This is a genomic window from Marivirga sp. (genome assembly GCF_024636815.1).
Lineage (GTDB): Bacteria > Bacteroidota > Bacteroidia > Cytophagales > Cyclobacteriaceae > Marivirga.
The window spans coordinates 1-55,699 of sequence record NZ_JAGXGF010000076.1 but is presented as its reverse complement, the minus strand read 5'-3'; the positions used below and the strand labels follow the sequence as shown (position 1 = coordinate 55,699).

The 55,699-nt window shown below is 33.8% G+C and carries 40 protein-coding genes; 21 read left to right on the top strand and 19 right to left on the bottom strand.

Translation table 11 applies throughout. The features are described from left to right. Positions 1 to 155 precede the first annotated feature (155 nt). From ispE to Q0L29_RS06060, 5 genes are all read right to left on the bottom strand, one after another. On the bottom strand, positions 156 to 947 hold the full coding sequence (ispE, locus tag Q0L29_RS06080; RefSeq protein ID WP_296619958.1) for a 4-(cytidine 5'-diphospho)-2-C-methyl-D-erythritol kinase: 792 nt from the start codon (positions 945 to 947) through the stop codon (positions 156 to 158). Between the two features lie 80 nt (positions 948 to 1,027). After that, positions 1,028 to 1,837 (bottom strand): SDR family oxidoreductase, encoded by an 810-nt coding sequence (locus Q0L29_RS06075; protein ID WP_296619957.1) that lies wholly within the window; start codon positions 1,835 to 1,837, stop codon positions 1,028 to 1,030. A 110-nt stretch (positions 1,838 to 1,947) separates the two neighbouring features. Next, positions 1,948 to 2,868: a mechanosensitive ion channel domain-containing protein gene (locus Q0L29_RS06070; protein ID WP_296619955.1), complete on the bottom strand. Its 921-nt coding sequence runs from the start codon at positions 2,866 to 2,868 to the stop codon at positions 1,948 to 1,950. An 80-nt stretch (positions 2,869 to 2,948) separates the two neighbouring features. Continuing rightward, positions 2,949 to 4,142, bottom strand: a complete 1,194-nt coding sequence (gene lhgO / locus Q0L29_RS06065; RefSeq protein WP_296619954.1) for an L-2-hydroxyglutarate oxidase — start codon at positions 4,140 to 4,142, stop codon at positions 2,949 to 2,951. Between the two features lie 294 nt (positions 4,143 to 4,436). Then, positions 4,437 to 5,915 (bottom strand): carboxypeptidase, encoded by a 1,479-nt coding sequence (locus Q0L29_RS06060; protein WP_296619953.1) that lies wholly within the window; start codon positions 5,913 to 5,915, stop codon positions 4,437 to 4,439. 408 nt (positions 5,916 to 6,323) lie between these two features. Here Q0L29_RS06060 and Q0L29_RS06055 point away from each other — a divergent pair, with 408 nt between their 5' ends. From Q0L29_RS06055 to Q0L29_RS06035, 5 genes are all read left to right on the top strand, one after another. Further along, positions 6,324 to 7,544 (top strand): carboxylate--amine ligase, encoded by a 1,221-nt coding sequence (locus tag Q0L29_RS06055; protein ID WP_296619951.1) that lies wholly within the window; start codon positions 6,324 to 6,326, stop codon positions 7,542 to 7,544. Between the two features lie 230 nt (positions 7,545 to 7,774). Then, positions 7,775 to 9,769, top strand: a complete 1,995-nt coding sequence (locus Q0L29_RS06050) for a hypothetical protein (protein WP_296619949.1) — start codon at positions 7,775 to 7,777, stop codon at positions 9,767 to 9,769. Next, on the top strand, positions 9,763 to 10,920 hold the full coding sequence (alr, locus tag Q0L29_RS06045; RefSeq protein WP_296619948.1) for an alanine racemase: 1,158 nt from the start codon (positions 9,763 to 9,765) through the stop codon (positions 10,918 to 10,920). Before Q0L29_RS06050 ends, alr begins: the two co-directional genes overlap by 7 nt. Before the next feature lie 18 nt (positions 10,921 to 10,938). Continuing rightward, complete coding sequence (locus tag Q0L29_RS06040) at positions 10,939 to 11,724, top strand: hypothetical protein (RefSeq protein ID WP_296619946.1); 786 nt, start codon at positions 10,939 to 10,941, stop codon at positions 11,722 to 11,724. An 81-nt stretch (positions 11,725 to 11,805) separates the two neighbouring features. After that, the gene (locus Q0L29_RS06035; protein ID WP_296619944.1) at positions 11,806 to 12,054 is read left to right on the top strand and encodes a hypothetical protein; all 249 of its coding nucleotides are present in this window, start codon (positions 11,806 to 11,808) and stop codon (positions 12,052 to 12,054) included. A gap of 64 nt (positions 12,055 to 12,118) precedes the next feature. Here Q0L29_RS06035 and Q0L29_RS06030 read toward each other — a convergent pair whose 3' ends face one another. The 6 genes from Q0L29_RS06030 to Q0L29_RS06005 form a co-directional block, all read right to left on the bottom strand. Further along, positions 12,119 to 13,480, bottom strand: coding sequence for a transglutaminase-like domain-containing protein (locus Q0L29_RS06030; RefSeq protein WP_296619941.1), 1,362 nt, complete (start codon positions 13,478 to 13,480; stop codon positions 12,119 to 12,121). Between the two features lie 95 nt (positions 13,481 to 13,575). Further along, positions 13,576 to 13,947: a PIN domain-containing protein gene (locus Q0L29_RS06025; protein ID WP_296619939.1), complete on the bottom strand. Its 372-nt coding sequence runs from the start codon at positions 13,945 to 13,947 to the stop codon at positions 13,576 to 13,578. Next, positions 13,944 to 14,159 (bottom strand): DUF2191 domain-containing protein, encoded by a 216-nt coding sequence (locus tag Q0L29_RS06020; protein ID WP_296619937.1) that lies wholly within the window; start codon positions 14,157 to 14,159, stop codon positions 13,944 to 13,946. Before Q0L29_RS06020 ends, Q0L29_RS06025 begins: the two co-directional genes overlap by 4 nt. Before the next feature lie 73 nt (positions 14,160 to 14,232). Then, on the bottom strand, positions 14,233 to 16,554 hold the full coding sequence (locus Q0L29_RS06015; protein ID WP_296619935.1) for a GAF domain-containing protein: 2,322 nt from the start codon (positions 16,552 to 16,554) through the stop codon (positions 14,233 to 14,235). 39 nt (positions 16,555 to 16,593) lie between these two features. Continuing rightward, a complete protein-coding gene (locus Q0L29_RS06010) occupies positions 16,594 to 16,971 on the bottom strand; it encodes a hypothetical protein (protein WP_296619934.1) in 378 nt (125 codons plus the stop codon). Then, a complete protein-coding gene (locus tag Q0L29_RS06005; protein ID WP_296619933.1) occupies positions 16,968 to 18,212 on the bottom strand; it encodes a sterol desaturase family protein in 1,245 nt (414 codons plus the stop codon). Before Q0L29_RS06005 ends, Q0L29_RS06010 begins: the two co-directional genes overlap by 4 nt. Before the next feature lie 132 nt (positions 18,213 to 18,344). Between Q0L29_RS06005 and Q0L29_RS06000 the strand changes: the two genes are divergently transcribed. The 5 genes from Q0L29_RS06000 to Q0L29_RS05980 all read left to right on the top strand — a co-directional run bounded on the left by Q0L29_RS06000 (position 18,345) and on the right by Q0L29_RS05980 (position 24,895). Continuing rightward, complete coding sequence (locus Q0L29_RS06000; RefSeq protein WP_296619931.1) at positions 18,345 to 18,806, top strand: hypothetical protein; 462 nt, start codon at positions 18,345 to 18,347, stop codon at positions 18,804 to 18,806. Between the two features lie 223 nt (positions 18,807 to 19,029). Further along, positions 19,030 to 20,889 carry a DNA topoisomerase IV subunit B gene (locus Q0L29_RS05995; protein WP_296619930.1) on the top strand — a complete coding sequence of 620 codons (1,860 nt, stop codon included), beginning with the start codon at positions 19,030 to 19,032 and terminating at the stop codon, positions 20,887 to 20,889. 83 nt (positions 20,890 to 20,972) lie between these two features. Next, positions 20,973 to 23,570 (top strand): DNA gyrase/topoisomerase IV subunit A, encoded by a 2,598-nt coding sequence (locus tag Q0L29_RS05990; RefSeq protein WP_296619929.1) that lies wholly within the window; start codon positions 20,973 to 20,975, stop codon positions 23,568 to 23,570. A gap of 6 nt (positions 23,571 to 23,576) precedes the next feature. Continuing rightward, positions 23,577 to 24,269 (top strand): RNA methyltransferase, encoded by a 693-nt coding sequence (locus Q0L29_RS05985; protein WP_296619927.1) that lies wholly within the window; start codon positions 23,577 to 23,579, stop codon positions 24,267 to 24,269. Beyond that, positions 24,269 to 24,895 (top strand): ElyC/SanA/YdcF family protein, encoded by a 627-nt coding sequence (locus tag Q0L29_RS05980; RefSeq protein ID WP_296619925.1) that lies wholly within the window; start codon positions 24,269 to 24,271, stop codon positions 24,893 to 24,895. Before Q0L29_RS05985 ends, Q0L29_RS05980 begins: the two co-directional genes overlap by 1 nt. 63 nt (positions 24,896 to 24,958) lie before the next feature. Here the strand turns inward: Q0L29_RS05980 and Q0L29_RS05975 are convergent, their stop codons facing one another. After that, positions 24,959 to 26,365 carry an alpha-amylase gene (locus Q0L29_RS05975; protein ID WP_296619923.1) on the bottom strand — a complete coding sequence of 469 codons (1,407 nt, stop codon included), beginning with the start codon at positions 26,363 to 26,365 and terminating at the stop codon, positions 24,959 to 24,961. Between the two features lie 440 nt (positions 26,366 to 26,805). Here Q0L29_RS05975 and Q0L29_RS05970 point away from each other — a divergent pair, with 440 nt between their 5' ends. The 3 genes from Q0L29_RS05970 (at position 26,806) to Q0L29_RS05960 (ending at position 36,757) form a co-directional block, all read left to right on the top strand. Beyond that, positions 26,806 to 35,574 carry a S8 family serine peptidase gene (locus Q0L29_RS05970; RefSeq protein WP_367275754.1) on the top strand — a complete coding sequence of 2,923 codons (8,769 nt, stop codon included), beginning with the start codon at positions 26,806 to 26,808 and terminating at the stop codon, positions 35,572 to 35,574. A gap of 224 nt (positions 35,575 to 35,798) precedes the next feature. Next, positions 35,799 to 36,191, top strand: a complete 393-nt coding sequence (locus Q0L29_RS05965) for a hypothetical protein (RefSeq protein WP_296619922.1) — start codon at positions 35,799 to 35,801, stop codon at positions 36,189 to 36,191. Further along, entirely contained in the window at positions 36,188 to 36,757 is a 570-nt protein-coding gene (locus Q0L29_RS05960) for a pyridoxamine 5'-phosphate oxidase family protein (RefSeq protein ID WP_296619920.1), read from the top strand. The genes Q0L29_RS05965 and Q0L29_RS05960 overlap by 4 nt, the downstream gene beginning before the upstream one ends. A gap of 70 nt (positions 36,758 to 36,827) precedes the next feature. On the opposite strand, the gene Q0L29_RS05955 is transcribed toward Q0L29_RS05960, so the two are convergent. Beyond that, complete coding sequence (locus Q0L29_RS05955; RefSeq protein WP_296619919.1) at positions 36,828 to 38,291, bottom strand: VWA domain-containing protein; 1,464 nt, start codon at positions 38,289 to 38,291, stop codon at positions 36,828 to 36,830. A 342-nt stretch (positions 38,292 to 38,633) separates the two neighbouring features. Between Q0L29_RS05955 and Q0L29_RS05950 the strand changes: the two genes are divergently transcribed. Further along, entirely contained in the window at positions 38,634 to 39,122 is a 489-nt protein-coding gene (locus tag Q0L29_RS05950; protein WP_296619917.1) for a DUF427 domain-containing protein, read from the top strand. A gap of 5 nt (positions 39,123 to 39,127) precedes the next feature. Here the strand turns inward: Q0L29_RS05950 and arfB are convergent, their stop codons facing one another. Next, a complete protein-coding gene (arfB, locus tag Q0L29_RS05945) occupies positions 39,128 to 39,544 on the bottom strand; it encodes an alternative ribosome rescue aminoacyl-tRNA hydrolase ArfB (RefSeq protein ID WP_296619916.1) in 417 nt (138 codons plus the stop codon). 220 nt (positions 39,545 to 39,764) lie between these two features. Between arfB and Q0L29_RS05940 the strand changes: the two genes are divergently transcribed. Next, positions 39,765 to 41,099, top strand: a complete 1,335-nt coding sequence (locus tag Q0L29_RS05940; RefSeq protein ID WP_296619914.1) for an ATP-binding protein — start codon at positions 39,765 to 39,767, stop codon at positions 41,097 to 41,099. Between the two features lie 130 nt (positions 41,100 to 41,229). Here Q0L29_RS05940 and Q0L29_RS05935 read toward each other — a convergent pair whose 3' ends face one another. Together Q0L29_RS05935 and Q0L29_RS05930 are read right to left on the bottom strand one after the other, a co-directional pair. Beyond that, complete coding sequence (locus tag Q0L29_RS05935) at positions 41,230 to 41,730, bottom strand: GreA/GreB family elongation factor (protein WP_296619913.1); 501 nt, start codon at positions 41,728 to 41,730, stop codon at positions 41,230 to 41,232. A 106-nt stretch (positions 41,731 to 41,836) separates the two neighbouring features. Beyond that, on the bottom strand, positions 41,837 to 42,322 hold the full coding sequence (locus Q0L29_RS05930; RefSeq protein WP_296619911.1) for a peptide-methionine (S)-S-oxide reductase: 486 nt from the start codon (positions 42,320 to 42,322) through the stop codon (positions 41,837 to 41,839). A gap of 59 nt (positions 42,323 to 42,381) precedes the next feature. Here Q0L29_RS05930 and Q0L29_RS05925 point away from each other — a divergent pair, with 59 nt between their 5' ends. Then, entirely contained in the window at positions 42,382 to 42,849 is a 468-nt protein-coding gene (locus tag Q0L29_RS05925) for a nucleoside triphosphate pyrophosphohydrolase family protein (protein WP_296619910.1), read from the top strand. Between the two features lie 129 nt (positions 42,850 to 42,978). Continuing rightward, the gene (locus Q0L29_RS05920) at positions 42,979 to 43,314 is read left to right on the top strand and encodes a hypothetical protein (RefSeq protein WP_296619909.1); all 336 of its coding nucleotides are present in this window, start codon (positions 42,979 to 42,981) and stop codon (positions 43,312 to 43,314) included. A 196-nt stretch (positions 43,315 to 43,510) separates the two neighbouring features. On the opposite strand, the gene Q0L29_RS05915 is transcribed toward Q0L29_RS05920, so the two are convergent. Both Q0L29_RS05915 and Q0L29_RS05910 read right to left on the bottom strand, forming a co-directional pair. Continuing rightward, positions 43,511 to 45,544: a glutamine--tRNA ligase/YqeY domain fusion protein gene (locus Q0L29_RS05915; RefSeq protein ID WP_296619907.1), complete on the bottom strand. Its 2,034-nt coding sequence runs from the start codon at positions 45,542 to 45,544 to the stop codon at positions 43,511 to 43,513. Positions 45,545 to 45,714: 170 nt separating this feature from the next. Beyond that, entirely contained in the window at positions 45,715 to 46,860 is a 1,146-nt protein-coding gene (locus Q0L29_RS05910; RefSeq protein WP_296619906.1) for a lycopene cyclase family protein, read from the bottom strand. A gap of 216 nt (positions 46,861 to 47,076) precedes the next feature. Here Q0L29_RS05910 and Q0L29_RS05905 point away from each other — a divergent pair, with 216 nt between their 5' ends. The 3 genes from Q0L29_RS05905 (at position 47,077) to Q0L29_RS05895 (ending at position 53,533) form a co-directional block, all read left to right on the top strand. Further along, complete coding sequence (locus tag Q0L29_RS05905; protein ID WP_296619904.1) at positions 47,077 to 48,396, top strand: serine hydrolase; 1,320 nt, start codon at positions 47,077 to 47,079, stop codon at positions 48,394 to 48,396. A gap of 71 nt (positions 48,397 to 48,467) precedes the next feature. Beyond that, positions 48,468 to 50,504, top strand: a complete 2,037-nt coding sequence (locus Q0L29_RS05900) for a carboxy terminal-processing peptidase (RefSeq protein ID WP_296619903.1) — start codon at positions 48,468 to 48,470, stop codon at positions 50,502 to 50,504. 443 nt (positions 50,505 to 50,947) lie between these two features. Beyond that, positions 50,948 to 53,533 (top strand): M1 family aminopeptidase, encoded by a 2,586-nt coding sequence (locus Q0L29_RS05895; protein ID WP_296619902.1) that lies wholly within the window; start codon positions 50,948 to 50,950, stop codon positions 53,531 to 53,533. 281 nt (positions 53,534 to 53,814) lie between these two features. Here Q0L29_RS05895 and Q0L29_RS05890 read toward each other — a convergent pair whose 3' ends face one another. Beyond that, positions 53,815 to 54,156, bottom strand: coding sequence for a phage holin family protein (locus Q0L29_RS05890; protein WP_296619900.1), 342 nt, complete (start codon positions 54,154 to 54,156; stop codon positions 53,815 to 53,817). A gap of 266 nt (positions 54,157 to 54,422) precedes the next feature. Here Q0L29_RS05890 and Q0L29_RS05885 point away from each other — a divergent pair, with 266 nt between their 5' ends. Next, positions 54,423 to 54,893, top strand: a complete 471-nt coding sequence (locus Q0L29_RS05885) for a hypothetical protein (protein WP_296619899.1) — start codon at positions 54,423 to 54,425, stop codon at positions 54,891 to 54,893. The last annotated feature ends 806 nt before the right edge of the window (positions 54,894 to 55,699 follow it).

Below are 55,699 nucleotides of genomic sequence, written 5' to 3'. Positions count from 1 at the left end.
TTTCCTATCCCACCTCTAAACAGCGATTTTCTTCCTAAAAATTCCTTACAATAGCCCGCTATTGCTTCAGAATTTTTAGTTGAAACTCACTATTTACAGGCGTTCTGAATCCTAAATTAGAATCGAACTCAGGTTATTAGGTTAATATCCAAGATTTATAGACTTAGTATTGAATCATATCTATTCTCAGGTTGTTCTTTAAAAATCCCAAAAATTGTAGATCCACTGCCAGTCATACTTGCATAGACCGCACCTGCACTATAAAAGTCATTTTTGATATTAGGTAATTGAGGATGTTTTCTGAAAATTCCTTCTTCAAAATCATTTTTTAATAACCCTTTCCAATCCTCAATAGGATACTTTTCAATGACATCTTTTACAGAAATCTCAGATCTTTTAGGATTTACTCCACTGTATGCTTCTGCAGTACTGATATGAATATTAGGATAAACTAAGGCTAAATAATATCCAGATAAATCCAGCTTAGTGTTTTTAAATAGTTCACCTCTACCGCTGACTAATTTGACTTTGTTTTCGATAAAAAATGGGCAATCACTGCCTAATTGTAAAGCATAAGCTTCTAATTTCTTAACAGAGATATGCAATTTAAAATATTCATTAAGCAAAGTTAGCATAAATGCACCATCAGCAGAACCACCGCCCATCCCAGCACCCATTGGAATGTTTTTATGTAGGATTACATCTACAGTGGGTAAATTAAAATCAGCTTTAATTAATTGATAAGCCTTAAGTACTAAGTTATCATTAGAGTCCCCTGGTATTTCTAAACCCGTAGTTTCAAAATTAAATTTCTCAGAGGGAATAATTTCCAATGCATCTCTCAGTGGGATGGGATAGAAGCAGGATTCAATATCATGGTATCCATCTGTCCGCTTGGTAGTTATATTAAGCCCTAGATTGATTTTAGCATTGGGGAATTTCAGCATAGGAAAGTTATTGAATAAAAAACCTTCCAGCTTGTATAAGTCTGGAAGGTTTGATAGTTAAAATTATCCTGCAAGGATTTTTATTTCATTTCTTCTATTAATTCCTCTGAAATACCAGTAAAAGAGTAGCCACCATCGTGAAATAAATTCTGCATAGTTACTTTTTTAGTGAAGTCAGAGAACATCATAATGATATAATCAGCACATTCTTCAGCTGTGGCGTTTCCTAAAGGAGACATTTTTTCAGCAAATTTATAGAAAGAATCAAAACCATCAATTCCTGACCCAGCCGTAGTTGGAGTAGGAGATTGAGAAATAGTGTTAACTCTCACTTGTTTGGTTTTACCGAATCTGTAGCCATAGCTTCTCGCAATGGATTCCAATAATGCTTTTGCATCGGCCATATCATTGTAAAATGGATAAGTACGTTGGGCTGCGATATAAGATAAACCTAAAATGGAACCATATTGATTCATTACGTCCATTTTATCTGCCGTTTGCATCATTTTGTGAAAAGATACAGCTGAAATATCATAAGTCTTTTGTAACCAATCATAGTTCAAATCATGGTAAGCTTTTCCTTTTCTCACATTCGGGCTCATGCCGATAGAGTGTAAAAGAAAATCGAAATTACCACCTAATATTTCTTTTGATTCCGTATATAATTTAGTGATATCATCAACTGAAGTAGCATCAGCAGGAATCACCTCAGTATTGCATTCTTTAGCTAATTCCTGAATTCCGCCCATTCTTAAGGCAACTGGAGCATTGGTCAAAACAAATTTTGCGCCTTGCTCTTTTGCTTTTAAAGCTACTTTCCAGGCAATAGAGTTTTCATCTAAAGCTCCTGTGATAATTCCTTTTTTTCCTGCTAATAAGTTATTTGACATAGTTTTCTGTATTGTGTGTTTAGGCAAAAATATAAATTTATTATGATTATGGCATAAGGATTTAGAATATAGTGATCCAAATGCCTTAGATAAGACTGCGCATTCAAAATTTATTTGTTTTTAGTCCCTTCTTTTCCCTCAGTGTGATTGTAATAAATTCTTTGTGTAGGATATGCAAAATCTATATCTTCATGCTTTGCGATAATATCTAATATTTCTTCCCATACATTATTTTCTGTAACTCTTCGTTTCTTTGGCTCTGAGAGAAATCTAATAGTTAATTCGACCCCACTATCTTTAACTGAGGTATATACAATAGGAGTAAGGTTGCTATAGAAGATCATAAATTGTTTTGAGGCTTGTAAAAGCTTTCTTTTTGCGCTAAAAGACAATTCTTCTGCATGATTCTGAATTATTTTTTCTAGTAACTCTTTAGCTTTTCTCCAATTGCTTTCAAATGTTAACAAAACGGGCATTTCTATCCATATATGGCTAAATCCCTGATTATAATTGGCCTGACTTACTCTAAAAACTTTCCCATTAGGAATATGAATTATTCTACCTGTACTTTGGTCTGCACCTACCCAATTTCCAATTTCATTAATCGTAAATTGAAAAAAACGAATATCAATCACATCACCGGCAACATCTGCAATTTCTATTCGATCTCCAACTTCAAAAGGCTTACGAATCACAATAAATAACCATGCTGCAAGATTCACTATGGGAACCTGTAATGCAATGGCTAAACCCGCACTTACCAGACCTAAAAATGTACCAATTGAATCTATCTTATCAATCCAGATATTAAGTAAAATGATAAGCAATAAAATGTAGTAAATATTTTTTACCCCATTTTTCCACAAGTATCGGACTTTTGGTTCTTTAAAATTTTTAAAGACCAACTTAAGAGCAGAAAATCTTAGAATGACCAAGACAACTATACTGACTAAGCTGTAAAAAATTTTAGTTTGAATATCAGGGCTGATATTCCAATATTCTTGAAAATATGAAATGATTTCTTCTATCATAGTGCAATATATAAAAATGAAAGTCTTCTGACAGGCCTCACGAAGTCAATATTTATCCATACAAAGATTTATCAGTAGCTCTAAAACCTCTTCACTGCTAAATCACTCACATGATCACCGATGGATAAAGAAGAAGTAGCAGCTGGCGAAGGAGCATTGCAGACATTAATCGCATTGCTTTCTTCCAATATCAAGAAATCGTCTATCAGTCCTCCGTTTCTATCACATGCCTGCGCTCTTACACCAGCGCCACCTGGCGTTAAGTCATTTTCTGTAATATCTGGTAATAGTTTCTGTAATGCTGTAGTAAAAGCTGATTTGGAAAATGAACGATACATTTCTCCAAAACCTGTTTTCCAGTATTTAGCTGCTACCTTTTGAAATCCCGGCCAGGCTAAGGATTCGCCCAACTCAACTAGATTAAACATTGATTTGCGGTAACCTTCACGTTTAAAAGCCAAAACTGCGTTAGGGCCAGCTTCTATACCTCCATTGATCATTCTGGTGAAATGAACACCTAAAAAAGGAAAATTAGGATCAGGAACTGGATAGACTAAGTTCTTGATTAAATACTGTTTTTCAGGTTTAATCATAAAATACTCGCCACGGAAAGGAATGATTTTTAAATCAAGCTTTTCTGAAGTTAATTTGGCGATCTTATCAGAATATAAGCCTGCGCAATTCACTACTAATTTTGTATCAAATTTATCTTTATTGGTGATGATAGTGGTAACTCCATTCTTTTCCTGAATATCGATTACTTTCTGTCCTATAGAAATTTCTCCCCCTAATTCTTGAAATATTTCAGCATATTTTAGTGAAACGGCAGTATAATCGATGATTCCTGTTTGAGGAACATGAATCCCTGCTATGCCATTTACATAGGGCTCATGCTCTTTTACCTCTTCTTTTGTAAGTCTTTTTAGGTTTTGAAGACCATTTTGCGCACCTCTTTCTTCAATCATGGAAAGGGTAGAGAGCTCACTTTTATCTGTAGCTACAATTACTTTACCACATAATTCATAAGGAACTCCTTCTTTATCGCAAAATTTTAATAATTGATTATAACCATCAATGCAGTTTTTGGCTTTAAGACTACCTGGTTTGTAATAAACGCCAGAGTGGATTACACCACTGTTATTGCCAGTTTGGTGTTGAGCTAATTTATCTTCTTTCTCTAATAAAAGGACTGAAAGTTTAGCATTCTTCTGTTTGATTTTCAAAGCAGTAGCCAAACCTAATATTCCACCGCCAATTATGATGATATCTTGCATTTTATTTTAGATAAAAGAAGCCAAGAATACGGATTCATGACTAAAGGATTTTTATTTTAATTAATGATTACAGCAAAGCTACATTTCAATGGATAAATACACTAAATAAATTTAAAACTTATTTAAAATAGTAGGAAGGTTTGAATTTAAAATTACCAACTCAGATCAAAAAAAGCTTTTGAGGAAACTGGAAAAAAAGAAGAGGACTTTTTAAGCGAATTTAGTAGTTGCTTAAAAAAGGGTGGTAGAATATTACTGCCCAGCTTCACCTCTAACTGGGCAGTAATAAGTTACCTAATATTTTGCAGGTGTTCCTGCAGTAGGAAGGCTTTTTTCAATGAATTTCCTTATGTCCTCATTAGAAGTAGCTAAATCTTCAGCTCTTAAATACATCATATGCCCACTTCTATAACCTTTAAATGAAAATCTGTCTTTCATTTTACCACTAGGGTCGATATGCCACATGGTATACTTAGCATTGAAGTAAGTAGTCGCCCCATCAAAATAGCCACTTTGCACCATCGTATGCAAATATGGGTTTTGTGCCATGGCTTGTCTCAAATTCTCCCCAGTATTATCATCACTGTTATCCCAGGGACGAACAGGGCCAAACATATTGTATTTGATGTCTGTTTTATAATCAAGGAAGTTGCGGAAGTAATAATTGATAGCTGGAGTAAAAGAATGTAACCATGAAGTTAATTCTGAATTAAAATCTGGTCTTGTTCCTGCATCCATTTTGTCAATTCCTTTATATCGAGAATCTAATCTACCAATTGTAAACCCTTCTTCTCTTAATAGTTCTTTCCAAAAAAAGGAGGTTGGAACATCCATATTATGTTGTGAGATGACTTTTTCAGATAAACCTGAATATTTACTAAAATTTTGAATTGCCTTTTTCTGTTCATCGTCTGTTATCCATGCACCTTTTGCTAATGCTGGTAAAAGATGATTAATCGTATAAGCTTCTGATTCTTCTAAGACCTCAACTAAATCTTTTGCTTGCAAATCTGCAGGCAGTTTTTCATGGTACCATGCAGCTGCAGTGAAGTATGGCAAGCGATTAGCTGATTCCACTGCACCTGAGCGTTCAATTCCTAAGCCAGTAGGAGAAACCAAAATCACCCCGTTCAAATACATCCATTGACTATTTTGCAACTCTAAAGCCAAACCTGAAACCCGAGTGGTTCCATAACTTTCACCTATCAGGTATTTTGGTGAATTCCATCGATTTACTCTGGTGACAAAAGTATTTAGCCATTCTGCTAAGTATTCAATATCCTGATTCACTCCAAAAAAGTTTTCTTTTTTAGCTTCAGGATCCAAAATTCTTGAATATCCTGTATTAATTGGGTTGACGTAAACAATATCTGCAACATCTAAAATAGAATGTGGATTGTCTTTTACTCCATAGGGCTGGATTGGAAATCCCTCTTTATCGATTCTTAAAATTTTAGGACCAGTATAGGCCAAATGCATCCATACCGAAGCTGATCCGGGTCCTCCGTTAAAAGATATAACCAAAGGCCTTCTTTCTCTATTGGAAATGTCTGATCGTTTATAGTAAGTATAATGAACAGCTGCAATGGGTTTTCCTTCTTGGTTCCATACTGGTTCAGTACCTGTCTGAGCAGTATAAGATATTTTTTTTCCTTTTATGCTCACCTGATGGGTCGTGACAACCTCTTTTTCAGCTTCTATTTTTCTTTCCTGTGAATAGGATTGGTGATTTACCATTAAGCCAATCACTAATAGTATTATAACTTTTCTCATTGTTTAAATTTTTTCTTTAAATTAAGTTAGTCTGTTTTCCCGAATAATTTAAGTACTTTATTTTAGAAGAACTTATAGCTTTATGAATGGTAGTTTAGACAATAGACAATAGACAATAGACAATTGTCTATCCCTAAATATGACAAGCTAATTCACAACTATATTTCCGTTTCTATCCAATTTTTCTGGTTTTTGCTATTTCTTGATCTGTGGTACTAACTTATTTTTCTCTCTTGATTATTAAGGGGGCACCATCTGAATTTCCCTTCATATTGCACTACTATAAGCTTCAAATGTGTAAATTGCAACCTTGTCATATTTATAGATAACATAGTAATATATCGGACTTGGTAATTTTATAGTTAATATAAGTGAATTACAAAACTTTTAAACTAAACTATAATAACTATGGCAAATTGTTTTGCACTAATGGGTTGGAGTTTACCCGTGATCGAGAGTATGCAAAAACTCAATAAACCTTATGTAGTGGTATCATTTCCTGATTTTGAGGATTATGCTAAAGAGCATGATATCCCTTTTGTTGCTTACCAATTTGATGAATGGAGTGATACTTCCAACTCTATAGATTTGCATGAAAAATTAAAACCTTTTAATGCAGATGTAGCGGTTCCGCTATTTGAAGAAACTGTGGAATGGGCTGGAGCATTAAATTCTATCTACAGAGATGATCCTCGTGTATTAAACCGTGCTTTTCTATTTAGAAACAAAGCCATGATGAAGCGAAAAGCTTTAATTGGTGGTTTACGTGTAGGTTTATTTGAAGAGGTTTATAACAAAGAAGGTGTGAAAGCCTTTATGAAAAGATTAAATCAGGCTAACCTCCAGGTAGACGGAGAAGAAGATAGCTGGGTTCATATTAAACCATTTGCATCAGCTGGTACTGTTGGACACCGACTGTTGCGTACAATGGATGATGTTGAACAGAAATGCCAAGAGGATGACTTTCCTTGTTTGGCAGAAAGCCATTTACCCGGAACTGAATTTTCATGTGAAGCCTTTATTCACAAAGGAAAAATTCGATTCTTAAATATTACTGAATACGTGAAATTGGGCTATTCTAATTTTATACCTGAAGGTAACCTATTGAATTCCAAGCGTGATAAAATCATGAAGGAAATGCAGAAATTGGTTGATTTATTCGGTATAGAATATGGGATGATTCACCCAGAGTGGTTCTTAACAGAAGATGATACCTTAAGTTTTGGAGAGGTAGCTTGCAGAATTCCAGGTGGTCATATTTTGGAATTAGCAGGGAAGGCTTATGATTTTGATGCATTAGGTGCGTTTGTTTTAATGCATGACCCTAATTTATCAGAAGAAGAAATACAAGAAATATTGCCTGGTCCAGATGCAAGACCTAAGAATTTCTATGGTAATGTGATGATTTATCCTCATAAAAATTCTATTTCAAAACTAGAAATTCCTGAGGAACTGAAAGAAGAACCATATTTCTTAGATCATAATTTGATTCCGCCTATGACTACACAAAAAATTAGTGATAGAGCTGGATTTGGAAACCATTTTGGTACAGTAAACTTTAAAGGTGAAGATCCTGATAGAATGACTGAATTGTTATTACATTATGAAAATGTAGATTTCTATCATTAATCTTTTATATTAAGCAGTAATAAATACAAGTTTATACTTGTATATAATCATGATAAACTGACGCAAGCTTCTCTATTGCGTCCAGTAATATTGAAAATTAGCGCAAGCATTAGTTTGTGCTAATTTTTATTAATTTTCATATTCTAAGCATTTTTAATGCTTTCTTGAATATTATTAACGCTTGTCATTTTTTAAATTTGACAATGAATCTTATAAATTTTTAGAATCCCATGGGGAATCAAACAATAATTGATAATAGTAATCAAAAGCTTAAAGAGCTCATAGAAGAATTTTCTGCAGCTACTTCTTTAACTAGACCAGAAAAAGCTAATAGACTGATGGGGCAGATAGATATTCTGAGTGATTCAGTTGAGGGATTAGGTCTAATTTATGCAGCAATAGAAGATTTATCTGAAGGAGGAATTTTTAATGAATCGCCTTGGTCAGATCCTTCTAAATTAGTCGCAAGACTGGTGAATGGTACTTTGAAAAGTGGCCATCCTAATTCTACTATTGAGCTCCTAAGTGAACTACGGTTACTGGCAATTGCAAAAGGAGACTACAAAACTGATGTAATTTCTGCGAAAGAGGCAGAAGTTTATATACAAGAGGTTTTGGTGTCTAATCTTGAATTTGTATTCAACGAACCAGTTGAAGAAACTCGCTTAACTATGAGTGAGCATGAGCTGGGTAAAGTTCATAATCTATTCAAATTTATTTCAGACCAGATTCATTTAGATGATGTTAAAGGGACACTAGCTGAGGAATTGACCTTAATTTGTGAGCAAAGACCGGTGGTAACTGAAAAGCAAAGAAAAATCATTGCTTTAGTTAAGGAAAAGATTGAATTAGACCCCAATAAAGAAAGTGATCAAAAGTTACTAAGCTTTCAACGAAGTATATATAGACCTACTCAGCGCACAGCAGATGTAAAAGTTGAAGAATATGAATCTGTACTAGGTAAATTAAATAATACAGAAATTTATCTTGAGGCACAAGAAATGGGTGAATCCATGTTGAGATATGGTTTAGTAAGTCAATTTCATGCTGTCCTTTTGAAATTTCTAATTGTAAAAGAATATTTCCAAACAGTTCCAGTTTGTCTTGGATTATCTCCAATTGGGGAAACAAGGTGGAATGAGCATGTAGATTATCTTTCTAAACTTATTCTTAAAACTGTGCATATTTATAATGCTCAATGCATTTACGGATTGGCAAAGATGTTAGAAAATGGAATCATTGCCAGGGAGGCCGTTCGTTCAGGATTATCCAATATAGGAGAAATTAAAATTCATCCTGAGGTTGAAGCTAGGATCTTGAAATCAACAACTAATCCTCATCAATCAGTAAGTGCTCGGCAATATTTAATCGGGGCACTTTTCAGAATATTAGGACAACCACTTGGAGTAGGTCAAGGAAATAATCCGACTTGTCAAAGTGCAAGAGGAATTAGTATGTGGAGTCAACATGCCCCTGCAAAATTGATTAATATCGTGCAGACAGCCGCAGTCACTAATGATATTACTTTCCGTTTTGAAGGTCAGGAAATCAAGGCTTCTGTAACTGGACAAGGCTTGGTGCAAACACTAGATTATAACTTAGATGCTGTTTCTGTTACGCTAGTCCCAATGTTGGATAGAGTTTATAATGAGATGATGCTACGTGGTTCAGGAAGAGCAGAGGATCCGCACAAATGGGTTAATCCTGCCTTATATGGACAATGGATTCAGATTGGATTTGCTTCTGCTTATGATTATTTTTCTAATGCGATTGTTGATTTTGATGGCTTTGTAAAAGTATTTTATGCGATGTGTCATCCTGAATATAATGGTAACCATAGGTTGATTTATCCAAACCCTGTTGGTATTTTCATCACTAGTTCAAAAGGAGAAATGCTTGGTTTTCATGCAATTTCACTATTGAGAGTTGATAAAGATCCATCAGATGAGTATAGGGCTTATTTCTTAAATCCTAATAATGAGGGAAGACAGGATTGGGGACAAAATATAAAACCTTCAGTTTTTGGAAACGGAGAGAATCATGGTGAATCATCATTGCCTTTACATGAATTTGCTGCACGAACTTATGCATTCCATTTTAATGATCTGGAGGCAGCAGATAAGGTAGATAATGTACCGCTTAGTGAAGTTGAAAAAGTTAAAACATTAGCAAAAGATAGCTGGGGGAAAGCTTATACCTGGCTGGAAACAAAGAAAAAATGGTAAAACACTCTTCGAGAATAGAGCTGAAACAATCGGCATTAAAAGCAAATGTTAAATTTATTAAAAAGAAAATAGGAAAGAAAGCGATTCTTTCCTCAGTAGTGAAAGCCAATGCCTATGGTCATGGCATTGAGTCTTTCGTACCCATGGCGGAAAAGTGTGGAGTACATCATTTTTCTGTTGCTTCTTCTTTTGAAGCAGAGGAAGTGCTTAATGCTTGTAATGAAAAAAGCCAAATTATGATTATGGGGATTATCTATGAGGAAGATATCCCTTGGGCAATTGAGAATAATATTGAATTTTTCGTTTACAATTACGACCGATTGCCTATAACGCTGGAAGCAGCCAAAAAAGTAGGTAAAACCGCTAAAGTTCATATTGAAGTGGAAACGGGAGCCAATAGAACGGGTATGCCCGCTGAAGAATTTCCTAAGGCCCTTAATTTTTTAAAGAAAAATAAAGAGCATATCGTATTTCAAGGATTATGTACACATTTCGGAGGGGCAGAAAGTTTAAGTAATCAATTTAAAATTGATAGACAAAAAGCCAAATACAAAGAATTCCTGAAAATTTGCAAAGACAAAAAGTTTGAACCTAATATCAGACACATAGCTTGTTCTGCAGCAGCCTTAGCTATGCCAGATACAGTTTATGATTTAGTAAGGGTAGGAGTAGCTCAATATGGATTCTGGCCAAGCCCTGATATTTATTATCATCATTTGTCGGAGACTGATAAAAAGTCGGATGGAGCACTAAAGAGAATTTTTAGTTGGAAAACGGATATTATGGATATTAGAGATGTCCCCGAAGGTGACTTTATTGGATATGGAACAGCTTTTCAGGCCAGCCACAAAATGAAAATTGCAGTAATGCCATTGGGATATTCCAATGGATATCCTAGAGCACTTTCCAATAGAGGATATGTATTGATAGCTGGAAAAAAGGCACCTATAGTAGGATTAATCAATATGAATCTGTTTATGGTGGATATCACGAATATTCCAGAAGCAAAAGTTGGTGATGAAGTAGTTTTAATTGGAAGACAGAAAAATAATGTTATTAATGTGAGCAGCTTTACAAATACTACTCAATTATTGAATAATGAAATGTTGAGTAGATTACCTTCTGCTATTCCAAGAACTATTGTGAAATAAAAACAAATCAGATTAGAAATGAATTTTACAAAACAAGAACAGACCATTATTCAAGAGCTTGAAAAAAGGGCAGGGGATGTTTTGTTTATGCAGGATATTGCACCCTACTTCATTTCTAATAGCTGTTTGCAAATTTCAACCTATACGCAGACTGCTTATATTCAGGTAGGCGATAATATGCAAAATGCCCTATCTGAGTATTTTCAATTAATCGTATTTATAAAGAAGCTAGAGCAAAATGGAGCATGTTTTTCTATTCCTTATACCCCATTAAAAGATAATTTAGTTCAAATCGGAAATGCTGAATTTGAAGATTATCAGCAGCATACTATTGCTGATGGAGATTTATTAATTCAATTGTTCCAGTATACAGGGAAAAAGTATGTAATGGCTCCAAATGCTTCTGATCAATTTAATAATCCTGTTGCCCCAACTCCAATTGCAAAACAGAATAAAGTAAACTTCATTATTCCGAGTTTTATTCTATTGCTTTTATTTTTGTTTATAGGTGTTATAGGTTATCAAGCTTATGAAGATAATAATAAGTTGAAGTTGAAACAGGAAGCTATATTGGCTAATTTAAAACAACAGACACAAAACATTGAATTACTTAGTACTCAGATTCAAAGCCAAGGAAAGTTGCAAAAAGAAATACAGACCCATATTCAGGAGGAATTTATGCTAATAAATTCTTCCTTAGAAGAACAGAATAAAAGCTTGCGAAATATTAATTATTGGAGTCGAAAACAATTTAATCAATTAGAAAAATGGATCATATCTATAGGGAAAGATTCAATTGAATAAATATTTTATTCCCAATCCAATTGATTTAAAATCTTATTTTCTTAACTTTCATTTGAATTAATCATAACCAATTAACTAACTATGAAAATTTTACAAAAAATCAAATCCCTAAGTCTTGTTGCATTAGCAGCAGTTTTCTTTTTATCAGCTACATTAATTTCGTGTGGTGATGGTAATAAAGATGCTTCTTCAGAAGATGAATCAACAGAAGGAGTAATTATGGAAGAGGAAATGGACAGCACAATGCATGAAGAGCATCCTGAAGGAGAAGAGCATCCTGAAGGAGAAGAGCATCCTACAGAGGGTGGAGATGAGCATCCTGCTAACTAAATCCAAAAGTATCATTAAACTAAAAACCATGAATTCTGAAATTCATGGTTTTTTTTATTTAAAGTTAAATCTCCTGATTAATAATTCTTTGAAAGCTAAACTTGGCATTGCTTACTTTACTTTTTCCATCCACTTCAAAAATTGGATAAGCCATAAATTTTACGGAGTTAGATTGAGGAGAGGGTTCAAATCTTAAGTCTCTTCCTTTAGTAAACTCAATTCTATTGGCAGGGTGTCTACCAAAATAATAGGTTGCCAGGGCAGTGTATTTATTACCTTCACTAATGTCAACAGGCCACCATTTATCTTCTGCATAAAATTCCGCCCAACAATGATAGCCATCTATTCCACCTTCATTTCTATCAGAAGGAATTGCTGCTCCTATAGCGAAACGTGTAGGAATATTAGCTGTTCTTGCTAGTGAAATAAATAGAGAATGAAATTCCGTACAATTTCCTGTCTTGGAATCACAAGCATAAACAGCATCCCCTGTTCCGTATTTTTCATTTTTTGCATAGCGCATATTGTCTATTATATAATCATAAATAGCTCTGGCCTGGATGAGTTTACTATCATTTTCTTTTCCTTCTGTAGCTTCTGCCACAATTTCTTTAAATCGTTCATTTCCAACGGGCATTAATATATTTCCACTTAAATATTTTGCTAAATCTGGATTCCTTTCCGAATAAGCACCTTTCTCTTTTCTTTTAACATGATAAGTGATTTTTAATGGCTTATTGCTGTGCTCACTATTAAGGCTTAGAAATAATATTTTATTTCCATATTCTACCTCTTTTAGCATTTTATCTTCACCTTGAATTTCCATACTTAAAATTTCAATATCCTGAAATTTATCTGATTGAGCGATTGGAATCCAAACCTTGGCTTCATTTTGAATTTCAGGTAATGTGGTTTCGTAATAAAATTCGAATTCATCTTTCCCTTCTATGACGCCCAATAATTCATTCGATGCTGATTCAATTGGCACTCTATGCCATGTTTTATCTTCTTTTTGTTTCCAGCTGTAAAATGGCTTTCCGTTTAATTTATGAACGGTGGTTTCCGTAACATCCATGGCACCTGATTTTCCTTCCATGAAAAAATCTACATCATATACATCTCCGTTTTCATCTGCTAAATCAACACAAGCAAAATGTCTATTGGGACCCAAATTGGAAAGGTATTCTGTATGAACACGAACAAGTTTTAGCCTCAATTCTTTATTTTCATCTTTTATATGAAAATAGCCATCGGCCTGTTTAGTCTTTTTATCAATATAATTTTTAATTCCTGATTCTATATCTGCTACATCAACTTTAGGGATTGAATTTGAAGTCTCATTTTTTGTACTTTCTTTCTTTTCGCCAGATTGGCAAGCGACTAAGAAGATAGATAAGAGGAATAGGAAGGTAGTGTTTTTAAACATAGTATATGAATTCAATAATATTTTACACAAATTTTTAATTAATTAGAAACTTACAAATGTTTAATCTGTTTTCTAATGTGTTTGGCTAAGAGTATTTATTTGTTTTCTATTATATCAATTGCTTCATTCAATTTTTTATCTAAACTCCAGAGTGCATAATCATTTGTTAAGGCAGCTGCCAGAATATAAGTATCGATTAAACCCACACCCGCATTATAAAGTTTAAATTCATTGGAAAGTTTACCGGCTTCAATAAATAATTCCTCTTCATTGACTTTAGGTAAACTCTTCCAGAAACCAGTAATGATTTCATATTCTCTTTTGTTTTTCACTCCTTGCAATAACTCACCAAAAATAGCACTTATGGCTACCACATGTTTTTCTCTAAGATATTGAGGTAAGACATTTCGATAATGTTCATTTCCTTTCAAATACTCAATCCAAATTGAGGTGTCAACAATAATCATCTATTGCGGTTGATTTTTCGAATACCGTAGGCAGTAAAACTTTCATTTAAAACTAAAGGCTTTTCATTTACCTGATCAATAAGGTCGTCTACTTTTTTTTCATTTAGGTATTCAGTTAGGGCTATAATTAAACTTTCAGTGATATTTTTACCACCACTTTTAGCCTTTACTTTTTCTATTAATTCATCTGGTATTAAGGCTGTAACTTTCATAATGCTTTAAATTTTGATTTACATTCAAATATACGATATTATATCGTATACTAAAATCGCCATTTAATATTGATTATTTTTTGCCTTTAAGTTTTTCTAATTCTTTCTGAAGTTTTTCCTTTTCTTCTTGTGCTTTTACAAGTTCCGTAATGTCTTTGGAAACAGTAGAAACCCCTATAACTTCATCTTTATCGTTTAAAATAGGTTCGCATCTTGTTTCGATAGTTAAATTTCCACTTTGCAGCTCTCTAACTTCTTCAATTTTCAATTTCTCACCAGCTAAAGCTTTATCATATCTAGCTTTCCATTTTTCCAATTGTTCTTTTGGTAAAATACTTAGAATACTTAAACCTGGTTTAAGATCAACTCCTGATTGTTTGAATCGATTTTTTAAAACATCATTTACAACTAGAATCTCATAATTGGTATTGATTGCGAAATAGGTGTCTTCTGTATTGTTAATCATCCCATTTAACACAAATTCTCTTTGAGCCAGTTTTTTGGCATTTTCTTCTCTTTGTATTTCCAGTTGTTTTTCTTTAGTAATATCTCGAGAGAATACTGAAGCCCCAGTTATTTCTCCGTCCTTTTGCTTAATAGGATGGATGTCATAGTGACGATAAGAATCTTCTCCTTTCACGCTACTTTTGATAGTAAACGATAGGAATTCACCTTTAAACACTCTGTCATAATAGCCTTTCCACTCATCTCTTACATCTCCCAGCATATCCAGAGCATTACTTCCTTCTTTCATTTTCTCATACTGTGTGTCTTTGTATCTATTTTTGATGACATCATTCATCAAAATAATTTCATAATCAGTATCAATTAAAATAATGGAGTCAGTGGTGTTATTGATTAACGCATTTAGATTAGCCTCTTTCTCAGCCATTTCAGTTTGAGCTCTTCCCATTTCTTCCTGGGTAGCTTCCATTTCTTCCATGTTTTGACGCATTTCTTCTTCTTGGGACCTCATCTGCTCAGTCATTTCCTGAGATTCCATCAAGAGTTTTTTGGTGCGCTCATTTGTTTTTGCATTGGCAATAGTTGAGGCAATATTTTCACCTAGTTTTTCAACGAACTCTATTTTATATTCAGGAATATCTTGTATGGAGGCGATTTCCACAACACCTTTTATCTCCTCATTTATTTTAAGTGGTACAATTAAAACACATCTAGGAAGCGTTTCACCAAGGCCAGATTTAATTTCCACAAAATCTTCAGGTACTTCAGTTAGATATATTCTATCACCTTCCTGAACTGATTGTCCAACCAAACCTTCACCTATGGCAATTTCTTTTTTAATTCTTTTTCTACGCTCATATGCATAAGCTGATTCCAGAATAATTGTAGGTTGCTCATCCTTATCTTCCGGCTCTGATAATACAAATAAAGCACCTTGATTGGCTTCCATGAACTTTACTAAGTTGGAAATGATTTGGTAAGATAGTTCCTCAATATTATCATTATTGTTTCTGAGGATATCTGCAAATTTAGCCAAACCTTCGTTTACCCAACTACGCTCTTTATCTGCTTTGGCAGATTCTTTCATTTTTTCACGCATCTGTAATAGAGATGAAGCTAATGAATTATCATGGTTTTCATCCAGCCCCTTATAATCAGCATCTAATTTACCTTCGCCTATTTTAGTGGTGAAATCCGTAGCATTTTCTAAAATTTCAGCCATGGAGTTGATGTTTTGAGCAATATAGCCCAACTCATTTTTACTTTTATAGGGTATTTTTTCAGTTAAATTACCTTTCGCTAATTCTCTTGATGAAATTGAAATTTTAAATATGGGGTTAAGAATAAGGTATTTTACTATCCAGTAAATGAATGAACTTAGTATTAAAATATACAAGTAAAGAAGAATAGTATAGAACGTTTCTGCTTGTTCTTCCTTTTGATTTATTTCATAGACTAATCGCTTAATTTTAGCTTGTTCTTTGATAAAGGCATTATATCTTTTTTCAAGATTTGCTTTAGCCTCATTTACGGAAGTTTCTCCATCTTGAATACTATAAAGCGTTTCTTTCAATGGATTCCAAACAATCAATAATTCTTCAACTTTAGTTTTTAATTCATTATTGATTTTAACTTGAATTTTTTCTTCACCTATTTGTCCTCCTTTTGTATAAGCAAATAGTATTCTTTCTACTGTTCTAATATTTGAACCGATATTTTCTTTATTTTCTGAAATATATTGAGGAGCTAATGGTAAACTTATTTTATCCAAATTAGCAAGAGTATTTGTCCTAAGCAGGCTTTGTTGGTTAATACCCGTATGCATAATTACCATATAAATAGCAATTGCAAGTAGAAATATCCCAAATGCCATTGCATAGGCTAAATTTCTTATTTTCCAGTCGTAAAGTTTTCTTCTCCAATTTGCCATGATAAACAATTAATATAGCGTTAAAAAAATAATATAGTCTTATTTAACTTCCTGCACATTGAAATCAATGGCCTGGTCTAATGAGTTAAAACGAATATATAAAGCTTTTACATAACCCTCTGTGTATTGATCACAATTTTCGTTAGGGTTCAAGTAATAGATAAAAAATTTCTGGCTTCTTTCATATAATTGATGTTTGTCAGCAGTTCCTAGTAGATTAATAATTTCATTTTGAGAAAGCCCTTTAAGTTTTTCTTTTTGAGATAATAAATCATCTACTGCCTCAATTCGGTATTCCTTACAAGCATCTTTATCCTCTTTCCATTTTTTTAAATCTATGTTATTCAATTCAGGGATTTCAGTGCAAGCAATAATAAATAAAAATATAGCTAATGGAATTATCCGAGTTATCTTCATGAAATTGATTTTGTTGAAGGTTGTTTAATTGTTGAATATGATTTTTTAATAAAAATTAGTGATGCAAATGATATAATTCCATAAGCTAAAATGGCTAAGACAACAAGTGACCCAGCATTTGGAAGCAGAACAAAAGCAATTACCAGAGGTGTTAGTAGCACTCTAAACACTTCCAGACCAAACGAATATTTCTTTTCTTCTAAAATCACCCCTGCGCCTGTAACTCCTAAAATAATCAATGAGACCGTTAATACTTGTTCCCAAATATTAAAAGTATCAGCATTGAAAAGGAAGAGTGCAGTACCAGCTAAAATAATGATGTATTGAATTAAAACATATAAACTGAAAGCGCCTGAGGTTTGCTTATCGTATTTTCTATCTTTTTCTGGGTCAACTTCAGGAATAGGCATTTGTCCTCCCATTTCCTTAGGTTGCCAGCCTGGAGGGTAGAAAATATATTTGAATTTATTTTTAAATCCTTTCATTTGTTTCAAACCATGACCCATTTCAACATAATGCTGCAAGTTTACCCAAACAGGATTCCAGCTAGCCGTTTGTTTAGTGATTCCATAAGTCGGTCTTTCTTCTTCTTTCTGAAAAGTGCCAAACATTTTGTCCCAAATGATAAAAACACCAGCATGATTTTTATCTATGTATTTAGGATTTCGTCCGTGATGTACTCTGTGGTGTGATGGTGTATTGAAAATCCACTCAACAGGACCTAGTTTCCCTATAGTTTCGGTATGAATCCAAAATTGGTAAACCGTGACCAGTCCTGACATTAATACAAAGCTTAATGTATCAAAACCCAAAATAGCCAAGGGGAAGTAAAAGAAGAATGTCCAGATGATTTGAAATGAACCTTGTCTTAAGGCTACAGAGAAGTTATAATCTTCACTTTGATGATGCACAACATGTCCGCCCCAAAATAAATTGATTTCATGACTTTTTCTATGTGCCCAGTAGTAGAAGAAATCAGCTAAAATGAAAAGTAAAATGAGATTGTACCAGGTAGGAGCTATGGAGAACAAGGCAAAGTTTTCAAATACCCATTGATAAGCAGCCACGCTTAATATTTTGAAAAATATACCCGTTACCTGCTGCGTGATCCCACAGCTTATATTGGTAATGGCATCATTCAATCTGTAAATCCTATATCTTTTTACAGCCTGAATGAGTAATTCAATCCCAATAAGGGCGAAATAAATAGGGATTGATAATATAACAGGGTTAAAATCCATCTTATTCAATTTATGCTTCTAACATAGCTAATTTAAGCTTCGTTTCGAAATATAACATTTTGAATAAAAACTTCCTTGAAAAAATGCTGAAATACTCGTGAATAAAATTAATTTTGCGAGCAAATAAAAATTATGGACAGGATTTCAAGAGCTTTTTTGATAGGTACTAGTATAGCTTATTTAGCTGTTTTATTTTACACTTATGCATATTTCGCTGAGTTATCTATTGTGAAAATCAATGTTTTAGATAATCAAATACAATTTAGTAATAACACTTTATTTTATACCGGGTTAATCATTCCTATTATAATTGTACTTATCTGCGTTGCGCTTGCTGTAGTTATAAAAAGCCAGCCTTATGGTCCCAAATTTTATTTTAAGAATGAAAAAGCAAGGAATACGCTAGCTACATGGGCTAGAAGTTTGGCCGGAACATTCAATTTATTTTTTGCTAGTTTGCTAACAGTATTTATTTTTGTCAATAATGAAGAAGGTATGACTCAGAGCGGTTATTTACCATTAATAATCCTTAGCTTATTGATTATATTTTTCTGGTTACTATGGTTACCTTTCATCTTGAGAAGAAATAAATAAATTTTTAAAATATTTTTCTTAATAATTAAGGCTTGTTTTTTCTAGCTTTAATTAACTCATATTCAAATATTTTCTTGGGTTTGCTTGATGTAAGACTTTATCTGTTCTAATGGCTTTTTATGCCTAATTTAAGGTAGAGTGAAATCCAAAAAGCTTTACAATTAGAAAAAGCTTTGTAATTTTAAAATTTGAGTAAGCATAAACTTTCAATCCGATAAAAGCGATGGCAGAATTTCAATATGACGAGGACAGTATAAAATCACTGGATTGGCGGGAGCATATTCGTATGCGTCCTGGTATGTATATCGGTAAGTTGGGAGACGGTTCTTCTCCTGATGACGGGATATATGTTCTGGTAAAAGAAGTGATTGATAACTCCATCGATGAACACATGATGGGATTTGGTAAAACGATAGAAATAAAAATAACCGACCAAAGGGTGGAGGTAAGAGATTATGGAAGAGGAATTCCCCTTGGAAAAGTGGTGGATTGTGTATCCAAAATCAATACAGGAGGTAAATACGATACAGGAGCTTTTCAAAAATCCGTGGGGCTAAATGGTGTTGGTACTAAAGCGGTCAATGCTCTTTCTAATTATTTTAAAGTTCAGGCTTATCGTGAAGGACAAACTAAAGTTGCTGAATTCCAAAGAGGTATTATTTCAAATGATTCTGCTGTGACTTCTTCAAGTGGCAGAAATGGGACTTTGATAGCTTTCGAACCAGATGAGACTGTTTTTAAAAATTACCATTTCATTCCGGGTTTTTTGGAAGAGCAGATGTGGAATTATGCTTTCCTTAATTCTGGATTGACGATTAATTTTAATGGAGAAAAATTTCATTCCGCCAATGGATTAAAAGATTTATTAGATAGAAAATCAGATGAAGAAACTAATCGCTATCCAATAATTCATCTTAAAGGTGAGGATATTGAAATGGCGATGACACACGCTAATCAATATGGTGAGGAATACTATTCTTTCGTAAACGGACAAAATACTACGCAGGGAGGAACACACTTGGTAGCCTTCAAGGAAGCTATAGTAAAAACTATTCGTGATTTTTACGGCAAAAACTATGACCCTTCAGACATCAGACAGGCCATAGTAGCTGCCATTGCGGTTCGTGTACAGGAACCAGTTTTTGAATCTCAAACGAAAACAAAATTAGGTTCTCAGAATGTGGCGCCTGATGGACCGACCATGCGAACTTTCATCAATGATTTCGTGAAGAAAGCATTGGATGATTTTCTGCATAGAAATCCTAAAACGGCTGAAGCCATTCAAAAAAGGATTATGCAGTCTGAGCGGGAACGTAAAGACATGGCGGGTATTAAAAAATTAGCTAATGAAAGAGCAAAAAAGGCTAATCTGCATAATAAGAAATTAAGAGATTGCCGAGTGCATTATGATGATCCTAAACACGATAGAAAGGATGACACTATGATTTTCATCACGGAGGGAGATTCTGCCTCAGGTTCTATCACCAAATCACGTGATGTGCAAACACAAGCCGTATTTAGTTTAAGAGGTAAGCCATTAAACTGCTATGGTAAAACCAAGAAGCTGGTATATGAAAATGAGGAATTCAATCTTTTACAACATGCATTAAATATAGAAGAAGGTTTAGAAGGACTCCGCTACAGAAAAGTGATTATCGCTACTGATGCCGATGTGGATGGAATGCATATTCGTTTGCTTTTAATGACATTCTTCCTTCAATTTTTCCCTGATTTAGTGCGTGATGGACATTTATATATTTTGGATACTCCTTTATTTAGGGTAAGAAATAAAAAGGAAACCATTTATTGCTATTCAGATGAAGAAAGAAGGAGAGCGATACAAAAAATTGGAAAAGCAGCAGAAATTACCCGATTCAAAGGATTAGGGGAGATTTCACCAGAGGAATTTGGCGAGTTTATCAATGAAAACATCAAGTTAGACCCAATTATCTTAAGCAATCAAACGAAGATAAAAGACCTCTTGACTTTCTATATGGGAACGAATACCATGGAAAGACAGCAGTTTATTATTGATAAATTGAGGGTAGAGAAAGATCTGGAAGAGGAATTGGCTGAGGTTTGATTTAATTGAATAAATATTGCAGTATCTAAGTGATATTGTATTCTAAGGAAAAAATATAAGAATATCGTCTTTGATTAATTTAAATGGAAGAAAATAACGAAAATAACGAACCAAACAACAACCAAAACGGAGAGGGTAAGGATAAATTACATAATGTAATTGCCGTATCGGGTATGTACGAAAACTGGTTTTTGGATTATGCTTCTTATGTAATCCTTGAGCGAGCAGTACCTGCCAATGAAGATGGTTTTAAGCCTGTTCAGAGACGTATCATGCATGCCATGAAGGAAATGGATGATGGGCGTTTTAATAAAGTGGCTAACATCATTGGGCAAACTATGCAATATCACCCTCATGGTGATGCTTCCATTGGGGATGCTATGGTGAACATGGGGCAAAAAGACATTCTAATTGAAACTCAGGGAAACTGGGGAGATATCAGAACAGGTGACAGCTCAGCTGCTCCGCGTTATATTGAAGCAAGACTTTCCAAATTTGCTTTAGATGTAGTTTTCAATCCTCAAACTACAGAATGGCAATTATCTTATGATGGTCGTAAAAAAGAGCCTGTTACTTTACCTGTAAAATTTCCATTGCTATTAGCACAAGGAGTTGAAGGTATTGCCGTAGGTCTTTCTACCAAAATACTTCCTCACAACTTCTGCGAGTTAATTAAAGCATGTATAGATGTATTAAAGAATAAAAAAATTGAGATCTATCCTGATTTCCCGACAGGGGGAATGGCAGATTTCACTGACTACAATAAAGGTTTAAGAGGTGGAAAAATCAGGGTTAGAGCTAAAATTGAAGAAGGCGAAAAGCGTACCCTTTTAATCAAAAATATTCCATTTGGTACCACAACCACAGGCTTGATTGAATCTATCATCAAAGCGAATGATAAGGGTAAAATCAAAGTGAAAAAAGTGGTGGATAATACCGCCAAAGATGTTGAAATTGAAGTGCAATTGGCGTCTGGTCAATCACCTGATATCACCATTGATGCATTATATGCCTTTACAGACTGTGAAGTATCTATTTCTCCCAATGCTTGCGTGATTATTGAGGATAAGCCTATCTTCTTACCAGTTGATGAGATTCTAAATAAAAATGTTGAGGATACGCTTCAACTTTTAGAGCGTGAATTGGAAATCAGAAGAGGGGAGTTGATGGAAAAAATCCTATTCTCTTCTTTAGAAAAAATATTCATAGAGAACAGAATTTACCGAAACATTGAAGAATGTGAAACCTGGGAAGCTGTTTTAGAAACAATAGATAAAGGTTTAGAGCCATTTAAACCACAGTTTTACAGAGAAATCACACAGGATGACATTATCCGCTTAACGGAAATTAAGATTAAGAGAATTTCCAAGTTTGATAAGTTCAAGGCTGATGAATTGATGCGCAAGTTGGAGGATGAATTGGCTCAGGTAGAGCATCACTTGAAGAATCTGACAGAATATGCTATTGATTATTATAAAGGTTTATTAGAGAAATACGGTAAAGGAAGAGAGCGTAAAACGGAAATTAAGAGTTTTGATAATATTCAAGCTCATACTGTTGCAGCAAACAACCAAAAGCTCTATGTCAACAGGGCAGAAGGCTTCATTGGTTATGGAATGAAGAAAGATGAGTATGTGACCGATTGCTCAGATTTGGATGATGTGATTGCCTTTAAGCGTGATGGAACTTATAAAGTTGTTCGAATTGACGAGAAGGTATTCGTAGGAAAAGATATAATCCATGTAGATATTTTCCGTAAGAATGATGAGCGAAGGGTTTATAATACAGCTTATTTGGATGGAAAAACGGGTCGAACTATGGTGAAAAGATTCCAGGTCTTATCCGTAACTCGCGATAGAGATTATGACCTTTCCAAAGGAGCAAAAGGCTCCAAAGTATTATATCTGGAAGCTAGACCTAATGGCGAATCTGAAGTAATCAATGTGAAATTATCTAATTCTTGCCGAGCTAGAGTTAAAGTGTTTGATTTTGATTTTGCGGAATTGGAAATTAAAGGCAGAGGAGCCGGAGGAAATATATTAACCAAATACCCTGTAAAGAAAATCGAGTTTAAGTTACTTGGAGAGAGTAGCTTTGGTGGATTAAAAATTTATTACGATCAATCTGTAGGCAAATTGAATACAGATGAAAGAGGGCAATTAATAGGTTCATTCCATGGAGACGATAATGTTTTAGTCATTTATAAAGATGGTTCCTATGAATTAAGCAATTATGAACTTACCAATAGATTTGATGGTGAAAAGGTAGAGTTAATTGAGAAATTCGATCCTAATAAAGTTATTTCGAGTGTTTACTTTGATGGGGCCTCAAAAAACTATTTTGTAAAGCGTTTCCAAATTGAAACTCGAACCATGAATAAGCCTTTTGTATTTATTTCAGAGCATAAGAAATCGACCTTAACAGTTGTGAGTACTGATAAAGACCCACAATTAGAGGTAGAATTCCGCAAAGGAAAAGGTAGGGAAAAGGAATCTGCTACATATGATTTTGATATGCTGATAGATGTTAAAGGATGGAAAGCGATTGGAAATAAACTTTCTCAATATGATGTCACTAAGGTGAAATTATTAGAAAGTAAGAAAGAAGAAAAAGAATACAGGACAGGAGATTCAGTCGAATTTGATGTTGATGATGATAAAGAACAGCTAGGCTTATTCTAAAGGAAAATGGAAGCCCAATTAAATCATTTTTTAACTCAAAAGTTTGGTGAATTTCTATCCAATGAAAGAAAGCAGTTTATTGAATCTGTTTTAGAAAATCGAACAGATTATATCAGAGTGGTTCTGGAAGATATTCGTGATCCTCATAATGCCAATGCTATTATTCGATCGGGAGAATGTCTGGGTATTCAGCATTACCACATCATAGAAAATGAAAATGTATTTAAACTAGGTAGGGGTGTGAGTAGGGGAGCTATCAAATGGGTAGATGTTCATCAATATCCTGAAAGTAAAACCCCCACCGCTGATGTCCTTCATGATTTAAAATCAAAAGGCTATAAAGTAGTGGTCACTAGTCCTAATAATGAAGCATGTGCACCTGAAGAATTGTCTTTAGATCAGCCAATTGCTATTGTAATGGGGAATGAACGAGATGGCATTAGCGAAGAAACAAAAGCTTTGGCAGATGAATTTGTTCGTTTACCTATGCATGGTTTTACAGAAAGCTATAATGTATCCGTTGCAGCGGGCATCACATTCTACAGTTTAGTCAGCAAAATAAGGTCATTCGTAGAAAATTGGCAATTTGATGATCTAACCAAAGCAAATTACCGTTTGCAGTGGTATAAAAAATGTATGGCAAGACCTGACGATTATGAAAAGTTTTTCGTTAAGGCATTTGAATCAGAAAAAACATAATGATTAAATTCTTCATTCGTCTTGGCTTATTTCTATTAATATCTGCTATTGTATTTGCTATATTTTCTAATGTATTTATTATTTCTAAAACCAGTAAATACATCTATGAGGATATTGATTCTATTCCTGAAAAAAAAATAGCTTTGGTTTTGGGTACTAGTAAAAGAAATATGAAAGGGGAAGCCAACAGTTTTTTCGATAACAGAATGGACGCAGCAGCTCAACTTTTTCATAAAGGAAAGGTAAAAGGCTTATTGTTGAGCGGTGATAATAGAACTCGTTATTACAATGAGCCCAGTGATATGAAAAAATCATTGATGAAAAAAGGTGTTCCAGAAAGTGCTATTTCTATTGATACTGCTGGTTTAAGTACCATAGAAAGCGTCTATCGATGTAAAGAAGTTTTTAATCATCATGATGTAGCTATTATTACTCAGGAATTCCACGCCTTCAGAGCATTATATATTAGTCAATATTATGAAATGGATGCCATAGCATATCCCGCAGCGGAAGTTCCTGTTTATTCATCCACAAGAGTTACTATTAGAGAATTCTTCGCCCGTCCTAAAGCATTACTTGATTTATATATACTGAATTCTCTTTTAGACTTTGAAAGGGGAGATTAAATTCCAATTAATATAAAAAAGCCACCCACTATATAGCAGATGACTTTTGAACGGTAAAAAAAATTATTTTAAGGACCATACAGTATAGCTATTTGGTGGACACTGGATTTTTACCCACTGATCATTTTGAGTGGTAGGTTCCCAATTAGAATTACCTGTATAATCTTTAATTATAGAACTCCCCCAATTAGTAGGTACCCATCTTTCCAACCATTGATTAGAATCATTTAAGTAAACCACTATTCCTGGGTTACCATTTCTTCGGGCTACATATTCATCGTTATCTGCATAAAGAATATCGGTTCCACCAGTGGCTAAATTTCTATGAATCCACATCAAATTATCTAATTTATCTTGATCTAACCATTCTTCATAATCTTGATAGAATAGGGTAGGATATCCTTCATGAGTGAAGATATAGGCATATGCATGCATTTTATCCCATATTTCATCTGTGTCATGATTAGTCACGAAAGTTACAGCCTTAGCAGCATCTCTTTTCCAAAGCATATCACCTTGTAGTTTAGTAAGGTCATTGCCATCAAAAGCCTCATCCATTCTGTAATAGCATGCAAAATCAAAAGCTGAAGCAGTTCTATTGGTGCTGTTTACCCAATCCTGTAAAAGCTGAGCATTTCCATCCCAATATTCACCTACTGCAAAACCTCCAACATTGTACATCCATTCACGGACTACCCAGCCGCCAAAACCTTTAACATAATCAAATCTCCAGCCATCGAAACCTAATTCATCTCTATAGTATTTACCTACACCATCACTACGGTTCCAAAGCCAATCCTGAACATAAGGTACAGAATGACTTAAATCAGGGAAACCTCCGAATACGCCTTCATCATTCTCTACAATATTATTTGGATGAAAATCACTAGCAGATCTGTAGAATTTACCTGAAGCTGGATTAAAATCAGTATAGGTTTCAGTTCCAGTAAATGAATTGTTTTCCAAGTCTCCACCGCTATTATGATTTAATACAATATCTGCATAGACCTCAATATCATAAAGGTGAGCCGTGCTGATCAAACTTTCCAATTCTGATCGTGAGCCAAAGCGAGTTTCAATGGAACCTTGTTGATCATAATCTCCGAAATCAAAGTAATCAAATGGATCATATCCCATGGAGTATCCACCATTCATAGCTTTTGAAACAGGGGGGAGCCAAATAGCACTAATGCCTGCCGCATCCCATTCCGGAATTTTATTTTCAATAGTTTGATACCATGTACCACCAGCCGGTACATCCCAATAGAATGCCTGCATTATTATTCCGCCTCCAGGACCTGGATTTCTTTGGTTTGAATTATCATTTTCGCTGGTTCCACCCGAAAAGGGATCTGTTGCTTTTTTGGTCGAGTGTATTCGCTGTTCTTCTATCTTATTACCATCCGAACAAGATATAATTATTACCATAAGAAATAATCCAATAAAGGGTTTTGCAATTAATCGTTTCATAAAATATAATATTTGGTTAAAAATCTAATTAAAGTAATAAAAAACTATAAAAGAAAAGATAATCAAACTATAATTCCGAAAACGTTTGCGGTTTCGATTGCAAATAAATTTTATTTTAAAACTTATTTACACAGTTTGTTTAATGGAAAAATCATAATTATATGTATTTATTTATATATTTTACAAAAAGATCTAACGTTTAATTACAACTTTATTAACATTTGTAAATGTTTTTGTTGTTTAATATTTTGGAAAGAAAAGGATTGCATAATTTTTAAATAAAAGAAAAATTCTAAATTGTATACAATATATTCATGTACCTTATTGGGCCGTTTGTCTAAAAAAATAGAAAAAAATTATTTTTTACCGAAAATATCCATATTATTGCGTTTTGCATATATTAAATATAAATCATTTTAGTAACTTAACTTTTTTCACTATTGACCAAAATAGCTTCCTCCGTTCAATTGTTTATTAAAACATTTATTTATTTAAGTTTTTTAATTTTTTGTTTCAGTAACCAAATTCATGCTCAAAGCCTTAAATTTAAAGTAAAGCTTGAGCGAAATTTTACCCAAACCTTTGAAACCCTAAAACAAAGTAAATCCTCCAATGGCTATATTGAATATGGAATTCCAGAATTGGATTCATTAAATGAAAGGTTTAAAGTTATTCGGATGGAAAGACTTTTTAAGTCATCTCCTCAATTTGAAAATCGTCATCGTGAAGCCGGGCTACATAGGTGGTATGAAATAGTGGTAGACAGGAATGCAATTGAATCAAGTGAAGAATTCTGTGTACAAAGTTATCAAGATTGTAACTTCATAAGTACTGCAGAACCTTTTTATGAAAAAGTTTATGTGGATAATTATGATCATGCAGAGGATTATGAGATTATTCAAAATCCAGAATCCTATTTAATTGATTCGAATGATCCTTTATTAGATCAGCAATGGCATTATGAAAATACAGGCCAAACAGGAGGTACAGCTGGAGCTGATATTAATTTGAAAAATGCATGGGCTATTGAGTCAGGAGATTCATCTGTAGTTGTTGCAATTATTGATGGTGGTGTAGATGTAGATCACCAAGATTTACAACCTAATATGTGGCAAAATGATGCGGAAATCTATGGTGTGGATGGAGTAGATGATGATGGTAATGGATATATAGACGATAAATATGGATATAATTTTGGTGACAATAGTGGTACTATAAATGCCTCAGATCATGGTACGCATGTGGCTGGTACAGTAGGGGCGGTTAATAATAATGGAATTGGCGTTAGTGGTGTTGCTGGTGGATCGGGTAATGGTGATGGGATCAGAATGATGTCATGTGCTGTTTTTGGAGATTATGGAACCAATGGTTTTGATGAAGCTTTTATTTATGCAGCGGATAATGGAGCCGTAATTGCACAAAATAGTTGGGGTTATACTTCACCTGGTGTTTTTGAACAATCAGTATTGGACGCAATTGATTATTTCATTGCAAATGCCGGACGTGATGAATACGGTAATGTGGTTGGCCCACTAGATGGAGGTATTGTAATCTTTGCTTCAGGAAATTCAAATAGTTCAGCTGATTATTACCCAGGTTTTTATCCACCTGTATTATCTGTTTCATCAACTGATCATAATGACATAAAATCATCATTTTCGAATTATGGAGATTGGGTAGATATTGCGGCTCCCGGGTCTAATGTTTTGAGTACATTTCCAAATAATAACTATTCTTCAATTTCAGGCACTAGCATGGCTTGTCCTCACGTGTCTGGAGTGGCGGCATTAATTGTTTCACAATATCCAGATTTAACTAATGATGGACTATGGAATATTCTTACAAACACAACAGACAATATTAATGATTTAAACTCTGGTTTTATGGATCAATTAGGTAGTGGAAGACTAAATGCTTTTACTGCTCTACAAAGTAATGATGGAATTCCTCCTTCAGCAATAGATGATTTAAGCTTTATTGACGCTGAACCCACCAAAATTACTATTAACTGGACGGCTCCAGGTGGTAGTGATACAGTAGGTGTAGCCAGTGAGTATGATGTAAGATATTCAACTTCCATTATAGATAGTGCTAATTTTGATTCAGCAGATTCAATCACAAATTTACCATATCCATTACCCTATGGTGAATCTCAAAATTTTACGCTTACTGACTTAAATCCTCTTACGACTTATTTTATAGCAATAAAGAGTAAAGATTTTTATGGAGAAACTTCTAGTATTTCAAATGTATTAACTGCTTCTACTACAGATGTGCCAATCATCAGAATTGAACCCGATAGTTTATATGCTGATATGTTATCAGGTGACAGCATCACTCAAACATTGACCGTTTTTAACGATGGAAACTACCCACTGAGTTTTGAGGTAGGAAATGCAAATTACGAGTCCCTTAATATTTCTAAAATAAATTTTGAAAGTACTCAACATCAATCTTTTCAAACCAAGAGTTATGTTTCGAATAGATCTGGTTTATTCAATTTATCTGACTCAATTGATGGAGATATAATTTATGAAAATGATTTTGAAGGAGATGTGTCTGATTGGACAATTGAAGTTTATTCAGGAGATGATTTATGGCATTTAACAGATGTAAATTCTAGCAGCCCGGTTAATAGTTGGAATTGTGCAATAGCAGGTGGAACTGACTATGATACAGGAAATAGAATTAATTCAGCCGTTGTTTCACCTGAAATTACCTTAAATTCTATTAGCCAAGATTCAATTTTTCTAACTTTTAGAGAAAGTTACCAGACAGAAGGTGGTTGGGATTATTGTATGGTTGATATAACGACTGACAATGGTGCTAATTGGCAGCCATTAAGAGGAACAGCTAGTGCTAATTCGGCTCCAAATGGTAACTCAAATGGGTGGATAACTTCAAAATATGATTTAAGTAACTACCAAGGAGAAACTGTAAAATTACGTTTCTATTTCGACACAAAAGATGGACAAGCACAAAATTATCCGGGATGGTTTTTCGATGATGTAATTGTTTATGCAGGCAAGCCCAAGTGGCAAAGTGTTTCATTACAGTCTGCCGTGGTTAATCCAGGGAGTAGTATAGAATTAAATGTGATTTTCAATTCTAAGAATTTACCTTCAGGGAATTATAAAGACAGTCTTGTTTTTATAAGCAACGACCCCTATAATCCTACATTAAATATCCCTACTGAAATTGATGTAACCGGTGCTCCAGGTATAGAACTAAGTACCATGGAATTAAATTATGATTCTTTATTTATAACTGACACTTTGAAGAAGACGGTGCAAATCAGAAGTATTGGAACGGATACTCTACTAATTTCTGATATCACTTTAAATTCTGAGAATTTTAAAATTGATTCCACTTCTTTGGCATTAGCAGCAGGTTCAGATTACGAATTAGAAGTCAGTTTTTTACCCAAAACTATTGGAGCATTAAAGGATACACTAAAGATTTTTTCAAATGATTCTATAACGCCTATTTTGACTGTAAATTTAATGGGATATGGTGTTGAACCACCAGTTATGTCAGTTTCACCCGATAGTGTTGAGGTAAATTTAATGACTAATGATAGCACTGTTCAATACATAACAATAGACAATACAGCAGGAGGTAGTAGTTTGTATGTTGGGTTGGATAAAATTTATGGGATTAGTGAAATAAACGGCATGAATTTCTCGAGTTATGATTATGCTAATTCACATGATAATAGAGAAAGTATTCCAATTAAACATAATAAAAATGTTGCTTCCGTAGAAAAAAACATTTTAGTGATTCAAAATAAATTGGCGTGGGGAGTTGATATGGTTGACTTCATTTATTCGCAAACTAATATAACAGCCATCGGAATATTATCATCAGATTTGGGCAATTATGATTTAAGTAATATTGATCTTATCATTACGACTGGTGACCAAACTACGCAGTATTATGATGACTTAACAACTCAAGTTGCTAAGTTAGAAGGATTTGTTAATAACGGTGGAGTAATTCAGTATCAAGTTGCAACTCAGGGAGAGGACGTACAACTTGTAGGAGGGGTTGGTGCCATTAATGGCAATAGTGAAAATTTCAATATTGTAATAGACAGTCTACATCCAATTGTTACAAGCTTACCTCAGCTTTTAGAGGGGAGTTCAGCTAATCATAATTATTTAATTAATCTTCCTGGCAATGCAGATGAAATTATTAGAACAGAAATCAGCGATGTAGCTACACTTGTAGAATATCAATTTGGTTCGGGTAAGGTAATCGCTACTGGTATGACTGTGGAATTTTTATATAGTTATGGAGGTTTTAATTCTTCTCCAATATTAGGCCAAATTTTAAGCTATTCTTTAGAAACATCAGGATTTGATTGGCTTAAAGTTGATGTTTTAAATGATACTATACCAATGGGTAGCTCTAAAGATATCGCTCTAAACTTTAATTCAACAGGACTATTAGGAGGGATTTATAATGCTGAAATAACTATAAACAGTAATGATCCTGTTACGACTACTAAAAAGATTCCAATTACAATGGATGTAACAGGTATTCCTGAAATAAGTATCAGTAAAGACACCTTATCTTTTGGAAATATCTTTTTGGGACAATCAATTAAGAAATCATTGATAATAAATAATTCAGGATCCGATCTGTTAGAGATTAATTCAATTAATAGCAGTAGTTCTGATTATGCCATAGATAGTACTAATTTTAATTTGGCTCCTGGTCAATCAATTGAATTAGGTATTACCTATTCACCTACAGTGGAAGGGGTAAATAATATTGATTTGGAAATTTCAAGTAATGATTCAAGCAGCCTCACTAGTATAGTAAAACTTTTAGGTGAAGGGTTAATACCACCTCAAATTAATGTTGATCCGGATAGTCTAAGTATAGCATTGAATAGTGGAGATAGCACAATAGAAAATTTAGTGATTGATAATAGTTTAGGAGGTAGCATTTTAAATTGGCAAATCGATGTCATTAATATTAATGCACAACCTAATAATTATGTAGACTTCAATCAAAATTTAAATGAAGGCGTAAATAATAACAATGAAACGACTTCTAATAGAGTGGTAGATAATATGCCGTTGGTAGCTGGTGAGTTTACTGCGTTAAATAATTCACCTGTTGCTTTAACCGCAGTATCTATCAATTCAGATCGAACTATTATTTATGCTTTTGAAAATAATGGAAATAATTTTTACCAATATTCTATTGAAAATGAAGTATGGTCGAGTCTTACTTCAAGTCCAGTAAGTAGTGGAAATAACGGAGGAGCAGTTGAGTTAAACGGGAAAATTTACCATTCTTTTACACAGAATTCTCAACTCGCAGTTTATGATATTTCAACCGATAGCTGGAGTACAATCACCTCACCACTATCAACAGGTAATATAGCTTCTGATGGTGATTATTTATATTTAGTTAATAACTCTTCCTTATACAGATTTGATCCAAATGCATCTGATTTTGTGGAAATGGCATCACCAGGTGTCTATTTTACCTCTTGGGGTGGACTTGAATATTACGATGGTTATTTATATAGTCATACGGGAGATGGTAGTACTAATTTTGCACGATACAATATTTTAAATAATGCATGGGAGTTATTAGCTAATATTCCGGGAGGAGCAGTATTAGCATCCGCAATGGATCCTTATAATGGTAAATATTATACCTATGGAAGTTATGGTGGAAACAATTGGTACGAATACAATATTGATAGCGCGCAATGGAATGTAAGTTCAATTCCATTATTTATTATCAGCGATGGTGGTATGATTTTTAGTAATAAAGGTGCTAAGAATGGAATTTATTTTGTACAAGGAGAAAATGGCCTTGGCTTTGGATTATTTGAAACAGATTTAGGAGCTCAATGGCTAAGTGCAAATAAAATAAACGGTCAAGTAAATGCTGGAGAATCTGAGATTGTGGAATTAACAATAGATGCTTCTGAATTAAATGGTGGTAATTACCTTACAGAAGTTATAATATCCAATAATGATCCAGAAAATGAAGTCGTAAAAGTACCCGTAAATTTAGAAGTAACTGGTGAACCTACTTTGTTTGCCCATTCGGATAGCTTAGTATTTGATCCAATCTTTGTAGGGCAATCAAATTCAAAATCAATTTTAGTTGAAAACGTAGGAACAGATTTACTTACCGTATCTGATGTTAGCTTCGATAATAATGATTTTTCCGTGGATGTTTCTTCATTTGAATTAAGTCCAAATGAAAGCATTTCACTAACAATTGAATATTTACCGACTACAGAAGGTAATAATCTCAACCAATTAATTTTCACTAGTAATGATGTAGTGAATAGTCCTACTTCCATTGAATTATTTTCTACCGCTAGTTTGCCTCCAGTGATTAATATACTAGAGGATAGTCTCTCTGAAACATTAGAGCAAAATAATGTAAGTACACAGACTATCAATATAGATAATACGACAGGAGGATCAGATTTAAATTTTGAATTATCTCAATTCAGTGTGAGTACTACTTCTGCTGCTATAAATTCAGAAGTATTTAGGGGAGAAGAGGTGAACCAAAACACGAAAAAGACTGAAGAAGCTTTTAGCGAGCATGATATTTACCAGCAGCCAAGAGATTCAAAAGTGAAAAGCCTTTATTCTCAAGATATTAATCTTGCTGATCTGCTAACAAGATTGGATACTGCTCATAATAATTTAACTAATTTAATACCTGATAATTATTTATTTTCTAATGGGTTTACGGGGACCAATATTTCTGACGGAGGTGGAGATATGTATGACGGAGGAAACCGCTTAAGTACTGATTTTGGAGGCGATATATATTATTCAAACAACCTGATTGACAGTAGTATTTATTTGGATAACAATAATTATTTCACTGCTAAGTATGATGGGCTATTTATATTTTCAGCAGATGTATCAGCAGTAAATAGTTTTAGTATAAATGGTAACTTAGGAGCAGATGGTTCCGGTTCAGTAGATGGAGCAGTAATTGAAATGACTAAAAATGGCAAAAACTATGTAGGTTTTGTTAAAAGAGTATATAATGCTTATGATCCTTCTGTAAATCATTTGATTATAGTTGAAGATAATGGTCTTGTAAATCATGAATTTAGTACTGATACTAATAATGACTTTCACAGATTAAATAATTTAACGGATATCAATAATCTCCATCATTTATTGTTTGCAGGAACTAGTGGTAAATATTATGATAATACCGTCATGACAAATGTAATGGAAGCTTATTTAGATTTAATTGATACCAAAGCGAGTTGGTTAACTATGGAGCCATCTGAAGGAACTGTTCCTGCAGGTCAACAAATGGAAATAGCGGTTAACTATAATGCTAATCATTTGGAAATTGGTAATTATAATGCTCAAATAACGGTAAATCATAATGATCCTACTCAACCACAGATTGATTTGCCAGTATCACTAAATGTAATAGAGGAAGTGATCAATGAAGCACCTATTATTGCTGACCAAATATTCAGAATAGCGGAAAACCCTTTTTCAAATGAGATTGTAGGTCAAATTCAGGCAAGTGATATTAATGAAGATTCTTTAAGCTATAGAGTTTTAAATAGTTCTGCAGCTGGTGCCTTTAGGTTATCGACCTCTGGTATTTTAAGTGTTGATGATTCTACATTGGTAGATTTTGATCTCCATAATGTAATCGATTTAAGCATAGAGGTTAGTGATGGTGATTTGCAGGATACTGCAGTAGTAAGTGTCATCATTGAAGAAGTTATCATAAATGAAGCCCCTGTAATAAATGATCAAACATTTAGAATAGATGAAAATAGTCCTAATGGAAGTCTCATCGGACAATTAGTAGCCTTTGATCCAAATCAAGATGGTTTAATTTTTAGTATGACCTCATCAGAATATGGGGATGCAATAGCATTAAACACCTCAGGCATTCTTACAATTGCTGATTCAGCCTTTTTCGATTATGAAAGTAATATGTTATTGGACTTTTATGTAACCGTATTCGATGGAGAGTATACGGATTCTGCTGAAGTTACCATCATAATCAACGATGTGTTAGAAAATACAGCTCCTAATATAACTGGTCAAGGATTTGAAATCAATGAAAACAGCCCGCTAGGAACTGAAATTGGGAGCATTGTAGCAAACGATCCGCAGAACGATAATTTGAGTTATAGTTTAAATTATTCAAATATAGAAGGTGCAGTTGCATTGAGTACAACAGGAATACTGACAGTATCAGATTCTTCTATATTTGATTATGAAAGCACTTCTTCCTTTGAAATTGGAGTGAATGTTTCAGATGGAGAGTTTATTGATTCTGCCGTCATAACTATCACCATACTTGATGTAGTTGAGAATACATCACCAACTATTAATGATCAAGAATTTGAAATCAATGAAAATAGTCCAATAGGAACTGAAATTGGGAGCATTATTGCAAATGATGTGGAGAACGATAGTTTGAGTTATAGCTTAAATTATTCAAATATAGAAGGGGCGGTTGCTATAAGCACATCGGGTATGCTAACAGTGGCTGATTCATCTATATTTGATTATGAAAGTATTACTTCCTTTGAAATTGGAGTGAATGTTTCTGACGGAGAGTTTACGGATTCAGCAGTTATAGTCATTACAATTCTTGATGTAAATGAAAACACTGGACCGACCATTAATAATCAAACATTTGAAGTTGAAGAGAATACAGTTATAGGCTTTGAAATTGGAGAACTTGTAGCCAATGACTCAGATAATGATTCTTTATCTTTTGTAATTGTTAATGCCCAGATTGAGGGTGCTTTTAGTCTAAGTGAAAATGGAGTATTAAGTGTTTTAGACTCATCCTTAATTAATTTTGAAACTCATAATTCAATTGTAATTATAGTAGAAGTATCGGATGGATTATTAACTGATGAAGGTATTATTACAATAGAAGTAATTGAAGTAGAGGATGAAGTTTTAGGAAATCAGATAATGAAAAATAATTTATCTCTATATCCAAATCCTGTAAGAGACGAATTGGTTGTTAATTACGATTTTCAAAATAAAACCCATAATTTATATTTAATTGATTTGACTGGTAGAAGAGTTGAAATTGATTTTAATAATAATGGAGGACAGGTAAATATTAACACCAATAATCTGGCTGCAGGAGTGTATCAATTGATTATTAAAGATGGAAATGATTTACATCAAGCAAGATTTATCAAACAATAATTAAATAATTTGTAAATGGAATTCAGTTGATAATTGTCAGCTGAATTCCATTTTTTATTTCAGAACCATTTATTTTTCAACAAAATAAAAAGCTTGTAGTTACCTACTAAAATTTATAAATGGAAACTACTTAGTCACTTCAAATTAAACCCCCAAATTTTAAAACTCATATCTTCACTAAAGATTATGAATCTCCTTATGAGGAATCTCAAATATGGGATTGGTTGAATGATCCAAAAACGTTTATTGACAATCAAACCTGGCCATTTAGAGTTGAGTTTTTGCGAAACGAAAATCAAAAACACGATTTTGATAAAGGTGTTCTGAATACACATCATGGTCCAATGTTATCATTGGCTGGTGAAATAGGAGAGCTTACTCCTCATTACCGCGATTTGCAATATTATTATGGTAGCTATGTTTTTTCATTTAGATTAGTACGACCATTCCGTTTAGAGTTTTGGACAGAAGATAGGGGAGACAAACGTATTTTAAAAATGCAGTTGAGTTCTTATGTTGCTCCGTCTTTTTATAAAATCTGGAATTGGGGACAAAATATTTTTTGGAATCGATTTGGTAAATGGATGAACAAAAATATCAAAAAGAGAAATTCATGAGTTTAATTGAATCAACAGATAGCTTAGATAATATAAAAATTTCGATGCTTAATGCTCTAAACAGAGCAGGGAATGATAGTAAATCTGCTTTTCGGTTTATAATATTAAATACCATATCAGAAGGATTTCCAAATTCCAGATATGTAGTATTGAGAAAATTTAAAACTGAAACTAAAGAATTATTTTTTTACACAGATTTGAGATCAAACAAAATAAATGAGATAAAAGAAAATCCCATTGTTTCTGTTTTAGCCTATGATAAGCAAAAAAAATGTCAGATAAAATTGAAGGGAAAGATTAGCATCCATCATCAGGACGAGCTAACCGCTGAACATTGGAATTCACTTCAGGGCGGAAAAGAATCTTACAATAACGAAAAGCAGCCAGGGAAAGAGGTTGATTCTTTGGAAGATGCCCATCAAATGAAGAATGTGTATGATGATGAAAATTTTGCTATGCTAGCTTTAAAAGTTTCGCAAGCTGAAATTCTCCAATTGAATGGAGATGGTCATATTAGAGCATTATTTGATTTTGAAAAGGATACCAAAAGTTATTTGGTACCCTAAAAGGAAAAGGCTGCCTCAGAGATTTCTTTGTTGCATTAGCGTTCACAAAGATTAAGACAGCCTCTCAATTTTATAATTGTTGCGATTTATTCACCAAGGATTTTAGCTCTTCCTTATATCCATAGGGGTCTTCTAAATTGGTATCATATAGCCAATCATTAATATCTTTATAAGTAGCTATTCCTTTGAATTGAGAGTCAATCAACTGCATGCCAAAGGCTGCCACAGCAGCTGTGAATTTCATATAATCAGAAGATTCGGCAAAATTTTTATCTTCATCTACTATGTCGAGCTCAAAAGGAACACTGCTGGTATTATCAGGCAATTTGTAGCGCATATCAATGGAGAAGGTTCTGCCCGTTTCAAACCCAACAGCAGGATTAGGTATAATTTCATAGATAGCTGTGATGCTTTGCCCAGCTCCTAATTCTCCTGCATCTTCTTCATCATCCTCAAAATCTTCTTCATTCAATATTCTGTTTTCATAACCGATTAATCGGAAGGCCTCTACAATTTCAGGGTTAAAATCTACCTGAACTTTTACATCTTTAGCAACGGTATAAAATTTATTTTTTTCATACAGAAATACTTTCTTTAATTGCTCTACTTTATCGATATATTCATAAGTTCCGTTGCCCTTATTAGCTATTTGTTCTAATGTACCTTCATTTAAATTACCACGACCAACTCCAAGAGTAGTTAAAAATATTCCGTTATCTCTTTTTTCATCTACTAAGCTAATAAGTTGTTCTCGATCAGAAATACCAACATTAAAATCCCCATCTGTTCCTAAAATGATTCTATTATTACCGCCTTCTATGTAGTGATCTAGTGCAATATTATAGGCTGTAATTATTCCGTCAGCTCCTGCTGTTGAACCACCAGATCCTAAACTATTAATCGCATTCTTAATTCTTCCTTTTTGATCGCCAGATGTCGATTCTAATAGTAAGCCAGCTTGGCCAGCGTAAGTCACGATGGCAATTTGATCTTGACTAGTTAACTCATCTACCAACAAATTAAATCCTTGTTTCAATAAACTTAATTTATCATCACCTCTCATAGAACCCGAAACATCTATTAGAAATACATAATTAGAAGGAGGGAGCTGACTTTCAGGTATATCTTTTCCCTGAATTCCGATCCTAATCAATTTATGATCTGCTTTCCATGGACATTTAGCAACTTCACCATTAGCCGCAATAGGTGCGCCATCAGTAGGCTGAGGATAATTCAGATCAAAATAATTAATGAATTCCTCTATCCTAACTGCTCCATTTGGTGGAAGCATTGATTGTTGCATAATGAATCTTCTTGAATTAGCATAAGATCCACCATCTGCATCAATAGAGAAGGTTGATATATTCTGTTCTGAAGTGCTTATAAAAGGATTTTCACCATTATCAATGTATTGATCTCCTTGAGTGTAGTATGAATCTGATGTGTAATCAGGTCCATAGCCATCCTCATAATTTTCACAAGACAGATTTAACATTAATAAAATTAATAAACTGAGATTCGTCAACTTTTTCATTTTGATAGTTTTAAGTTTTACAATTAATAAAGTGGTTGGTTTTTATTCCGGTTGAAGGCAGGATCCAAGCAAAAGACTCAACTTTTTTATTTTTGGTTGTAATAAAAAGTGTAAAAACGGTTGAGTAATGTAATTATTAATTAAATAAATAGTTATAAAATGAATATCTAAAATTTATAACTTTTTGAGGCCGAATCACTTAATAACAAAGAAAGCAACAAATATCCATTGATAATTAAATAGAGCCTATTAGGCATTTCATGAAAACCATTGGTAACTACTTGAAAATCATAATCAAATGACTAATGATTGTGTAATATAATTTTAGACCCTATATAATCTATGGAAAAAATAAAGCCAAAGGCAGGCCAGGAATCTGTTTGGGATTATCCTCGTCCTCCAGCAATTGAGGCTGTAACAGCTCACTTAAGTATTGTTTTTAATGGTGAAGTGATTGCAGATACAAACAAATCTTATAGAGTTTTAGAGACTAGTCATCCGCCTACTTATTATTTACCAATATCTTCTTTTAAAGAAGGTTCATTTATAGAAGGGACGCATAGCACAGTATGCGAATTCAAAGGAGTATCTTTTTATTATGATATCAAAAATGGAGATAAAGTTGCTTTAAATGCAGCCTGGAGTTATCCAACGCCTAAAGGTAATTTTAAGATGATAAAAAATCATATTGCTGTTTATGCGCATAAAATGGATGATTGTTTTGTCGATGATGAAAAAGTTGAAGCACAGGAGGGTGATTTTTATGGTGGGTGGATTACATCTAAAGTAGTTGGTCCTTTTAAAGGAATAAAAGGAAGCTGGGGATGGTAGTAGCTTTATTTTAAGGGTTTCTTCCTCATTTTCTTTTTATCAGAATGCATTTTTTTCTTTTCCAGTCTTTTCTTTTGTGAGGCTCTGGTTGGCTTCGTTTTTTTTCTGACTTTTGGCTTTTCAAATGCTTTTGAAAGCGTTCGATCCATTTTTTTATAAGCTAATTCTTTGTTTTTGATTTGAGAAGAATGGTTTTCAGCTGTAATAATGAGGTCTCCTGATTTAGTGAGTTTACCTGCCAATGCTTTTTGTATGGTCTCCTTCTCATATTCTGATAATAATTGGGATTCATTTATATTGAATCTTAATATTACCTTCGTTTCTACCTTATTGACATGTTGTCCCCCGGAGCCACCACTTCTTGCTGTGGAAATTTCCAGTTCTTTTTTGATTTTGCTAAGCTTGAATTTTTTTAAGTTCATTCCCTATGTATCGGGAAAGTAGAGAATTTGTTTATGTTATCGCTAATTTTAAAACTTCATGGCTTATAACATATTAGATTGTGATTTATATTTTATGAATACTACTAGATTAATTCTTATCCTTGATCGAGTAATAAGTATGATACATCATATAATTACAAACCGCACCTATAATTACTTTAACTTTGTCTCTATTTATTGTAACCAATAATATTTTTTAATGAGAATAGGGGGGGTAATAGATTTTTTAGTCACGGAGGATAGAAAGCACAATAGTGTGGAATTAAGACAGACCAAATTATTAATTAGGGCTTCTCTTTTAACCAGTCTATTTTCCTGTACATACCTTTTGATCAGTTTAGCATTTGATTTTAGTATTGGAGTAAAATTAATGGCATTTAATGTCTTCGGATTTCTTCTTTTACCTTTTTTATTAAGATCAAAAATTTCCATCAATATCATGGGTAATTTGTATGTTTTTGTAGGAGGTGTTGCGGTAATGATATTAGCCTACGCTTCTAATGGTATATATTCAGCCATTTATCCATGGATTATTTCCATACCTATTTTAGCCCTATTGGTTGTAGGTAGAAAATCTGCTATCTTTTGGGGTGCTTTCAGTTTTGCAGTAATGTTAGGCATGGGGATAGCTGCTATTTTAGGTTTTGAATTCCCAAATCAACTCAATACTTCTAATGAGGCTTTATGGATTACATTTGTATTGCCAGGCCTACTACTCATTATTTTCTTAATTTCCTATATTTTTCAGTCTACACAAACAGCTGCTCTCACTAAACTTGCTAATCAAAATAATACCTTAATAGAGCAAAGAAACACCATTGCTGCCCAAAAAGAAGAGTTAACCAGTTTGATAGATGATAAAAATTATGTTATTAGAATTTTGGCACATGATGTTAGAAGTCCTTTAAAAAACATTCAGGGCTTAATCAAGCTTTTAAACCTGGAAACTGATGAATACCGTAAGTCAGAAATTAAAGAATTGTTATTACAGACTTCAATTAATGCCGAAAATTTGGTGAACCGGGTGTTAGAATTGGATAGATCTGAACACGAAAATTCAAGCAGCAATATTTCAAAAATCATTATCAAAGAGCTATTGCAAGAATTAGTACAAAATATGCAAGAACTTGCCAATCAAAAGGAAATCATCATTAATCTTAAAGATGAATCAAGGAATAGGCACATAGAAGCAGATCCGACTTATATTCATTTGATATTTGAGAATCTGTTATCCAACGCCATTAAGTTTTCCGAAGAAGGTAAAAATATTGAGGTAATAATTTCCAATTCACATGATCAGTTGCAAATTGCAGTTGTAGATGAAGGGCCGGGAATAGATCCTAATGAAGAAGATAAATTATTTAAAAAGTTTTCAAAATTAAGTGCACGTCCTACTGCCGGAGAAAGTTCAACAGGTTTAGGATTATCTTTGGTAAAGCGCTATGTAGAACTAAGTGATGGTAAGGTTTGGTATGAAAGAATCCAGGGTGGACAGGGAGCAATTTTTAAGGTTCAATTTCCGCTCTCAGAATAAATGGCTAATAGAAAATTAGTTCAAATTTAATACATCAGAATATTTGAGATAATGTCTAGTCCTAAATAAGCAATACAGTAACTGATGATTTTTAATATGCTAAATATTTAATCTAGACAATGAATACCTGCTACTCATACTCTATTTCTACAACCTCAATTTTTCGCTTCTCTTTACCTAATTGAAAATCGCTGGTTTCTCCTTTTTTCTTTCCAATTAGTGCTTTAGCTATAGGTGAAGTAAAGGCTATTTTTTCTTTTTTAACATCAGCTTCGTCAACACCCACAATTTGAAAAGTTTGAACTCTGTCATTCATTTTGAACTTTACTCGGGCACCAAATCGAACCTCATCTTGAGGCTGTTCTTGCGGGTCAATTATTCTGGAAGAATTAATTCTTTCTTCCAATAATTTCAATTTACCATTTACTGTAGCCATATTTCTTCTCCTATCTTGTTCTTTTTCTACCAGCTTCACTTCAGATTTATCTTTTTCCAAAGCTGATTTTTCATCTAGAAGTGCTTGTTTTCCAGCAGGAGTAACATAATTCAGCTCGCCATCCGGTATTGGTGCTCTGGCTGGTATAAATGGAGCTTCCTCCTGATCCTCTTCTTTTACAAATGCTCTGCTCATAATGTGTAATTGAAATAAAATAGATAATAAATCTAAGACGATTTAAGATCTTGCTTGTTGCAATTTGCCTAAAAACAAGCCTTATTTAATCTTTAAAAGCATACCGCTACATTATATTTAAAGCCTTTTTAAGCCTTTCCAATTTTGGTTTAATATAGGTTTGGCAAAAAGGCTTTTCGGGATTACTATAATAGTAATTGAGATAATTTTCTTGATTTAACATAAATTCACTGAAAGGCAGAATTTCAGTAATTATTAATTCATTGCTTTCAGATTGAATACGCTTCATAACCTCTGAAAATTGTTCTTTTTGATTTTCATTGAAAAAATAAATAGCTGATCGGTATTTTGAGCGCATACTATGGTTTGAAGTAGCACTGTGCGTGTTGATATGGATAGATATCAATTTAGCTAAACTAATGACGGCCTCATTAAAATAGACAATAATAGCCTCAGAAAATTCATGATGAGGTGGCTCAGATCTTATCCATCCCTGTTCTACCTTGTTTACAGCTGGAATAGATTGAAAAATGGCTTCTGTACACCAATGACATCCTCCTCCAAAAGCTATTTTTGAATCTACTTTTTTCACTGCATTAAATTTGATAATTTGTGCTTTAATTTCCCACTATAAAATTATTAAAAATTAAGATGAAAGAAGCAGAAGCACTCAATTCCGTATCCAAATTTCATAAAACTTTCAACCACCCAATCTTAACAGAACCTCAAATTCCGCCTCAAAAAAGATCAGCTTTGAGATTAAATCTATTGAAAGAGGAGTTAAAAGAATTGGAAGAAGCTGTTGAAAATCAGGATGTAATAGAAGCAGCAGATGCTTTATGCGATTTGCAATATGTCCTGGCTGGTGCCATTTTAGAATTTGGAATGGGGGAGAAGTTCGCAGATTTATTTGCTGAAGTACAACGTTCCAATATGAGTAAAGTTTGTCGTACCGAAGAAGAAGCCCAAGCCACCGTAAATCACTATACATCCCAAAATCAAGATGCATATTTCGAAAAGAAAGATGATTTCTATTTAGTATATCGTAAAGCGGATAATAAGACCTTAAAGTCTATTAATTACTCTGAAGTGGATTTGGATCGGATATTGAGGGGTTAAGGGTGATCGAAGTCGGATATTGGATGTACATTTGAAGTCTCTTTCTATATAGCCATTGGCTATTATTCTTCTGTTTTCTCTTGAATCTTTTGTGGTCGAGGTATTTATCTTTCTCAATTAGTGTCCTATGTGGAAGTCGAAAAGTACTTAGTGATTGTAAATTTAAACAAGCCTCACTTTTCTTTGTTTATTACTTTAAAATCTAAAGCAATGACAAAAGAGGATGCAATTGTAGTCATAAAGAAAATTCCGATTGGAGCTAAAATACAGGTAATTCAGAAATCGGGAAATATCTTGGATGTTAGATTATCCAGCCATGAAGTGAATAAAACCGAAGAAAAGCGGTATGAAACAATCACTGTTCCAGAACTGCCTCCAGCGTTACTAGTCAACGGACATATTAGGCAAGGAAATTATAGAGTCGAACTCGAAGATATTGTTAATATAGCCTGGGTTAAAGAGTGAATGGAAAGTTGAGTGATGGGTAAGGAAACTTAATCCAGCTCTTTTCTACACTTAGAATGATGCAATCTGACTACCGCCTGACCAAAACAAAAAAGCTATCTGAATTAATTCCAGATAGCTTTTTATTCAAAACTTCATTCCTTTTCGTCTTCGCAGTCATTCACAGCCTTCCCGTAATATGGGGCAGGTGGACTGTTTATTTTTTTATCGTTTTCGCTTCTTCTGCTAAAAGCTCATTATAATCTTCCAATCCAGCTTGAATAAAAGCTTCAATCGCTTCATTTCTTTCAAGTCCTTTTTCCAATAACACGCCTAAGGCAATGGTTACTCCGATTCTAGTACCTACTTTCTTTTTGGCTGTTCCAAATAGTGGCTCTAAATCATCATAGCTAACATCTTCAGCTAATTTAGCAATGCTGGCTCTGGCAGTTTCAAGTTTTGCACCCGATAGATTAGTATATTTTTTACTGATCTTCTGGATTTCATTGATCGGACTTCTACCTTGCCCTTGTTGTTTGTGTTGCTGCGGTTGATTTTGTTTTTGTTCTTTCGTTTGAGCTTTGGCCCATGAATCTTTCAACCCTACTGTTTTATTAAAGATCAAATAATCAGAGGTAGCATCTTTATCTAAAGTAAAATAACCCACACGCTGGAACTGGAATTTATCTTCTAATTTAGACTCTTGTAAAAAAGGCTCTAAATAAGCCTCTTTAGTGACCTTTAAAGATTCCGGATTTAAGAACTCCATAAAGCTCTTCTCACCATGTGCATCTGGAGCCTCGTCTAAAAACAAACGGTCATACTCTCTGATTTCTGCTTTGATTGCATGTTGAATGGATACCCAATGTAAAGTACCTTTCACTTTACGCATACTGGCTTCTGTTCCGCTACCTGAACGCGAATCTAAATCTGCAGTACAATGAATCTCAGTAATATTACCTTTTTCATCCTTTACTACAGATTCGCCTTTAATGATATAAGCATTCTTCAATCGGACTTCCTTTCCAATACTTAATCTAAAGTATTTGTTACCCGCTTCTTCTTTAAAATCCTCTTTTTCAATATATAATTCTCTGGAAAAAGGCACCTCATGCGAGCCTGAGTTCTCCATTTCAGGATTATTTTCAGCTTCCAACATTTCTGTTATTCCTTCCGGATAATTAGTGATGATCAGTTTAACAGGATCAATGACCGCCATGGCACGTGTAGCTCTTTTATTCAAATCCTCACGAATGGCATATTCCAAAAGGGAAACATCTGTTACACTGTCTCTTTTAGAAATTCCAGAGATCTCACTGAATTTACGAATGGATTCAGGCGTATAACCTCTTCTTCTCAAACCTGAAATAGTAGGCATACGAGGGTCGTCCCAGCCAGCAACGGTTTTGGATTGCACCAACTCCAATAACTTACGCTTACTCATCACAGTATAGCTTAAATTACGTCTGGCGAACTCTCTTTGCTTAGGTCTTAATTTATTCTCATCATAAATTTGGTCCAGGAACCAATCGTATAACTCTCTGTGGGATTTAAACTCCAGCGTACATAAAGAATGAGAAATTTGCTCAATATAATCGGACTGACCATGTGCCCAATCGTACATAGGATAAATACACCAATCCGTACCAGTTCTGTGGTGAGCTCGGTTAATGATTCTGTACATCAAAGGATCACGCATCAACATATTAGGGGACGCCATATCAATTTTAGCTCTTAATACGTAAGAACCAGCTTCAAACTTCCCATTTTTCATTTTCTCAAAGATTTCCAGATTTTCCTCTATGGGTCGATCACGGTGGGGGCTAGGTTTCCCGGGAGATGTAGGGGTTCCTTTTTGCTCAGCAATCAATTCAGGAGATTGTCCATCTATATAAGCTTTTCCATTTTTGATTAGCTCAATAGCCCAATCATAAAGCTGCTGAAAGTAGTCCGAAGTATATAATTCATTAGCCCACTTGAAGCCTAACCATTCGATATCCTTCTTGATAGAATCAACAAATTCCTGCTCTTCTTTGATTGGATTCGTATCGTCAAAGCGCAGATTTACAGGCGATTGATAGTCTTTACCTAATCCAAAATTAAGGCAGATAGAAGCAGCATGACCAATATGTAAATAACCATTTGGTTCAGGAGGAAACCTAAAACGTAGACTATCTTTCGGTAGTCCTGACTTTAAATCTTCAGCAATTATATGTTCTAAAAAATTAAGTGATTCTGATGCTTCTTTCATATCCAATTATTTGAGTTGCAAAATTAGCTGAAAAGCATTCAATTGCAATTGTTTTAACCACAGAGTGGAATAATTAGTAATTAATAATTAAATCCGCCCTTTTGCGCTAAGTTCAGTCTTATCAATATTTCCAATTAGTGTAGGTCTGTCATTAAACATTAGTTAGGTTTTCAAAACATTTCCTCGATCACAGCCTTAATAAATGCCATTTTTGGGACGGTATTCATGATTTTTAAGTCCTCTAGAAGACTGGTATCTTCATTTAAGAATTTCAATAATAGTGGTAGTTTATTTTTCTTATAAAGGTTTCCAAAGACCTCATGTCCGCTACTTTTACCAGTATGAAGAACATTCATTAAGACCTCATCATAAAAACGAAATTTCTTAGAGCCACTTATACTGAAATCATCACCATCTGACTTTAATGTTCTGATAATCTGCTGGATATGATTATAATTTCTGACAAAAGAATAGCCTGTACTCGGCTTTACAGTCCCTGCTAATGTCCCAATGGGTATGATGCTTTTACTTTTTTTAGTAAAAATTGAATTGGTCATGGGAATCTTATTGTATTCCACCTCAAGAATACTGTAATCTTTTAAACCCAGATTATTTTGAATATAGTGTTCTAAGGATGATTTATAAGCTTCTTCTTCCCATAAATTTGCTGAAAACAAGGTGTACTCGACTAAAGCCTCATTTTCTGATTCAGGAAGGATATACGCAAAACTTAAGCCTCCTTTTACTTCAGGAACCTGCAAATCCATATAAGTGATTTCATTAGGATTGAATTGTGCTTTTTCAGTTTTTATTTTCCAACCATAGAAATGCTGCCAAATAAAATGCTTTTTTGGATTGCCTAAAGCTCTAATATCCTCTGGGAAAAAGTAGGATTTGAAAAAATAGGAGCTGTATTGGTAAGTAGAACTTTGAGTTTCTACTAATTTAAATTCTTCGTCTTCAGAAGTTATAACATCCTGAATAAAAGTTATTTGAGAGTGTTTACTTAACTTTTCAATTATAAACTTATAATAATCAATCCCTTCAATTTTGTAGTATCGATAAGGCTCTAGTTTTTGAGATAAATCAAAATCAGTACCTTTTACTGCTGCAGTATCCCATGATTGTTTAATAGGTAATTCTGTAATCCAAATTTTCGGTTCAGACCAAAAGCACCAGGTCCGGTCGTTAGAATCTTTTTTATCAGCATCAATAATTAATAATTGCTTATCTTTTAATAAGTCGTTTTCAATCATCTGCCAAGCCAAAGTTAGACCAGCTAATCCAGCACCACCTATGATATAATCGTACTTCATTAGTATTCGTGAATCAATGGTTAGGTTTAATTTTTAAATCTAAATTTAACTTTAATGTTAAAAGAAATCTTAAGATTAGGGAATTATTTTGACAATAAGCTGTTCTCAAAGCAAGTTAATAATACATGATATTCATATAAATTGTTGTATATTTGACTATCTAAGACAGTATTGTTGAATATTAATTTTTGTTTGTAAACCAATTTCATTTTTAATTTGAAAAAAAGTACAATAATAATTGCAATTGTATTAGGGGTAACTGCAATTAGTTTTGCCTTTTATACCACTTCTGAGGTAGCCTTCACTCGTTCTATAGATGAAGGTAATCGAAATCAGCTTAATTATGTAAATTTTAATCTGGTGAGCCCTGCGCCCGTAATGGATTCCACTGAATCTAATCTCGAATTCGATAAGGATATCGAAAAATTCCTCAATAGATGGGACATAAAAGGTGCTTCTGTTGCTGTAATGAAGGATAATAGGCTAATTTATTCCAAAGGTTATGGTGTAACCAATTCAGAAACTCAAGAGCCGGTAGGAACAAAACATTTATTTAGAATTGCCAGCGCGTCTAAATTAATAACTGCCATTACTATTATGAAAATGGTAGATGATGGAATAATTGATTTAGAAGAAAATATATTTGGTGAAGATGGTATATTTTCTCATTTCGATGAAATGAAGGACGCTAATCATAAAAAAGTTAAAGTAAAGCACTTATTAAATCATAAAGGAGGTTGGAGCTGGAGAGATGGTGATTTTATGTTTCAAGCTACCAAGATTAAGCGAATAATGGAATTAGAAGGTCCGCCTTCTGAAGATGATATTATAGAATTTGTATTAAAACATAGAAGATTAAGGTATAAGCCTGGAACTCAATATGCTTATTCAAATTTTGGCTATATGCTTTTAGGTAAAATTATAGAGCATAAAACAGGAAGCCCTTATGAAGATTATGTTGTAAACCATATTTTGGAACCTAATGGAATATACGGAATGCGTATTTCAGGAAATTATGAATGGGAGAGAAGACCTTTTGAAGTTCACTACTATAATCACCCCGGAGCTTATAAATTCCAGTCTTTTGATGGTAATTATGAATCGGTAGATAAACCATATGGCGGAAGTGATATCAATACTTTAGGAGCTGCCGGAGCATGGATTGCAAACGCATCTCAACTTACAAAACTAGTAGCATTAATAGACCCTAACAACGATTTCCAGCTGCTTTCCGAAAAAAGTAGAGAATTAATGGTGAGCGGAAATAATTATAAAGATGCATATGGCTGGAAAGGCGTCAAGGGGGAAAACTATTGGAGAACAGGAACCCTAGCTGGTTCTGCATGTTTTATTCAAAGAAAAGATGATGGATATTCGTATGCTGTTATACTAAATTCCAGCGTTTGGATGGGGCATAGATTTAATAAGTATATAAAATGGATGATGGATAAAGCGATCTTAGAATTAGATAACCATCAGCAAAATCTGTTTTATCAAAATCATAATTCTAAAAGTATATTACCATTGACTATTTAACCGTTTATCAAATTCAGTAAAATAAAAATTGAATTTCCCGTTCATTAGTTCGAACTACAATAATATCTAAGATGAAGCAATTATTTTCAATCATATTCATAGCCCTGATAAGTTTTTCAGGATTTTCTCAAAAGGAAAAGTTAGTGAAACTAAGTCCAACGCAGGACCAATCAATGGAAGCGCGTTTGGTGGCTGGATTATTAACTCAATACCATTACAAAAAGACACCTATTGATGATGATCTTTCTATAGTGGTCTTTGATGAGTATTTATCGTCATTAGATGCCAACAAACATTATTTCTTAAAAGAGGATCTGGAAGGTTTCCAAAAATATAGAGATCGTTTGGATGATCATATAAAACTAGGGTATCTTCTTCCTCCTTATGAAGTTTTTAATGTATTCCGTGAAAGATTTAATGAAAGAATGAACTTCATAGAAAATGAGCTGTCTTTCGATTTTGATTATGATAAGGATGAATTTTTAACCGTGAATCCTGATTCATTGGATTATGTGTCATCAAAAGAAGAATTAAATGATAGATGGAGAAAATTAATTAAAAGTCAGGCATTAGATTTTAAAATTGATGATAAAGCGGATACTACAATAGAACGCCTAATCAAACAGCGATACGATCGATTAAAGCAAACTATTGGTGAATATGAAAGTAGAGATGTTTTTCAGTTGTATATGAATACTTTTGCTGAGAGTTTTGATCCTCACAGCAGTTATTTCTCACCTATCACTTCAGAAAATTTCAAAATTAGAATGAGCCAATCTTTAGAAGGAATTGGCGCTACACTTACCTCTGACGGAAGTTACACCCGAGTTGCCTCTGTGGTGCCGGGAGGGCCGGCTTTTGAGAGTAAAGTCATCAATACGGATGATAGAATATTGGCTGTGGCTCAAGGTGAAGATGGAGAATTTGTTGATATCACAGGCTGGAGATTAGATGATGTGGTTCAAAAAATCAGAGGACCGAAAGGAACTACCGTTAGATTGAAAATTATAGAAGCAGGAACTCCTATTTCAACCGGTGTCCCTACAGAAATTACTATAATCAGAGATAAAATAAAACTAGAAAATCAGGTGCCTTATGCTGAGGTAAAAGAAGTGTATAGAGATGGTAATCTATATAATGTTGGAATTATAACTATTCCGTCATTTTATCTGAATTTCGAGGCCATGAGGAATGGTGAAGAAGATTATGGAAGCACTACGAGGGATGTAAAAGCAATTTTAGATTCTATTAAAACAAAAGTGGATGGTATTGTAATTGACTTGCGATCTAATGGTGGTGGATCTCTGCAAGAAGCTATTGAATTAAGCGGTTTATTTATTGAAAAAGGCCCAATTGTTCAGATTCGGGATTCTGATGGTAGCATAGAATTAGGAGAAGATGAGGATAAATCCATTTATTATGAAGGTCCATTAACCATTTTGACAAATCGCTTTAGTGCATCTGCATCCGAAATATTCTCAGGAGCTATACAGGACTATAAAAGGGGAGTGGTAATAGGAGAAAATACCTTTGGAAAAGGAACTGTTCAAAATTTAATCTCTTTGAATCAATTTGTACCTAAGGTGGAAGATACGCTAGGGCAAGTTAAATTAACCTTAGCCAAGTATTACAGAATAAATGGTAGCAGTACACAGCATAAAGGAGTTAGCCCCGATATTAAAATGCCTTCACCCTATACTGCCAAAACTTTTGGAGAGAGTTCATATCAAAGAGCTTTAGAGTGGGATCAGATTAGAAGTTCTGATTTCAAACCCACTAATTATATAGATGAAAATATTATTGCCAGCTTGAATGAAAAGCATGAAAAGAGATTAAAAGAAGAGCAATACCTTAGAAACCTTAAGAATGATGTGGATGAGGCTATTAATCAGCAAAGCATGTACAGAATCAGCTTGAATATAAAAGAAAGAAAAGCGGAGAACGAAAAGGCGATGGAAAGAAGAAATGCTGCCAATGAATTGAATGAAAAGATATCTTCTGACCCTGGATTTATCAATAAAATCAATACGGATGGCGAAATTAAGGATCCATATTTAAGAGAGGGTATAGTAGTCCTGGCAGATTTGATTGCGATGGGAATAGGATGATTGATTAAACTTTAGAAATCATTATATAGAAAACGTCCTGTCAGTTTAAAACTGGCAGGACATTTTTATTTGCAACGCTTAAATACCAAATGAAGAGAAATGGAGTTTCGAACTGTGCAAGGCCTCATCCCTGCATGTAGAAAGATGACCATGACAAAGCCTTGTACAATCATGTTCATAAAAGAACCCCAGACTTCCTTAGTCCTACACGCCCCCGTTTGGGTGAAAACACCCAAACTTTTTCATTGATCTGAAATCTCACAGAAACTTGAAGGTGAAAACACCTTCAAAGGGAGTAGTTGTACGAGAAGTGATGAAGGATTAAATTTTATATATTAGTAGCTGAGTAGTTACTTTAATTTTTAAGAGTTAGTCATTTCAAAGATCAGCTTAATCCGGTTTTCTACATCAATTTTATATCTTTACAAAAACCCATCATAAATATGAATAGGCAAAATTTTCAAATCTTCAAGAAGCTCTTAACTATAGCATTTATTTTTTTATTTTTCTCTTGCGAAAACTTCAGAGAGACTGACTCTAATATGAATGAAAATGGCGTATCAAAAAGTCTGGCAGAATATCGAAAAGAGGTGATCAGTAATGTAAATTATAAAATTAGTTTCACAATTCCTGATTCACTAAATCAGTCAATTGAAGCTTCTGAAACTATCACATTAGAGCTAAAAAAAGTAAAATTACCACTTCATCTTGATTTTAAGGGCAAAGCCGAGCAATTGAAGGAAATATCTGTAAATGGCAAAAAAATCCCTATTGATTACGCAAACGAGCATATCGTAATTCTTTCACCGCATTTGAAAATTGGAAAAAACACAATTGATATCGATTTTACAGCTGGAGATATGTCCCTAAATCGAAATGAAGATTACTTATATACTTTACTAGTACCAGACAGAACAAGAACAGTTTTCCCTGTATTTGATCAGCCAAATCTTAAAGCTACATTCGATTTAACATTAAAAGTACCTCAAGACTGGCAAGCCTTAGCAAATGGAGCCATAAAAGACTCGCTTACAGTAGAAGATCAAACCATTTATCATTTTGAGACTTCAGATAAGATCAGCACCTATCTATTTTCATTTGCTGCCGGGAAATTTAAAAAAGTGAGTCGAACAATAGAGGGGGTAGAAATGAATTTTTACCATCGAGAGACTAATAATGAGAAAATTACGGAAAGTATCGACCCAATTTTTCAAATTCATGCTGATGCTTTAAAATTTTTGGAAGACTATACACAAATTCCCTATCCATTTCAAAAATTTGACTTCATTGCTATTCCCGGCTTTCAATATGGGGGAATGGAACATGTAGGGGCTATAGACTATAAAGCCTCAACTTTATTTCTGGATAAAGGAGCTACAAAAAGTCAGCAAATATCAAGATTAAACTTAATAGCTCATGAAACTGCTCATATGTGGTTTGGCGATTTAGTGACTATGGACTGGTTTAATGATGTTTGGATGAAAGAGGTTTTTGCCAATTTCATGGCAGATAAGGCCAATGCAGATGCATTCGAAGACTCTAATTTTGAGCTTAAATTTCTTGTAAGTCACTTGCCTGCCGCCTTTGGTGTAGACAGGACAAAAGGAGCGAACCCAATCAGACAAAAACTGGATAACCTGCAAGATGCAGGTTCATTGTATGGTAATATCATTTATCATAAAGCGCCCATCATGATGCGCCAATTGGAACGCCTGATGGGAGAGGAGCCTTTTAAAAATGGCATTAGAGAATATCTAAAAACTTACGCTTTTGAAAATGCTACCTGGCCTCAGTTAATAGAAATATTGGATAAGAAAACCGAAACAGACCTCAACAGCTGGAATCAGGTTTGGGTGAATCAAGCAGGAAGGCCTCATTTCGATTATAAACTTAAAAATGATAATGGTTTTATACGTGAATTTTCAATCACACAAGAAGATCCATCAGGAAAAGAAAGATTCTGGCCACAGCTTTTTGAAGTTCTATTGGTATATCCGGATAGCGTGCATGAATTGACTGTTGAAATGGATGCTCCGAAGGTAGAGGTTAAACTTGATCACGAAACAGCTAGACCTGATTATATTTTATTCAATTCTTCCGGACAGGGCTATGGACTTTTCCCTATTGATACACAATGGGTCAAGAATTCCGCACAGATTTTTGAGTTGAAGGACCCTGTACAAAGAGCCTCTGCTTATATTAATAGCTATGAGAATATGTTGGAAGGGAAATACCTATCGCCAGCAGAATTATTGGAACTACTCACGAAGGGCTTAAGCAGAGAAAAGGAGGAACTCAACCTTAATAAGCTAACCGATTACCTCACAGAAGTGTATTGGAAATTCATAGCCGTTGAACAGCGAAATAGCGAGCAATTAGAGAATGAAATTTGGCAAGCCATGCAGGATAATTCAAAACCTAATGCCAAAAAAGTGCTGTGTAAAACCTATGAAAATATAGCTTTAAGCACAAATGCTTTAGAAAAACTTCATCAAATATGGCTTGAAGAGGAAGCTCCGGAAGGAGTGACCTTATCGGAAGAAGATTATACCTCACTTGCTTTAGCATTAGCGGTGAGGGATTATAAAAAGTGCATTCTAGACACCCAGCTCACAAGAATTGATAACCCTGATCGTCAGAAGCGACTGGAATTTATGATGCCGGCTCTTTCATCAGACCCAGCAGAAAGAAAGGAATTTTTCCAATCCTTAAAAGATCCTAAAAATAGAGAAAAAGAAGCCTGGGTAGCTTCAGCTCTGCATTATTTGCATCATCCTTTAAGAACAGAAAGCTCAGTTCAATATTTACAGGAAAGCTTCGAACTTCTGGAAAAAATTCAGCTGACAGGGGATATTTTCTTTCCAGCACGCTGGTTACAAGCAACATTCAGTGCCTATCGAAGTGATGAAGCAGTGGAAATAGTCAATAATTTTCTCGACCAGCATTCTGACTATAATCCAAAATTGAAGGATAAGGTTTTACAAGCCATAGATGATTTATATCGTGCCAATGAGCTGCTGAATCAGTAAAGAAAGTATTAAGCGGTGATTGGGAAACGAAGAATTTGGAAAATAGGTAATTGGGTTTATTATTTTAATACCTCCAGAGACCTATTAAACTAATAATTCAATATATGACCATTTTCCCACCACAAAAGAAACACAAGAACACAAAAGTAAATAACCAAGGTTATTTGCGGTATAAGCTAATTCTTAATCAAGGTAAAAGTTAAGTAGTATAAAATTTAAAAGGTATCGGTTATGTGTTTTTCGAGCTTCAGATTTAAAGATATATAAGTGACTGACTACTACTAAAAAAGTGACTGCAAAATAGCGTTTAGCACCGAAAGAATTATACTAAAGAAAAAAGCCCACCAAAAGCTCTTTACTTCAAATCCTTTCATAAGTTTATCAACCAGCATGATCATTAAGGCATTAATAACTAATAAGAATAATCCTAAGGTAATGATGGTGATGGGAATGGTGAGGAATACCAGAATTGGTTTAACAATGGCATTAATTACGCCCAAAACGATGGCGACTAAAACAGCCTGACCAGAACTGTCCACTTTTACTCCTGATAAGATTTTAGCACTGACGAATACCGCTGCAGCTGAAAGTAATAATCGAATAATAAATTCTGTTAAATCCATGGTTTATAAAATTGAATGATATTTCAATATAAGTTAAAACTTATATATTCTGCAAGTTTAGCAATACTGTCAGCAAAAAAATAATAATTTAAAAGGGGAGATGATTGACATAAACAATTGAATATTTGTAAGATATCACTATATAATATAATTTATTGTATATGGAAACGTTTAGAATATTATAAGTAAGCTTATTGTTAAATAGAATATTTCTTTCGGTAAGCATTACTAATGCATCAAAATTGATGATATTTAATCAAAATGTTATGAAAAAAACAATCTTAAGCAGCTTTACAATAATAATTGTACTTATACTTGTTGCTTGCAAAGAGAATACTATTTCACCCATGCAAAAAATTGAGGTAGAAGTAGGGGAAGCATTTATTGTTGATGGACAAACACAACTCAATTTTGCAAATTTTGATGAAGTAGATGTGAAGATTGAAATAATAGACTTTTCTGATCATTTAGTAAGAGGATTAGTTTCACCAAGAACCTATGTAAACATAGACTTAATAGATGAAATAAGAACGGATTACCAAGTAGAAGCAGGTTATAAAGATAGATGTATTACACAGAGCACTGGAGGAAATTGTAATGAATTAAGATTTGAGATAAAAGATCAAGTTTACTTTTTAACATTTGAAGAAGTATATTGGAGCGAAGTAAAGGAAAATAATGATGGCATAGAATTTATAGAAGTAGATAGTGCTCAACTAATTGTTGAAAGGCAATAATCAATTTAACTCGCTAGTCCAAATATTATGTTAAGTTAGTAAAACTACTTAGGTCAGACGATTGTCAAACCGGACTAAGAATAAATTAAATCATATTACCGCAGTTCTCAAGCGCTTGTCTAGAAGATCAGGTTATAGTACAATTGGTCATAAATTTAAACTCCGCCATCAGTCCATCTATAATCAATTCCTGTATCCAAACCACAAACATCTCAAATCCTATAAAATTCTAAAGCCATATGTAAGAGTTACTTAAGAATCCAAAGGATAATGCTTTGCATATTCAAATCTCAGGCGATAGTCAGAATATTTTTTGATGTTCAATAGACAAGAATGTCCAAAGTACTCATCAAACAAGACTGCATACAGGCAGGGTAGAAGAAAACAAAACTAATTGGCATGAACAAAGGAACGTAGAACTCTTTCATATTTGATTAGCAGATTGAAATCTTAATGAAATGGGATAGGTGTTAAATAAATTAACTTAACATAATATAAATTATATAACAACAACTACTATATTTCACAATATCCTACAATTAATAATGCTTTGTAACGGATAACTAGTAATAGATTAGATGGATGTAACTATAGATTTGAGTCTTGATGAAAACATGGTTTCTTCAATTAAATATTTGATGAAGGCATTTGACATACCTAATCCTAAATCTGAACATTCTGTTTTCTCTTCATTTTCACAGATATATCATGTACTTTTATAAACTATGAAATATCTATTCATTTTCTTCTTGCTGTTATTAAGTTTCCAATCATTTAGTCAGGTAGTTATGCGAGATACTACCATC

What these genes read in the sequence shown, in the direction of transcription:
- ispE (WP_296619958.1), bottom strand. Translation starts at nt 947, where the DNA reads ATGCTGAAATTCCCCAATGCTAAAATCAATCTAGGGCTTAATATAACT.
- Q0L29_RS06075 (WP_296619957.1), bottom strand. Translation starts at nt 1,837, where the DNA reads ATGTCAAATAACTTATTAGCAGGAAAAAAAGGAATTATCACAGGAGCT.
- Q0L29_RS06070 (WP_296619955.1), bottom strand. Translation starts at nt 2,868, where the DNA reads ATGATAGAAGAAATCATTTCATATTTTCAAGAATATTGGAATATCAGC.
- lhgO (WP_296619954.1), bottom strand. Translation starts at nt 4,142, where the DNA reads ATGCAAGATATCATCATAATTGGCGGTGGAATATTAGGTTTGGCTACT.
- Q0L29_RS06060 (WP_296619953.1), bottom strand. Translation starts at nt 5,915, where the DNA reads ATGAGAAAAGTTATAATACTATTAGTGATTGGCTTAATGGTAAATCAC.
- Q0L29_RS06055 (WP_296619951.1), top strand. Translation starts at nt 6,324, where the DNA reads ATGGCAAATTGTTTTGCACTAATGGGTTGGAGTTTACCCGTGATCGAG.
- Q0L29_RS06050 (WP_296619949.1), top strand. Translation starts at nt 7,775, where the DNA reads ATGGGGAATCAAACAATAATTGATAATAGTAATCAAAAGCTTAAAGAG.
- alr (WP_296619948.1), top strand. Translation starts at nt 9,763, where the DNA reads ATGGTAAAACACTCTTCGAGAATAGAGCTGAAACAATCGGCATTAAAA.
- Q0L29_RS06040 (WP_296619946.1), top strand. Translation starts at nt 10,939, where the DNA reads ATGAATTTTACAAAACAAGAACAGACCATTATTCAAGAGCTTGAAAAA.
- Q0L29_RS06035 (WP_296619944.1), top strand. Translation starts at nt 11,806, where the DNA reads ATGAAAATTTTACAAAAAATCAAATCCCTAAGTCTTGTTGCATTAGCA.
- Q0L29_RS06030 (WP_296619941.1), bottom strand. Translation starts at nt 13,480, where the DNA reads ATGTTTAAAAACACTACCTTCCTATTCCTCTTATCTATCTTCTTAGTC.
- Q0L29_RS06025 (WP_296619939.1), bottom strand. Translation starts at nt 13,947, where the DNA reads ATGATTATTGTTGACACCTCAATTTGGATTGAGTATTTGAAAGGAAAT.
- Q0L29_RS06020 (WP_296619937.1), bottom strand. Translation starts at nt 14,159, where the DNA reads ATGAAAGTTACAGCCTTAATACCAGATGAATTAATAGAAAAAGTAAAG.
- Q0L29_RS06015 (WP_296619935.1), bottom strand. Translation starts at nt 16,554, where the DNA reads ATGGCAAATTGGAGAAGAAAACTTTACGACTGGAAAATAAGAAATTTA.
- Q0L29_RS06010 (WP_296619934.1), bottom strand. Translation starts at nt 16,971, where the DNA reads ATGAAGATAACTCGGATAATTCCATTAGCTATATTTTTATTTATTATT.
- Q0L29_RS06005 (WP_296619933.1), bottom strand. Translation starts at nt 18,212, where the DNA reads ATGGATTTTAACCCTGTTATATTATCAATCCCTATTTATTTCGCCCTT.
- Q0L29_RS06000 (WP_296619931.1), top strand. Translation starts at nt 18,345, where the DNA reads ATGGACAGGATTTCAAGAGCTTTTTTGATAGGTACTAGTATAGCTTAT.
- Q0L29_RS05995 (WP_296619930.1), top strand. Translation starts at nt 19,030, where the DNA reads ATGGCAGAATTTCAATATGACGAGGACAGTATAAAATCACTGGATTGG.
- Q0L29_RS05990 (WP_296619929.1), top strand. Translation starts at nt 20,973, where the DNA reads ATGGAAGAAAATAACGAAAATAACGAACCAAACAACAACCAAAACGGA.
- Q0L29_RS05985 (WP_296619927.1), top strand. Translation starts at nt 23,577, where the DNA reads ATGGAAGCCCAATTAAATCATTTTTTAACTCAAAAGTTTGGTGAATTT.
- Q0L29_RS05980 (WP_296619925.1), top strand. Translation starts at nt 24,269, where the DNA reads ATGATTAAATTCTTCATTCGTCTTGGCTTATTTCTATTAATATCTGCT.
- Q0L29_RS05975 (WP_296619923.1), bottom strand. Translation starts at nt 26,365, where the DNA reads ATGAAACGATTAATTGCAAAACCCTTTATTGGATTATTTCTTATGGTA.
- Q0L29_RS05960 (WP_296619920.1), top strand. Translation starts at nt 36,188, where the DNA reads ATGAGTTTAATTGAATCAACAGATAGCTTAGATAATATAAAAATTTCG.
- Q0L29_RS05955 (WP_296619919.1), bottom strand. Translation starts at nt 38,291, where the DNA reads ATGAAAAAGTTGACGAATCTCAGTTTATTAATTTTATTAATGTTAAAT.
- Q0L29_RS05950 (WP_296619917.1), top strand. Translation starts at nt 38,634, where the DNA reads ATGGAAAAAATAAAGCCAAAGGCAGGCCAGGAATCTGTTTGGGATTAT.
- arfB (WP_296619916.1), bottom strand. Translation starts at nt 39,544, where the DNA reads ATGAACTTAAAAAAATTCAAGCTTAGCAAAATCAAAAAAGAACTGGAA.
- Q0L29_RS05940 (WP_296619914.1), top strand. Translation starts at nt 39,765, where the DNA reads ATGAGAATAGGGGGGGTAATAGATTTTTTAGTCACGGAGGATAGAAAG.
- Q0L29_RS05935 (WP_296619913.1), bottom strand. Translation starts at nt 41,730, where the DNA reads ATGAGCAGAGCATTTGTAAAAGAAGAGGATCAGGAGGAAGCTCCATTT.
- Q0L29_RS05925 (WP_296619910.1), top strand. Translation starts at nt 42,382, where the DNA reads ATGAAAGAAGCAGAAGCACTCAATTCCGTATCCAAATTTCATAAAACT.
- Q0L29_RS05915 (WP_296619907.1), bottom strand. Translation starts at nt 45,544, where the DNA reads ATGAAAGAAGCATCAGAATCACTTAATTTTTTAGAACATATAATTGCT.
- Q0L29_RS05910 (WP_296619906.1), bottom strand. Translation starts at nt 46,860, where the DNA reads ATGAAGTACGATTATATCATAGGTGGTGCTGGATTAGCTGGTCTAACT.
- Q0L29_RS05900 (WP_296619903.1), top strand. Translation starts at nt 48,468, where the DNA reads ATGAAGCAATTATTTTCAATCATATTCATAGCCCTGATAAGTTTTTCA.
- Q0L29_RS05895 (WP_296619902.1), top strand. Translation starts at nt 50,948, where the DNA reads ATGAATAGGCAAAATTTTCAAATCTTCAAGAAGCTCTTAACTATAGCA.
- Q0L29_RS05890 (WP_296619900.1), bottom strand. Translation starts at nt 54,156, where the DNA reads ATGGATTTAACAGAATTTATTATTCGATTATTACTTTCAGCTGCAGCG.
- Q0L29_RS05885 (WP_296619899.1), top strand. Translation starts at nt 54,423, where the DNA reads ATGAAAAAAACAATCTTAAGCAGCTTTACAATAATAATTGTACTTATA.